The 55,899-nt window shown below is 72.7% G+C and carries 55 protein-coding genes and 1 pseudogene (1 of these 56 only partly in view); 38 read left to right on the top strand and 18 right to left on the bottom strand.

All coding sequences use genetic code 11. The features are described from left to right. Window positions 1-817: the 3' portion of a hypothetical protein gene (locus AB0K00_RS24315; RefSeq protein ID WP_363523785.1), read on the top strand. It extends 809 nt beyond the left edge of the window; only the last 817 of its 1,626 coding nucleotides appear in the window; its start codon lies beyond the left edge, outside the window; the stop codon is at window positions 815-817. A gap of 43 nt (window positions 818-860) precedes the next feature. Here the strand turns inward: AB0K00_RS24315 and AB0K00_RS24310 are convergent, their stop codons facing one another. Beyond that, on the bottom strand, window positions 861-1,742 hold the full coding sequence (locus tag AB0K00_RS24310) for a serine/threonine-protein kinase (protein WP_363523784.1): 882 nt from the start codon (window positions 1,740-1,742) through the stop codon (window positions 861-863). A 108-nt stretch (window positions 1,743-1,850) separates the two neighbouring features. Here AB0K00_RS24310 and AB0K00_RS24305 point away from each other — a divergent pair, with 108 nt between their 5' ends. Both AB0K00_RS24305 and AB0K00_RS24300 read left to right on the top strand, forming a co-directional pair. Beyond that, a complete protein-coding gene (locus AB0K00_RS24305) occupies window positions 1,851-4,169 on the top strand; it encodes a bifunctional diguanylate cyclase/phosphodiesterase (protein WP_363523783.1) in 2,319 nt (772 codons plus the stop codon). After that, complete coding sequence (locus AB0K00_RS24300; RefSeq protein ID WP_363523782.1) at window positions 4,166-5,980, top strand: sensor domain-containing diguanylate cyclase; 1,815 nt, start codon at window positions 4,166-4,168, stop codon at window positions 5,978-5,980. The genes AB0K00_RS24305 and AB0K00_RS24300 overlap by 4 nt, the downstream gene beginning before the upstream one ends. On the opposite strand, the gene AB0K00_RS24295 is transcribed toward AB0K00_RS24300, so the two are convergent. After that, a complete protein-coding gene (locus AB0K00_RS24295) occupies window positions 5,959-6,162 on the bottom strand; it encodes a hypothetical protein (protein ID WP_363523781.1) in 204 nt (67 codons plus the stop codon). The two genes, AB0K00_RS24300 and AB0K00_RS24295, sit on opposite strands and share 22 nt — an antisense overlap. A 172-nt stretch (window positions 6,163-6,334) precedes the next feature. Here AB0K00_RS24295 and AB0K00_RS24290 point away from each other — a divergent pair, with 172 nt between their 5' ends. Beyond that, window positions 6,335-7,198: an aldo/keto reductase gene (locus AB0K00_RS24290; RefSeq protein ID WP_363523780.1), complete on the top strand. Its 864-nt coding sequence runs from the start codon at window positions 6,335-6,337 to the stop codon at window positions 7,196-7,198. A 575-nt stretch (window positions 7,199-7,773) separates the two neighbouring features. Here the strand turns inward: AB0K00_RS24290 and AB0K00_RS24285 are convergent. The 3 genes from AB0K00_RS24285 to AB0K00_RS24275 are packed head-to-tail and all read right to left on the bottom strand — an operon-like array spanning window position 7,774 to window position 11,176. After that, complete coding sequence (locus AB0K00_RS24285; protein ID WP_363523779.1) at window positions 7,774-9,042, bottom strand: aldehyde dehydrogenase family protein; 1,269 nt, start codon at window positions 9,040-9,042, stop codon at window positions 7,774-7,776. 50 nt (window positions 9,043-9,092) lie between these two features. After that, complete coding sequence (locus AB0K00_RS24280; protein ID WP_363523778.1) at window positions 9,093-9,917, bottom strand: class I SAM-dependent methyltransferase; 825 nt, start codon at window positions 9,915-9,917, stop codon at window positions 9,093-9,095. Further along, a complete protein-coding gene (locus AB0K00_RS24275) occupies window positions 9,914-11,176 on the bottom strand; it encodes a glycosyltransferase 87 family protein (RefSeq protein ID WP_363523777.1) in 1,263 nt (420 codons plus the stop codon). Before AB0K00_RS24275 ends, AB0K00_RS24280 begins: the two co-directional genes overlap by 4 nt. 172 nt (window positions 11,177-11,348) lie before the next feature. On the opposite strand from AB0K00_RS24275, the gene AB0K00_RS24270 reads away from it, so the two are divergent. The 10 genes from AB0K00_RS24270 to AB0K00_RS24225 all read left to right on the top strand — a co-directional run bounded on the left by AB0K00_RS24270 (window position 11,349) and on the right by AB0K00_RS24225 (window position 20,459). Then, a complete protein-coding gene (locus AB0K00_RS24270) occupies window positions 11,349-11,660 on the top strand; it encodes a hypothetical protein (protein WP_363523776.1) in 312 nt (103 codons plus the stop codon). 83 nt (window positions 11,661-11,743) lie between these two features. Further along, window positions 11,744-12,976 carry an RNA polymerase sigma factor gene (locus AB0K00_RS24265; protein ID WP_363523775.1) on the top strand — a complete coding sequence of 411 codons (1,233 nt, stop codon included), beginning with the start codon at window positions 11,744-11,746 and terminating at the stop codon, window positions 12,974-12,976. 95 nt (window positions 12,977-13,071) lie between these two features. After that, on the top strand, window positions 13,072-13,827 hold the full coding sequence (locus AB0K00_RS24260) for an SDR family oxidoreductase (protein ID WP_363523774.1): 756 nt from the start codon (window positions 13,072-13,074) through the stop codon (window positions 13,825-13,827). Further along, window positions 13,824-14,750, top strand: coding sequence for an aldo/keto reductase (locus tag AB0K00_RS24255; protein WP_363523773.1), 927 nt, complete (start codon window positions 13,824-13,826; stop codon window positions 14,748-14,750). Before AB0K00_RS24260 ends, AB0K00_RS24255 begins: the two co-directional genes overlap by 4 nt. Then, window positions 14,747-15,625 (top strand): amidohydrolase family protein, encoded by an 879-nt coding sequence (locus AB0K00_RS24250; protein WP_363523772.1) that lies wholly within the window; start codon window positions 14,747-14,749, stop codon window positions 15,623-15,625. Before AB0K00_RS24255 ends, AB0K00_RS24250 begins: the two co-directional genes overlap by 4 nt. After that, a complete protein-coding gene (locus tag AB0K00_RS24245; protein ID WP_363523771.1) occupies window positions 15,616-16,287 on the top strand; it encodes a FadR/GntR family transcriptional regulator in 672 nt (223 codons plus the stop codon). The genes AB0K00_RS24250 and AB0K00_RS24245 overlap by 10 nt, the downstream gene beginning before the upstream one ends. Window positions 16,288-16,350: 63 nt before the next feature. Then, a complete protein-coding gene (locus AB0K00_RS24240; protein ID WP_363523770.1) occupies window positions 16,351-17,970 on the top strand; it encodes a methyl-accepting chemotaxis protein in 1,620 nt (539 codons plus the stop codon). A 19-nt stretch (window positions 17,971-17,989) separates the two neighbouring features. After that, entirely contained in the window at window positions 17,990-19,045 is a 1,056-nt protein-coding gene (locus AB0K00_RS24235) for a substrate-binding domain-containing protein (protein WP_363523769.1), read from the top strand. 60 nt (window positions 19,046-19,105) lie between these two features. Next, window positions 19,106-19,900 (top strand): alpha/beta hydrolase, encoded by a 795-nt coding sequence (locus tag AB0K00_RS24230; protein ID WP_363523768.1) that lies wholly within the window; start codon window positions 19,106-19,108, stop codon window positions 19,898-19,900. Then, window positions 19,893-20,459, top strand: a complete 567-nt coding sequence (locus tag AB0K00_RS24225; RefSeq protein WP_363523767.1) for a TetR-like C-terminal domain-containing protein — start codon at window positions 19,893-19,895, stop codon at window positions 20,457-20,459. The genes AB0K00_RS24230 and AB0K00_RS24225 overlap by 8 nt, the downstream gene beginning before the upstream one ends. A 199-nt stretch (window positions 20,460-20,658) precedes the next feature. Here the strand turns inward: AB0K00_RS24225 and AB0K00_RS24220 are convergent, their stop codons facing one another. Further along, entirely contained in the window at window positions 20,659-21,438 is a 780-nt protein-coding gene (locus AB0K00_RS24220; RefSeq protein WP_363523766.1) for a hypothetical protein, read from the bottom strand. A gap of 165 nt (window positions 21,439-21,603) precedes the next feature. Between AB0K00_RS24220 and AB0K00_RS24215 the strand changes: the two genes are divergently transcribed. The 13 genes from AB0K00_RS24215 to AB0K00_RS24155 all read left to right on the top strand — a co-directional run bounded on the left by AB0K00_RS24215 (window position 21,604) and on the right by AB0K00_RS24155 (window position 34,706). Further along, entirely contained in the window at window positions 21,604-22,056 is a 453-nt protein-coding gene (locus AB0K00_RS24215; RefSeq protein WP_363523765.1) for an Rrf2 family transcriptional regulator, read from the top strand. 10 nt (window positions 22,057-22,066) lie between these two features. Continuing rightward, complete coding sequence (locus tag AB0K00_RS24210; protein WP_363523764.1) at window positions 22,067-22,492, top strand: cupin domain-containing protein; 426 nt, start codon at window positions 22,067-22,069, stop codon at window positions 22,490-22,492. Window positions 22,493-22,494: 2 nt separating this feature from the next. After that, entirely contained in the window at window positions 22,495-23,175 is a 681-nt protein-coding gene (locus AB0K00_RS24205; RefSeq protein WP_363523763.1) for a DsbA family protein, read from the top strand. Window positions 23,176-23,482: 307 nt separating this feature from the next. Continuing rightward, on the top strand, window positions 23,483-25,015 hold the full coding sequence (locus AB0K00_RS24200; protein ID WP_363523762.1) for an ABC transporter substrate-binding protein: 1,533 nt from the start codon (window positions 23,483-23,485) through the stop codon (window positions 25,013-25,015). Beyond that, window positions 25,012-26,022: an ABC transporter permease gene (locus AB0K00_RS24195; RefSeq protein WP_363523761.1), complete on the top strand. Its 1,011-nt coding sequence runs from the start codon at window positions 25,012-25,014 to the stop codon at window positions 26,020-26,022. Before AB0K00_RS24200 ends, AB0K00_RS24195 begins: the two co-directional genes overlap by 4 nt. Continuing rightward, entirely contained in the window at window positions 26,019-26,843 is an 825-nt protein-coding gene (locus AB0K00_RS24190; RefSeq protein WP_363523760.1) for an ABC transporter permease, read from the top strand. Before AB0K00_RS24195 ends, AB0K00_RS24190 begins: the two co-directional genes overlap by 4 nt. Then, window positions 26,840-27,895, top strand: a complete 1,056-nt coding sequence (locus AB0K00_RS24185) for an ABC transporter ATP-binding protein (RefSeq protein ID WP_363523759.1) — start codon at window positions 26,840-26,842, stop codon at window positions 27,893-27,895. Before AB0K00_RS24190 ends, AB0K00_RS24185 begins: the two co-directional genes overlap by 4 nt. After that, window positions 27,892-28,866 carry an ABC transporter ATP-binding protein gene (locus AB0K00_RS24180; RefSeq protein WP_363523758.1) on the top strand — a complete coding sequence of 325 codons (975 nt, stop codon included), beginning with the start codon at window positions 27,892-27,894 and terminating at the stop codon, window positions 28,864-28,866. The genes AB0K00_RS24185 and AB0K00_RS24180 overlap by 4 nt, the downstream gene beginning before the upstream one ends. After that, the gene (locus AB0K00_RS24175; protein WP_363523757.1) at window positions 28,863-31,163 is read left to right on the top strand and encodes a molybdopterin-dependent oxidoreductase; all 2,301 of its coding nucleotides are present in this window, start codon (window positions 28,863-28,865) and stop codon (window positions 31,161-31,163) included. Before AB0K00_RS24180 ends, AB0K00_RS24175 begins: the two co-directional genes overlap by 4 nt. 85 nt (window positions 31,164-31,248) lie before the next feature. Beyond that, a complete protein-coding gene (locus AB0K00_RS24170; protein ID WP_363523756.1) occupies window positions 31,249-32,379 on the top strand; it encodes an acyl-CoA dehydrogenase family protein in 1,131 nt (376 codons plus the stop codon). Next, entirely contained in the window at window positions 32,376-33,509 is a 1,134-nt protein-coding gene (locus AB0K00_RS24165; RefSeq protein WP_363523755.1) for an LLM class flavin-dependent oxidoreductase, read from the top strand. The genes AB0K00_RS24170 and AB0K00_RS24165 overlap by 4 nt, the downstream gene beginning before the upstream one ends. Continuing rightward, window positions 33,506-34,201, top strand: a complete 696-nt coding sequence (locus tag AB0K00_RS24160) for an alpha/beta hydrolase (RefSeq protein WP_363523754.1) — start codon at window positions 33,506-33,508, stop codon at window positions 34,199-34,201. The genes AB0K00_RS24165 and AB0K00_RS24160 overlap by 4 nt, the downstream gene beginning before the upstream one ends. A gap of 22 nt (window positions 34,202-34,223) precedes the next feature. Next, a complete protein-coding gene (locus tag AB0K00_RS24155; protein WP_363523753.1) occupies window positions 34,224-34,706 on the top strand; it encodes a flavin reductase family protein in 483 nt (160 codons plus the stop codon). 77 nt (window positions 34,707-34,783) lie between these two features. Here the strand turns inward: AB0K00_RS24155 and AB0K00_RS24150 are convergent, their stop codons facing one another. Continuing rightward, window positions 34,784-36,736, bottom strand: coding sequence for a discoidin domain-containing protein (locus tag AB0K00_RS24150; protein ID WP_363523752.1), 1,953 nt, complete (start codon window positions 36,734-36,736; stop codon window positions 34,784-34,786). 557 nt (window positions 36,737-37,293) lie between these two features. Here AB0K00_RS24150 and AB0K00_RS24145 point away from each other — a divergent pair. Continuing rightward, a complete protein-coding gene (locus AB0K00_RS24145; protein WP_363523751.1) occupies window positions 37,294-38,715 on the top strand; it encodes an FAD-dependent oxidoreductase in 1,422 nt (473 codons plus the stop codon). Continuing rightward, complete coding sequence (locus AB0K00_RS24140; RefSeq protein WP_363523750.1) at window positions 38,696-39,469, top strand: glycoside hydrolase family 16 protein; 774 nt, start codon at window positions 38,696-38,698, stop codon at window positions 39,467-39,469. Before AB0K00_RS24145 ends, AB0K00_RS24140 begins: the two co-directional genes overlap by 20 nt. Here the strand turns inward: AB0K00_RS24140 and AB0K00_RS24135 are convergent. Then, window positions 39,459-40,394, bottom strand: a complete 936-nt coding sequence (locus tag AB0K00_RS24135; RefSeq protein WP_363523749.1) for an RNA polymerase subunit sigma-70 — start codon at window positions 40,392-40,394, stop codon at window positions 39,459-39,461. The two genes, AB0K00_RS24140 and AB0K00_RS24135, sit on opposite strands and share 11 nt — an antisense overlap. Window positions 40,395-40,465: 71 nt before the next feature. Between AB0K00_RS24135 and AB0K00_RS24130 the strand changes: the two genes are divergently transcribed. Next, window positions 40,466-41,785: an MFS transporter gene (locus AB0K00_RS24130; RefSeq protein WP_363523748.1), complete on the top strand. Its 1,320-nt coding sequence runs from the start codon at window positions 40,466-40,468 to the stop codon at window positions 41,783-41,785. On the opposite strand, the gene AB0K00_RS24125 is transcribed toward AB0K00_RS24130, so the two are convergent. The 4 genes from AB0K00_RS24125 to AB0K00_RS24110 are packed head-to-tail and all read right to left on the bottom strand — an operon-like array spanning window position 41,769 to window position 44,160. After that, complete coding sequence (locus AB0K00_RS24125) at window positions 41,769-42,236, bottom strand: YfbM family protein (protein ID WP_363523747.1); 468 nt, start codon at window positions 42,234-42,236, stop codon at window positions 41,769-41,771. The two genes, AB0K00_RS24130 and AB0K00_RS24125, sit on opposite strands and share 17 nt — an antisense overlap. After that, window positions 42,233-42,892, bottom strand: coding sequence for a tetratricopeptide repeat protein (locus AB0K00_RS24120; protein WP_363523746.1), 660 nt, complete (start codon window positions 42,890-42,892; stop codon window positions 42,233-42,235). The genes AB0K00_RS24125 and AB0K00_RS24120 overlap by 4 nt, the downstream gene beginning before the upstream one ends. A 24-nt stretch (window positions 42,893-42,916) precedes the next feature. After that, window positions 42,917-43,816 carry a hypothetical protein gene (locus AB0K00_RS24115; protein ID WP_363523745.1) on the bottom strand — a complete coding sequence of 300 codons (900 nt, stop codon included), beginning with the start codon at window positions 43,814-43,816 and terminating at the stop codon, window positions 42,917-42,919. Beyond that, entirely contained in the window at window positions 43,813-44,160 is a 348-nt protein-coding gene (locus AB0K00_RS24110; RefSeq protein WP_363523744.1) for a PadR family transcriptional regulator, read from the bottom strand. The genes AB0K00_RS24115 and AB0K00_RS24110 overlap by 4 nt, the downstream gene beginning before the upstream one ends. A gap of 120 nt (window positions 44,161-44,280) precedes the next feature. On the opposite strand from AB0K00_RS24110, the gene AB0K00_RS24105 reads away from it, so the two are divergent. Further along, window positions 44,281-44,649 (top strand): hypothetical protein, encoded by a 369-nt coding sequence (locus AB0K00_RS24105; RefSeq protein WP_363523743.1) that lies wholly within the window; start codon window positions 44,281-44,283, stop codon window positions 44,647-44,649. Here AB0K00_RS24105 and AB0K00_RS24100 read toward each other — a convergent pair. The 3 genes from AB0K00_RS24100 to AB0K00_RS24090 form a co-directional block, all read right to left on the bottom strand. After that, on the bottom strand, window positions 44,636-45,001 hold the full coding sequence (locus AB0K00_RS24100; protein ID WP_363523742.1) for a hypothetical protein: 366 nt from the start codon (window positions 44,999-45,001) through the stop codon (window positions 44,636-44,638). The two genes, AB0K00_RS24105 and AB0K00_RS24100, sit on opposite strands and share 14 nt — an antisense overlap. Window positions 45,002-45,072: 71 nt before the next feature. Further along, window positions 45,073-45,540, bottom strand: a complete 468-nt coding sequence (locus AB0K00_RS24095; RefSeq protein WP_363523741.1) for a C40 family peptidase — start codon at window positions 45,538-45,540, stop codon at window positions 45,073-45,075. Window positions 45,541-46,232: 692 nt separating this feature from the next. Continuing rightward, window positions 46,233-47,165, bottom strand: a complete 933-nt coding sequence (locus AB0K00_RS24090) for a WYL domain-containing protein (RefSeq protein ID WP_363523740.1) — start codon at window positions 47,163-47,165, stop codon at window positions 46,233-46,235. On the opposite strand from AB0K00_RS24090, the gene AB0K00_RS24085 reads away from it, so the two are divergent. Beyond that, window positions 47,142-48,185, top strand: a complete 1,044-nt coding sequence (locus tag AB0K00_RS24085; protein WP_363523739.1) for an alpha/beta hydrolase — start codon at window positions 47,142-47,144, stop codon at window positions 48,183-48,185. The genes AB0K00_RS24090 and AB0K00_RS24085 overlap by 24 nt on opposite strands. A 253-nt stretch (window positions 48,186-48,438) precedes the next feature. After that, on the top strand, window positions 48,439-48,561 hold the full coding sequence (locus tag AB0K00_RS24080; RefSeq protein ID WP_363523738.1) for a hypothetical protein: 123 nt from the start codon (window positions 48,439-48,441) through the stop codon (window positions 48,559-48,561). Between the two features lie 1,208 nt (window positions 48,562-49,769). Here AB0K00_RS24080 and AB0K00_RS24075 read toward each other — a convergent pair. Both AB0K00_RS24075 and AB0K00_RS24070 read right to left on the bottom strand, forming a co-directional pair. Beyond that, window positions 49,770-50,576 (bottom strand): alpha/beta hydrolase, encoded by an 807-nt coding sequence (locus AB0K00_RS24075; RefSeq protein ID WP_363523737.1) that lies wholly within the window; start codon window positions 50,574-50,576, stop codon window positions 49,770-49,772. A gap of 38 nt (window positions 50,577-50,614) precedes the next feature. Next, complete coding sequence (locus tag AB0K00_RS24070; RefSeq protein WP_363523736.1) at window positions 50,615-51,619, bottom strand: NPCBM/NEW2 domain-containing protein; 1,005 nt, start codon at window positions 51,617-51,619, stop codon at window positions 50,615-50,617. Between the two features lie 83 nt (window positions 51,620-51,702). Here AB0K00_RS24070 and AB0K00_RS24065 point away from each other — a divergent pair, with 83 nt between their 5' ends. The 5 genes from AB0K00_RS24065 to AB0K00_RS24045 are packed head-to-tail and all read left to right on the top strand — an operon-like array spanning window position 51,703 to window position 55,106. Continuing rightward, window positions 51,703-52,428: a histidine phosphatase family protein gene (locus tag AB0K00_RS24065; RefSeq protein ID WP_363523735.1), complete on the top strand. Its 726-nt coding sequence runs from the start codon at window positions 51,703-51,705 to the stop codon at window positions 52,426-52,428. Next, complete coding sequence (locus AB0K00_RS24060; protein WP_363523734.1) at window positions 52,415-53,293, top strand: NAD(P)H-hydrate dehydratase; 879 nt, start codon at window positions 52,415-52,417, stop codon at window positions 53,291-53,293. Before AB0K00_RS24065 ends, AB0K00_RS24060 begins: the two co-directional genes overlap by 14 nt. 28 nt (window positions 53,294-53,321) lie before the next feature. Then, the gene (locus AB0K00_RS24055) at window positions 53,322-53,741 is read left to right on the top strand and encodes a hypothetical protein (protein WP_363523733.1); all 420 of its coding nucleotides are present in this window, start codon (window positions 53,322-53,324) and stop codon (window positions 53,739-53,741) included. 46 nt (window positions 53,742-53,787) lie between these two features. Beyond that, a complete protein-coding gene (locus tag AB0K00_RS24050; protein ID WP_363523732.1) occupies window positions 53,788-54,300 on the top strand; it encodes a SigE family RNA polymerase sigma factor in 513 nt (170 codons plus the stop codon). After that, complete coding sequence (locus tag AB0K00_RS24045) at window positions 54,288-55,106, top strand: hypothetical protein (protein WP_363523731.1); 819 nt, start codon at window positions 54,288-54,290, stop codon at window positions 55,104-55,106. Before AB0K00_RS24050 ends, AB0K00_RS24045 begins: the two co-directional genes overlap by 13 nt. On the opposite strand, the pseudogene AB0K00_RS24040 reads toward AB0K00_RS24045, so the two are convergent. Beyond that, a pseudogene (locus AB0K00_RS24040) lies at window positions 55,027-55,899 on the bottom strand (hypothetical protein); the annotation flags it as partial. The gene AB0K00_RS24045 and the pseudogene AB0K00_RS24040 sit on opposite strands and share 80 nt — an antisense overlap.

Here is a 55,899-nt window from a genome sequence, read left to right as displayed (position 1 = left end):
CGCATCCCGGACCCCGACGTTGGCGATGACGGTGCAGCCGGGCAGCGGCCTGTCGGCACCCGACTCGTCGAACCGTGCGACCGTCACGGTCGCCGTGGCGGGGGTGCCGGCCGAACCGGGCGAACTCCATATTTACGACGGAAACGTTGATCTCGGCTCGGGGCCGGCGGTGACATTGGCCGCCCAGGAGACACCGCATCAGCTTGTGGCGGTGTTCGTGCCGGCGGACCCGTCCCACCCGCAGGTGACATCGGCGATCGTGCCGTACGTCGTGCGGCCGTGCGCCTGCATCCCGGTGCGGGCGCAGAACGACACGCCGCCGTACGCGGGCAGCCTCACGCTGAGCGTGGCGGCGGGCACCCGCACGACGCTCACGCAGCTCGACCCGGCGACGCCGGCCGGGCACCCGGCGCAGGCCACCGACCCGACCGGTCACCGGCACGCCTGGGTGTTCAGCGGCCACCTCACCGGCGTCAGCGTCACCGAGACCCGCCCGGACCACCCCGGCTGGATCCTCACCGGGCAGGCGGACGGATTCGTCAACGGCGCCGCCACCCTGCCGGCGGCGAACCTCGGCTGGCGGCCCGCGTTCGAAGCGGACCGCGGCGACGCCGAGGGAGCGATCGTCCTGGGCGCCGGCGTCGCCTCACAGCTGGCCGATGCGTCCAGCCCAGGTCTTGGCGCGGCGGCCGCGCTGGCAGGAGGCGGCGGGCTGGGAACGGTCCGGTTGGGGGCGGACCTCGAGCTGCGGATGCCCGACACCGCACCGACCGGCCACTACACGTCCGTCCTCACGCTCACCTTGATCAGCCCCTGACCCGCCAGGCAGATCCGTCCGCCCGCCAGGTCAGATCGCCACGTCAGACCGCCAGGGTGGGCGCGTCCAGGGCGGCGGGCCCGGGGGCCGGGCGGTGGGTCAGGACCGGCGGGACGTGGACCGGGACGTCGACCGCGGCGGCGAGGATCAGTGCGAGCGCGACCGCCGTCGGGCGGAACTCGGGGACCTTCGACAGGCAGGCGGCGCACAGCTCGGCGATCTCCGGCGGCAGCCCGGCGATCGGCGGCAGGTCGGCCGGCGGCGTGAACCGGTGGGCGTGCAGCACCTGCTCGTCGGTGTCGACGGGCCACGGGATCCGGCCGGTCAGGCACTGGTAGAGCAGGACACCGACGGCGTAGACGTCGGCGGCGGTACTGGCCGGGCCGCCGTCGAGCCGTTCCGGCGCCAGGTACGCGGGGGTGCCGAACAGGATCCGCTCCGACGGGTGCCCGACCCGCGCGGCGACGCCGAAGTCGAGGATCTTCGCGCCGGCCGCGGTGAGCACGATGTTGGCCGGTTTCACGTCGCGGTGCACGATGCCGTGGCCGTGCGCGGCGGCCAGGCCGGCCCCGACCTCGGCGCAGATCCGGCCGGCCAGCTGCCAGCCGAGCGGGCCGTCGCGCATCGCCTCGACGAGCAGCGGCCCCTCGACGAGCTCCATCACCAGGTACGCGGTGCCGCGGCCGCCGCGGCGGGACGTGCCGAAGTCGTAGACGGCCACGACGTTGGGGTGGGCGAAGCGGGCGCCGGAGCGGGCCTCGTTGCGGGCGCGGTCGAACGCGTCGGGGTCGGCGGCGTGTTCGGGGGTGAGCAGCTTGACCGCGACGTCCCGGTCGAGGACGTCGTCGTGCGCCCGCCAGACACTCGCCATGCCGCCCTGGCCGAGTTTCGTGCCGAGGCGGTACCTCCCACTCAGACACCGCATGGATACCTCCTTCCCGGATCGTCGGCGAACCACACGGCAACCCGGCGGGCAACCCGGGCGCAACCACTCGGAGGTGGACTCAACTCAGGTCACTGACAGGAGGCGCGTGTGCACACAACGAAACGGGTGCTGCTCGCCTTCGGCGTGGTCGGGATCGTCGCGTCGTCGCTGACGACCGGGCGGATCGGCCACGTCATCTGGCTGCTGACCGCGATCGTGTGTGCGTCGCCACTGCTCGTGCGGGTCTGGCGGGACCGCGGGGTGGTCGCGGCGCCGTGGCGGCTGGTCGTGGCGGGCGTCGCGGTGCGGCTCGCGTCGGACGTCGTGTGGTCGGTGGAGGACCTGCGTCACGACGGGGCGGTCCCGTTCCCGTCCTGGAACGACATCGGCTACCTGGTGTCCTACGGGCTGCTGATGGCGGGCCTGGTCCGCGCGACCGGCGGGCGGGCCCGCACCGCGCTGCTCGACGCGTCGATCATCGCGGCGGGGCTGGCGCTGGTCGACTGGATGGTCCTGGTCCACCCGTACCTGCACCACGCCGACCCGGGCGGGCCGGGCGCGACGGCGCTGGCCCTGTTGTACCCGGTGTGCGACCTGGTGCTGTTCGCGACCGGGGTGCGGGTGCTGTTCACCGACGCGATGCAGAGCTGTGCCAACCGGCTCGTCCTGCTCGGCCTGGGGCTGCTGCTGGCGGCCAACTTCATCTTCTTCGCGCACGCCGCGACCGGCGGGACCCGGTCCGTGGCTCTCCTCGACAACGTGTTGTGGCTGCTGTCGTACCTGGCGCTCGGCCTCGCCGGGCTGCAACGGGAACGGCCCGGGTCCGTCGCAGAGGACCACACCGGCGACGGCCAGGTCGCCTCCCGGGCACGGATCGTGATGTTCGGCGGCGCGGCGCTGATCGGGCCGCTGGCGTTCGTCGTGCGACAGGACGGCGATCACCTCGTGGTGCCGGCGGTCGTGTCGGCGACCCTGTCGCTGCTGCTGGTGCTGCGCCTCGGCGGCCTGGCCCGGGTCGCGCAGCGCCGCTCCGCCGACCTCGACCGGCACGCCGGCGAGCTGGAACGGCGCGGCCGGGAGCTCACCGAGGCCCTCGCCGAGCGGGAGGCCCTGGAGCACCAGCTGCGCCACGGCGCCCTGCACGACCCGACCACGGGCCTGGCCAACCGCGCGCTGCTCACCCAGCGCATGGAGTGGGCGCTGACGAGAACCGACGATCAGGGCCGGCACGCGCTGATCCTGCTCGACCTGGACCGCTTCACCGACGTCAACGACGCGCACGGGCACGGCTTCGGCGACGACGTCCTGGTCGCCGTCACCACCCGGCTTCGGGGCGTCGCCGCGCCCGCCGACACCCTGGCCCGGCTGGGCGGCGACGAGTTCGCGCTGTTCATCGAGGACGTCGACCCGCTGCGCGCCGGGCACCTCGCCGAGCACCTGCGGGCCGAGCTGAAGGCGCCGTTCCTGGTCGGCGCGCGGACCGTACACTTGACCGCCAGCCTCGCACTCGTGCATCTCGCGCCGAAGGCCGCGCCCCGCGACGCGGTCGCCGACGCCCAGCTGGCGCTGCGCGCGGCGAAACGCTCCGGCCGGGACCGGGTCAGCGTGTACCGCCCGGAACTGCGCACGGCCCGCGAGACGTTCACCCGCATCAGCGCCGGCCTGCGGCACGCGGTCGACCGCGGCGAGCTGGCCGTGCACTACCAGCCGGTGGTGGAGCTGCCGTCCGCGCGGATCGTGGCCGTCGAGGCGCTGCTGCGGTGGTCGCCGCCGAGCGGGCCGGTGCCGCCGCTGGACTTCATCCCCGTCGCTGAGGAGACCGGGATGATCGTGCCGATCGGCGCATGGGTCCTCGAACAGGCGTGCCGGGACGCGAAGGACTGGCACGACCGGCACGGCACGTCGCTGACGGTGAACGTGTCGGTGCGGCAGCTCGCCGAGCCCGGCTTCGCCGACCAGGTGCTGCGGACCCTCGCCCGGACCGGGCTGCCGGCCGCCGCGCTCGTCCTGGAGATCACCGAGTCGGTGTTCGTCGGGGTCGCCGACGACGCGGCGCCGCTGCTCGCCGCCCTCGACGGGCTGCGCACGCACGGGATCCGCGTCGCGATCGACGACTTCGGCACCGGGTACTCGTCGCTGTCGTACCTGACCCAGCTCCCCGTCGACATCCTCAAGATCGACCGTTCGTTCGTGCCGACGGACACCGCCGCCGCCGGCGAGGACCACGCGTTCACCCGCGCGGTGCTGCAGCTCGGCACCAGCCGGCACCTGCCCGCGATCGCCGAGGGCATCGAGACCCAGGAGCAGGCGCAGCTGCTGCACGACCTCGGCTGCCGGCTCGCGCAGGGCTACCACTTCGCCCGCCCCGGGCCGGTCGCCCAGGTCGACGCCGCGTTCCTGCGGCTCAACCCGGCGCTGATCCCGTGAGAACGCAGCTGCGGCGGGACCCTGCGCTCATCGCCCTCGCCGCCGCCTCCGTGCTCCTGGTCGCCTGCCTGCTCACCGGTACCGGCGGCGTGCGGCTCTTCTGGTCCGCCCTGCCCGGGTACGACCTGCTCATCTGGATCTTCTCGCGGCGGGTCGCGGCGCTGCCGGGCCTGCCCGCGGACGCGCGCCGGTTCTGGCGGCGGTCCGCGCAGGCTGCGGTGCTCTTCGTCGCCGGCGACCTCAGCCAGACCGCCGTCGCGTGGCTGCACCCCGGCCCGGCGGCGGCCGTGCCGAACTCGTTCCAGGCCGCGGCGATCCTGGCCGGCTCCTGCTGGCTGATCTGGGTCATGCTGACCCACCCGACGCACCTGCCGTCGACCGCGGTGAAGGTGCGTTTCTGGCTGGACGCCGGCGCCGTCCTCATCGGCGCCGGCGTGCTCATCTGGCTGCTGCTCCTGCCGCACACCGGCATCGGCGGCGCACCCGTCGCGCTGCTGCTCGGCACCGTGATCATCGCCTTCACCGGGTTCTCCGCGGTGAAACTGGTGCTCAGCGGCAACGCCCCGCTGAACGTGCTCGCCGCCGCGCCGATGCTGGCCGCCGCCGTGATCCAGGGCGGCGTCGGCGCCCTCGTCACCGCCGACGGCACCCACCAGCGCCTGCTGCTGGCCGCGCAGATCCTCCCGGCGGCGCTGCTGGCGCTCGGCCCGCGGCTGCAGGAGCACTCCGCCCGCCTCGACCCGGTGCGTGCGGTGCGTCCCGCGCGGCGCCCGTACAGCCTGCTGCCCTACACGACCCTCGTCGGGCTCTTCGCGGCCCTGCCGGTCGTCCTGCGCGACGGGCTCGGCCCCGACGTGTGGCTGCTGCTGAGCGGCCTCGCCGCGACGACCGCCCTGGTCGTCGTCCGCCAGCTGCTCGCGTTCCGGGAGAACGCGGCCCTGCTGTCGGAGCTCGGCACCCAACGGGAGCACTTCCGCTCGCTGCTCGCGCACTCCACCGACATCACCTCGATCGTCGACGTGACCGGCGCGCTGACCTACGTGACCCCGGCGACGGAGCGACTGCTGGGCAAGTCACCCGCGGCGGTGCTCGGCACGACCGTCATGTCCCACATCCACCCCGACGACCTGCCGGTGTTCGCGACCGCGATGGACACGCTGCGGGCCGCCCCGAACGCGTCGGTCAGCTACCAGGTCCGCTACGCGCACGCCGACGGCTCCTGGCGCTGGCTGGACGTGGTCAGCCGCAACCTGCTGCACCTGCCGAGCGTCGGCGGGTATGTCAGCAACGCCCGCGACGCGACCCAGGCCCGCCTGCTGCAGGACGAGCTGCGCCGGCAGGCGACCCACGACGGCCTGACCGGCCTGGCCAACCGGGCACTCTTCGACGCCCGCCTGGCCGCCGCCGCGTCGCACCAGATCGCGGCGGTCCTGCTGGTCGACCTCGACGACTTCAAGATGGTCAACGACACCCACGGCCACCACGCCGGCGACGCGGTGCTCGTGGGTGTCGCCGAACGGCTCGCCGCCAGCGTCCCCGTCGGCGGGACCGCGGCCCGCATCGGCGGGGACGAGTTCGCGGTGCTGCTGCCGGGCTCCGACGTGCGCGACGCGGACGCCGTCGCCCGCCGGTTCCTGGACCTGCTGGACGTGCCGGTGCTGGTCGACGGGCACCAGCTGCGGGTGCGGGCGAGCGTTGGCGTCGTCGACGGCGACCCGAAGGCCGCCGAGGCGCTGCTGCAGCGCGCCGACGCCCGCATGTACGCGACGAAGCGAGAAACTCAGATGGCTCAGATGTCTTCGTCGAGCTGAGTCGCGCGGCGCGCCTCACGCACCAGCTGGCCGGTCGAGTCGACCGCACCGTCGTCGATGCGCCCGCCGCGTGCCTCGTGCACGGCGCGGCTCTGCGCCAGCTCGTGTTCGCGTCGCGCGGCTGCCCTGGCCTGGCCCTCTGGGCTGTCGGGGTCCACCCCGGTCGGGTCCTGTGCGTTCATCGGATCACTCCAAACGGGTTCGCTTTCGCGTGAGGGGCCACGATACCCACTCCCGTCCGCTCGAATCCATAAGCAATTCACCACGCATCCCACCTGCCTCATGTGGAATACCGGGCCCCCGTGGATAGGTTCGGCTGGTTAGCTGCCTTTCGTTCTTAGGAGATCCCGCCGCATGTCAGAGCAGATCAGCGCGCACGCCGGGGCGGCCGGCACCATCGACCTCGGCGGTGACCTGACCGTCAACCGGCTCGGCTTCGGCGCCATGCGCATCACCGGCGACGGCATCTGGGGCGACCCGCCCAGCCGCGCCGACGCCGTGGCGGTGCTGCGCCGCGCCGTGGACCTCGGCGTCACCTTCATCGACACCGCCGACTCCTACGGCCCCGACACGAGCGAGGAGCTGATCGCGGAGGCGTTGTACCCGTACGCCGACGACCTGGTCATCGCCACGAAGGGCGGCCTGGAGCGCCCGGCCCCCGGCGAGTGGACCGCCAACGGCGACCCCGCCCACCTGCGCAAGGCCATCGATGGCAGCCTGCGCAAGCTGCGCCTCGAACAGATCCCGCTGTACCAGTTCCACCGCCCCGACCCGAAGGTGCCCCTCGAGGACTCGATCGGCGCGCTCGTCGAGGCCAAGGACGCCGGCAAGATCCGCCACATCGGCGTCTCCAACTTCACCGAGGCGCAGTTGCGCGTCGCGCAGCGGCTCACGCCGATCGTGTCGATCCAGAACCGGTACAACGTCGACGACCGCGGCTCGGAGTCCATCGTCGACCTCTGCGAGCAGGAGCAGATCGTGTTCCTGCCGTGGGCGCCGATCCAGAACCTCGACGGGGTGACGGCGGTCGAGGAGATCGCGGCGCGGTACGACATCACGACGCGGCAGTTGGTGCTGGCGTGGCTGCTGGCTCGGTCCTCGGCGATCCTGCCGATTCCGGGGACGGGCTCGGTCTCGCATCTGGAGTCGAATGTGGCCGCGGCGTCGGTGGCCCTGACCCCGGCTGAGGTCGCCACTATCACTGCTGCGACGGGTTGATCCTTCCCGTCGTCCCCCAAGATCCTGTGGTCGTCTTTCCGCTGAGGTTCGCGTGGGGGTACGCCGCTTGAACTGATTTCTGGTGTAGGTCCTCGTAGGTCGGTGGTTCCGCGCAGCCTTCGGCCGCGCGAATGGGTGGCGTGGTTGCGGTCCGTGCCGTAGTTGCGGTGATGCCAAGCCAGGTCCGCACCCACCCGCGCCGGCGCCGTCGGGGTCATCATTCGGTGCTACAACACCGTCGCTGGTCAAAAACCAAAAGCCATCGATCATTGGTCGAACAACCCGAAGGATCTGTGGGGCTCTGACCCCTGGGATCGTTCGGGTTGTTCGTTTTTGGAACTGGCGGCGGTGTGGCAGCACCGAATGATGACCTCGACGGCGCTGGACCATGTGAGTTCGGACCTGGCTTGGGATCACCTCGACACGGCACGGACGGTGACCGCGCTACCCATACGCGCGGCCGGAGGCTGCGCGGAACCACCGACCTACGCGGACCTGCACCAGGAATCAGTCCAGGCGGCGTACCCCCACGCGAACCTCAACGGAAAGACGACCACAGGATCTTGGGGGAGTATCTACCCCGCAAGCTCAGCCACCCGAGAAGCCGGCACCACCGCATACTGCCGCAACGACAGATCCCGGAACGTCACCGGCCCCCGAGGCCCAGGCACCCGGTCGATGTTGATCCCCGTCTCCGGCAACGCAAGCAGCTTGAACCCGTCCAACAACCGCGTCGTAGCGTTCCAGAACGCCCCCGTCCCCGCATACGCCGCAAGGAACTCCCGCGCCGCACCAGCGGACTCGGTGACGATCCCCGCCGCCAGCCCCGACGTCTCGTCGTTGGCGAGCTGCGCCGCCGCGAGCGGACCCGACACCGGCGCGATCGTCACCGTCGCCTCCGCCGCCGAGTCCAGCGCCCACTCGTAACCCAGCGCGTGACGGTGCGGCGGCAGCGACGCGGCGATCGCAGGGGTCCGGGCCGCCAGGGTGGCCACGATCCCCGGGACGGTCGAGGACCAGAGCGACTCGTGGACGAGGAGCAGGTTGAGCCGGTTGCACACGCCGAGGCGGTCGAGGCCGGCGTCGATGAGCGCGGCGGTCTTCGCCGGGTCGGCGGCCGCGTCGACGTAGAGCACGCCACCGCCGTCGGCGTGGGCGAGGGTGCGCACGCCGTGCAGGGCGGCGCGTTCGGCGAGGCTGCGGGTGCTGTCGCCGCTGCCGCGCAGGATCACGAGCGGGATGAGGCCGGGCTGCGAGACGAGAGCCTCGGCGGAGTCGCGGCCACGGGTGCGGACCAGCTGCACGGCGGCCGGGTCCAGGCCGGCCTCGGCGAGGGCGGGCGCGACGACGGCGTCCATGAGCGCGACGGCCGAGGCGAGCGCGGCCGAGCCGGTCCGCAGCACGCCCGCGTTCTGCGACTTCACCAGCTGCGAGGCGACGTCGACGGTGACGTTGGGGCGGGCCTCGTAGTTGGCGCCGATGACGCCGACGGGGCGGCGCCACTCCTGCAGGACGAGGTCACCGTCGAGGGCGCGGATGGTGCGCTGCGCCGGCTCGGCCTCGACGTCGGCGAGGATGTCGAGCTGGGCGGCCATCGCGGCGAGGCGGGTCTCGTCGAGCTTCAGGCGGTCGAGCAGGCCGCCGCTCATGCCGTCGGCGGCGGCCGTGGCCTGGTCCTCGCGGTTCGCGGCGAGGATCGCGTCGCGGGCGCTGAGCAGGCGGCGGGCCATGCCGCGCAGCGCGTCGTCGATCGTCTTGGCCGGGGCCGCGGCGAGTGACGGCGCGGCGGCCCGGGCGGCGTGCGCGGCCGCCGAGACGGCGTCCTGCGATGAGTCAGCGGACACGGCGGCACTCCTGTGGCAGAGAAAAACGGCGGAAAGCCGATTCTAGAGCGTCACCGTTTGCGCGCCTGGAGGGTGTACGTCTGCGGCAGCCGCCACGGACGTTCGGCGAGGCGGTGCTCGCCGTGCTCGTCGGCGACGGTGTGACCGGGCAGCGCGTCCCACGGGGCGCTGTCGTGCTCCTGGAGCATCGTGAGGTCCAGGCCGGCGTCGAGGACCGCGGTGACGATCTCGCCGAGGCCGTGGTTCCACTGGTGGGTGATGGTGTTCTCGAACTTCACCTTGGTCTCGACGTAGGTGCTGTCCTCGTCCCAGACCAGCGGCTCCTCGCGTTCGAAGTAGGAGACGTCGACGGCGAGGACACCGTCGCCGCGGGTCTCGTCGACGGACCACAGCATGGGGTGGCCCTCGCGGATGAACAGCCGGCCGCCGGGCTTGAGCAGCGCGGCGACGACACCGGCCCAGCGGCGGACGTCCGGCAGCCAGCACAGCGCACCGACGCCGGTGTACACGAGGTCGAAGGTGCCCTGGTCGAGCACCTGCGGTGCGTCGTACACGTCGGATTCGACGTAGTCGATCGGAGCTCCGGTCGCGGCGGCCAGGTCGCGGGCCTGGGCCAGGGACGCGCCGGAGAAGTCGAGGCCGGTGACCCGTGCGCCGAGCCGGTGCAGCGACAGCGTGTCGGTGCCGATGTGGCACTGCAGGTGCACGGTCCGCAGCCCGTCGACCTGGCCGAGCCGCGGCAGGTCGAAGCGGACGACGTCGCTGAGAAACGTCGGATCGTCGATGAAGCGCTGCCGGGAGTAGCTGGGCGACGCGGCGTGCGCGGGGGCACGCTCGTCCCATTGGGCGCGGTTGAGACGCAGGTATTCGCTCACACGGTCGAACTTGCCATGACCGGCTCCGGCTCGACAGCGGTTTTCACCGGCCGCAGCCACACCGCGGCGAGGACCAGCAGAGCGAGGCTGACCAGGGTGTACGTGTCGCCGACGACCCGTTGCACGCCGTGCCAGGTGGTCGGGTCCTCGATGTCGGGAAGGTGCCACAACAGCCCGCGCGGCGCGACGATCCGGTCGCCGCGGCCCTGCATCGGCCAGGCGAGGAACGCCAGGACGAGCACCCCGGGCAGGCCGGCGGCCAGCCACCGCAGGCGGGCGGGGACCTGCGCGGCGACGGCTGCGGTCGCGACGAGGACCGGCACGATCCAGGCGTAGTGGTACGTCCACGACACCGGCGACACGAGCAGCCCGGTGAGCGCGGCGCAGGCGACCCCGAGCAGCTCCTCGCCACGCAGGTAGGCGGCGCGGGCGAGGGCGAAGCCGAACACCGCCACGACGAGGGCCAGGACGTAATAGACGGCGGTCGAGCCTGTCCAGCGTTCGGCGAGGGTGTGCAGCGACTGGTCGAGGGACCCGCCGAGCGCGTCGTCCTGCGTGACCCGGCCGGAGCTGGCGAACATGCCGGTGAACCAGTACTGGGTCGAGTCGCGCCAGTCGGCGGCGAAGCCGAGCAGGGTCAGCGCGGCGAACACCCCGCTCGCCGTCGCGGCGTCGCGGAACCGTCGGGTGATCAGCAGGTACACGATGAAGATGCCGGGGACGAGCTTGGCCGCGGTCGCCACGCCGATCGCGGCACCCCGCAGCCGGTGCCCCTCGGGCAGGGCGAAGTCCGTCATGACGAGCAGGACCAGGATCATGTTGATCTGGCCGTCGTTGAGGTTGGCCTGGACGGGTTCGAGCCACAGGCTGCCGGCGGCGAGGGCGAGGGCCGCGCCGGTGAGGCCGGTCCGACCGGCCAGGCCTGCCATCCGGAGGCTGAGCAGGCAGACCACGACGAGCGAGACGATGGTCAGCGCGTTGAGCGCGACGAGGGCGTGGGTGCTGCCGAGCCGGGACAGCCCGTCGAAGGCGAGCAGGGTCACCGGCGGATACGTGAACGGCCAGTGCCCGGCGGTGAACGCCAGGTCGTAGACGTGTTCGTGGTGCCGGAACGCCGCGCCGGCCTGCACGTAGACCTCGATGTCGGGGTCGTCGAGCTGCGGTCCCTCGAGCCTGGCCACCTGCAGGTAGCTGGCGAGGGACACGGCGAAGGCAAAGGCGCCGGGCAGGAGCAGCCAGTCCGGGAGGGTCCGTCTCACGGTGCGCAGCGTCCCACGCCGAGGCGGCGCGCAGAGGTGGCCCAACGGCCGAGATCCGTGGTCGGGTGGTGGCCGCGGCCCGCCGACCGGCCGAGTCCGGCCGGGGATGGAATGGCAAGTGTGAAAATCCAGTCCCGGCGTGCTCACCCCGATCGCTGCTACGCATGGCCACATGTACAGATGGGCGTTGTTCACCGGTGGGGCTGCGTTCGGCGGGCTGGTCCTGCTGCTGGATACCACGTACGTCAGGGCGGTCCTGACCGGTCCGCCACCCGGCGACCTCGCCGGGCTCGGCCTGTCCGACCGGGCGCCGTCCGGCGGTGTCGTGCCGATGGAGGTGGCGCTGTGGGTGTTCCTCGCGGTCGCCGCGGTCGTGCTGGTCCTCGGCGCGGTCCGGTCGCTGGTGAGCCGGGCTGCGTTCCGCCCGGATCCCGCCGCGGCCGCCGACAGTCCCCCGCCCACCGGCGACGGAGCGGGGAGATGAGCACGTGCTGTGCGGGCGCAACCGCGGTCACGTTCACCGCCGAGCTGGAACCGGTGTCGCCGGTGCCCGCATAATCACCGGTTGTGGACGTACGCGACACGGTCGAGGCGGTCTTCCGGATCGAGTCGGCCCGGCTCGTCGCCGGGCTGGCCAGGATCGTGCGCGACGTCGGCCTCGCCGAGGAGCTCGCCCAGGACGCGCTGGTCATCGCCCTCGAACAGTGGCCGGTGCGGGGCGTGCCGGACGACCCGGGGCCGTGGCTGATGGCGACGGCGAAGCACCGCGCCGTCGACGTGCTGCGCCGCCGCGCCAACTACGACCGCAAGCTCGCCGTCCTCGGCGCGCCGGAGGCCGTGCTGGACGACCCGCCCGACCTCGACGACCACATCCAGGACGACCTGCTGCGGCTGATCTTCACCGCGTGCCATCCGGCGCTGAGCACCGAGTCGCAGGTGGCGCTGATCCTGCGGACCCTCGGCGGGCTCGGCACCACCGCCATCGCCCGCGCCTTCCTGACCACCGAGGCGACCGTGTCGCAGCGCATCCTGCGGGCCAAGCGGACCCTCGCCGCGGAGAAGGTCCAGTTCGAGCTGCCCGCCCCGGCGGAACTGCCCGCGCGGCTGTCGGCCGTGCTCGGCGTGGTGTATCTGATCTTCAACGAGGGATACTCGGCGTCCGCCGGTGACGACTGGGCCCGCCCGCAGCTGTGCGAGGAGGCGATCCGCCTCGGCCGGGTCCTCGCCGGCCTGCTGCCGTCGGAGCCTGAGGTGTACGGGCTGTGCGCGCTGATGGAGCTGCAGACCGCCCGGATCCGCGCCCGGACGGCCCCGGACGGCGCGCCGGTGCTGCTCATGGACCAGGACCGGCGGCTGTGGGACCGGCTGCTGATCCGCCGTGGCCTGGCGGCGCTGACGGCGGCGGAGACCCTCGGCGTGCTCGGGCCGTACGGACTGCAGGCCGCGATCGCCGCCTGCCACGCCAGGGCGCTGCGCCCCGAGGACACCGACTGGGCGCGGATCGTCGCCCTGTACCAGCTGCTGGCGCACGTCGCGCCGTCGGCGGTGGTGCGGCTGAACCTGGCGGTCGCGGTCGGCATGGCGGCCGGGCCGGCGGCGGGCCTGGAACTGCTCGACGAGCTCGGCGCCGCCGGTGCCCTGACGTCCTACCCTTACCTGCCGGCGGCCCGCGGTGACCTGCTCGACCGGCTGGGCCGGGCCGAGGAGGCCAGGGCCGAGTTCGCCCGGGCCGCGGCGCTGACCGGCAACGCGCGCGAGCGTGACCTGTTCCTCGCCAGGGCCGCGACTCCTGCCGAATGAACGCCCTGACATCGGATGAATGCCGAAAGTCTTGGCGCTTGTGTTTCGTGGGTGTGGACTGGTAGACAACAGACCTCCGATGTATTGGGGGAGTTGTGCAAGGGGAATTTGACGGTCTCGCCGCCGTTGTGACCGGCGGTGCCTCCGGGATCGGCCTGGCGACGGCGCTGCACCTGGCCGATCGGGGCGCCCGTGTGGCGTGCCTCGACCTGCGGCCCGAAGGGCTGCCCGAGCCGCTGATCGGCATCGCCGCCGACGTGTCCGACGACGCGACGGTGCGGGCCGGGATCGCGGCGGCCGTCGAGGCGCTCGGCGGGCTGGACATCCTGGTCAACAACGCCGGCATCGGCGCCGTCGGCACCGTGGAGGCCAACACCGACGACGAGTGGCACCGCGTCCTCGACGTCAACGTCGTGGGCCTGGTCCGGGTCAGCCGCGCCGCGTTGCCGCACCTGCGCAGGTCCGCGCACGCCGCGATCGTCAACACCTGCTCGATCGCCGCGCACGCCGGGCTGCCCGACCGGGCGCTGTACAGCGCCAGCAAGGGCGCCGTCCAGGCGCTGACCGCCGCGATGGCCGCCGACCACGTGCGGGAAGGCATCCGGGTCTGCTGCGTCAACCCCGGCACCGCCGACACGCCATGGGTGCGCCGGCTGCTTGCCCAGGCCGCGGACCCCGACGCCGAGCTCGCCGCGCTCAAGGCGAGGCAGCCGACCGGCCGCCTGGTCAGCGCCGAGGAGGTCGCGGCCGCGATCGGATATCTCGCCAGCCCCCTCGCGGGCGCGACGACCGGCACCGTCCTTGCCGTCGACGGCGGCATGCACGGCCTGCGGATGCGGCCGCCGGCATGAAACTCGGGCTGGGCTGCGCGCAACTGGGCAACCTGTATCACGAGATCGACGACGAGCGGGCCCGCGCCACCGTCGACGCCGCGTGGGACGCCGGCGTGCGCTACTTCGACACCGCGCCGCACTACGGGCTCGGGCTGTCGGAGCGGCGACTCGGCGAAGCGCTGCGGGAGCGCCGGCGGGACCAGTACACCATCAGCACCAAGGTCGGCAGGCTGCTGGTCGGCGACCCGGCCTACGCCGGCGGCATGGACACCGAAGGGTTCGTGGTCCCGGCGACCCACCGGCGGGTCTGGGACTTCAGCCGCGACGGCATCCGGCGGTCCCTGGAGGCGAGCCTGGCCCGGCTCGGCCTCGACCGGGTCGACGTGGCGCTGCTGCACGACCCCGAGCAGCACCCGGAGGTGGCGCTGCGCACCGGGTTCCCGGCCCTGGCCGAGCTGCGGGAGGAGGGCCTCGTCCGCGCGATCGGCGCCGGGTCGAAGGACGCCGCGGTCCTGACCCGCCTGGTCAAGGAGTGCAGCCCGGACGTGGTGATGGTCGCGGGGCGGTTCACGCTGCTGGAGCAGCCGGCCCGCGAGACGCTGCTGCCCGCGTGCGCGGCGGCGGGCGTCGAGGTGTTCAACGCCGGCGTGTTCAACAGCGGGCTGCTTGCCGTCGACGACCCCGGCGCCGACCTGCACTACGAATACGGCGCCGCACCCGCCCCCCTGGTCGCGAGGGCGCGCGCGATCGCCGCCGTGTGCGCGGGGCACGGCACGACCCTGCCGGCAGCGGCACTCGCGTTCGCGGCGAGCGACCCCACGGTCGCCGCCGTCGTCGTCGGCGCGGACGCACCGGAGCAGGTGCGCCGCAACGCGGCCCTCGCGATCGCGCCGCCACCCGCCTCCCTGTGGCCGGCGCTGCGCGAGGCCGGGCTGCTGTGACCGTCGTCGTGGATGCGCACCACCATCTGTGGCAGCTCGACGGCGGGTATGCCTGGCTCGACGAGCCCGCCCTCGCCCCGATCCGGCGCACCTTCACCCCCGCGGACCTGCGGGCCGAACTGGACGAGGCCGGGGTGTCGCACACCGTCCTCGTCGAGGGCGGCCGCTGCGACGAGGGGGAGGCCGCGGTGCTGTTCCAGCACGCGGCCTCGACGCCGCAGATCGCGGGCGTCGTGGCCTGGGCGGACCCCACCGACCTGCCCCTGGAGCGCTACCGCCGGCTGCCCGGCGCGTCGCACCTGGTCGGCGTTCGGGCGCAGGTCCAGGCCGAACCGGCCGGATACCTGGACCGCCCTGCCGTCCGGGAGGGCCTGCTGGCGATCGGGGCCGCCGGTCTCGCGTTCGACCTGGTGGTCCGGGCGGACCAGCTGCCGGAGTGCGCCCGCCTCGCGGCCGACCTGCCGTCGGTCCGGTTCGTCCTGGACCACCTTGGTAAGCCCGATATTTCCGGACAAGTCATGAAGTCGTGGGGTGATGACCTGGCGCGGCTCGCCGCCTGCCCCAACGTGGCGGCGAAACTGTCCGGGCTCGTCACCGAGGCCGACTGGGCCTCCTGGAAGCCCGCAGACCTGCGCCCCTTCGTGCGGACCGCGCTCGACCTGTTCGGCGCCGAACGGCTGATGTTCGGCTCGGACTGGCCGGTCTGCCTGCTCGCCGCCTCCTACCGCGGCGTCCTGGACACGATGCGCGACCTGCTGCGGGACATCGACGAGGCCGACCGGGCCGCAATCTTCGGCGGCACCGCCGCCGCGTTCTACCGGCTGGACATTGGAAAGCCGGGCGTAGAGTCGCCGCGGAGGCACGCATGGCACTGACCGACGAGGCAATCGACAAGATCAAAGGCATGATCACCTCCGGTGCGCTCGGCCCCGGCGATCGACTGCCGAAGGAGGCGGACCTGGCCGAGCGGCTCGGCCTGTCCCGCAACTCGCTGCGCGAGGCGGTCAAGGCGCTGTCGATGATCCGGGTCCTGGACGTCCGCCAGGGCGACGGCACCTACGTCACCAGCCTCGCCCCGGACCTGCTGCTCGACGCGCTGAGCTTCGTCGTGGACTTCCACCGCGACGACACCGTCCTGCAGTTCCTGGAGGTCCGCCGGATCCTGGAGCCGGCCGCGACGTCCCTGGCCACGGAGCGGATGTCCGTCGAGGACATCGCGAAACTCCAGTCGGTGCTCGACCAGCTCGGCGACACCCCGACGATCGAGGCGCTCGTCGCCAACGACCTGGAGTTCCACCGGCAGATCGCGGCCGGCTCCGGCAACGCCGTGCTGTGCTCACTCATCGACGGGCTGTCCGGCCCGACGACCCGGGCCCGGATCTGGCGCGGCCTCACCCAGGAGGGCGCCGCCGAACGCACCCGCGAGCAGCACCAGGCGATCGTCGACGCGATCACCGCCCGCCAGCCGGACCTCGCCAAGTCGTGGGCGACGATCCACGTCGCCGGCGTCGAGGAGTGGCTGCGCCGCGCGTTGTGACTTCCGTGAGGGCGGCGGGGCGAATCGCTCAGGTCGGACGTTTCGCCGCCGATCGGCGGTTTCGTGGAGCGTGCAGATTCGCAGCGTTCGAGACGTCAGTGGCTGGCGGACCAGCCGGTCGCCCGGAAACTGGTGCTGCTGGTGCTGGTGTGCTGCGCCGTCGGCGCGGTCGTGCTCGGCGTCGGGGTGACCAGCCTCGGCGAGGTCAACACCAAGGCCGCCGACCTCTACCGGGCCAACCTGGTGCCGTCGTCGCACCTGGCCGCGATGAACCAGTCGGCGATGAAGGTCCAGAACGACGTCGCCAACCTCGCCCTGTCCAACGGGCCGGTCGCCAGCAAGGCGTTCCAGGACGGCATCGCCGCCGCCGACGCCACGGTCGACCAGGAGCTCGACGCGTACCGGCAGACGGTCAGGACGACGAAGCAACGGCAGCTGCTGGCCCGCTTCACCATCTGGTGGGGCGCGTTCCGCAACATCCGCGACAACCGGCTGCTGCCGCTCGTGGCCGCCGGCGACATCCCCGGCTTCCAGGCCGCGTACCTCGGCGACGGCGCGACCGTCACCGCGAACGCGATGGGCGCGCTGTCCGACCTGCTCGCCTACGAGCAGGCCAGCGGCCGGGCCGGCGCCGACGACGCGTCCGACGCCTACGGCCGGGCCCGGGTCGCGATGGTCGTCGCGCTGCTCGTCGGGCTCGCCGCGGCGCTGCTGCTCAGCCGGTACCTGACCGGGCTCATCGTGCGGCCGATCCGCCGGGTGCACAGCGTGCTGACCGCGGTCGCCGCCGGTGACCTGACCGCCGAGGCGGACATCCCGCAGCGCGACGAGGTCGGCGACATGGCCCGCGCGCTGAACGCGGCCACCGCCAGCACCCGCGAGGCCGTGCGCAGCCTCGGCGACAACTCCGCGACGCTGTCCGCCGCCGCGGAGGAGCTCGCCGCGATCAGCCGGCAGATCGACACCAGCGCCACCGACGCCAACACCCGCGCCGAACTCGTGGCCCGCGCCGCCAACGAGGTCAGCGAACACGTCGCCGCCGTCGCCAACGGCGCCACGGAGATGGGCGGCGCGATCGAGGAGATCTCGCGCAGCACCGCGCACGCCGCCACGGTCACCGCGACCGCGGTGTCGATCGCGGCGACCACCAACGAGACCATCGGCAAGCTCGGCGCGTCCTCCGGCGAGATCGGCGAGGTCATCAAGGTGATCACCTCGATCGCCGGGCAGACGAACCTGCTCGCGCTGAACGCGACGATCGAGGCGGCCCGGGCCGGCGACTTCGGCAAGGGCTTCGCCGTCGTCGCCCAGGAGGTCAAGGACCTCGCCAGGGAGACCGCCCGCGCCACCGACGACATCGGCAAGCGGGTCCAGGCGATCCAGCTCGACACCGAGGACGCGGTCGCCGCGATCGGGCAGATCGGCGAGGTCATCGCGCAGATGAGCGAGTATCAGCACTCGATCGCCGCGGCCGTCGAAGAGCAGGCGGTGACGGCCCGCACGATGGGTCACAGTGTCGACGAGGCGGCCGGCGGGTCGGTCGACATCGCGAACAACATCGCCGGCGTCGCCGACGCCACCAAGTCGACCAATGAGGGCGTGACGAGCACCGGCGAGGCCGTCGACCAGCTCGCCCGCATGGCGTCCGACATGCGTGTCCTGGTGTCCCGCTTCACGTACTGAGCTTTGGGAGATCCGTTCGATGCGACGCCTCGCTGCACTGCTGCTGGCCGTTTCCGTCCTGTCCGGCTGCACCCAGTCCTTGGAGACCGACGACGGTGGGCCGTCGGCGAAGGTCGCCCTGCTGCTGCCGGAGCGCAAGGCCAGCCGGTACGAGGCCGGCGACCAGCCGTACTTCGCGCAGAAGCTGTCCGAGCTGTGCCCGGCGTGCGAGGTCGACTACCACAACGCCGAGCAGAGCGCCGACACCCAGCTGCAGCAGGCGAAGGACGCCCTCGCCAAGGGCGCGAAGGTCCTCGTGCTCACCCCGGTCGACAGCATCGCCGCCGGTGAGATCGTCGGGCTCGCCAAGGCGGCGAACGTGCCGGTGATCTCCTACGACCGGCTGGTGCTCAAGACCGCCGTGGACTACTACATCTCCTTCGACAACGCGAAGGTCGGCTCGCTGCAGGCGGCGGCGCTGCTGCAGGCCCTCGGCGCGAAGGCGTCCACGGGGGAGATCCTGTGGATCAACGGCTCGCCGACGGACAACAACGCGACGCTGTTCAAGCAGGGCGCGCACGCGGGGCTCGACGGCAAGGTCCGCGTCGCGGCCGAGTCCGACACCGCGGAGTGGAACCCCGACAACGCGAAGGCGTGGACCGCCCGCATCCTGCCGACGCTGCGGGGCCGAACGATCGTCGGGGTCTACGCCGCGAACGACGGCACCGCGGGGGGCGCGATCGCCGCGATGAAGGCCGCCGGCATGCCCCAGGTGCCGGTGACCGGGCAGGACGCGGAGACCGCGGCGCTGCAGCGGATCCTTGTCGGGGACCAGTACATGACGGTCTACAAGGCGATCCGCACCGAGGCGGAGACCGCCGCGACGCTCGCCAACGACCTGGTGCGCGGCAAGCGGCCGGCGGCGCCCGCGACGGTCGACAACGGCGCGGGGCAGGTCCCGTCGATCCTGCTGGACCCGGTGACCGTCACCAAGGACACGATCGCCTCGACCGTGGTGAAGGACGGCTTCGTCACGCCCAGCGCCCTGTGCGCGGGCGCCTACGCCGAGGCGTGCAAGGCGGCCGGCATCGCGTGAGCGCTTGACGTCCGGATTGCCGGCTTGACGGGACTGGCTAATGGCATTAGCTTTATGGCTATGGAACTTAGCCACGAAGGCGGCCGCATCGCGTACGACGACAGCGGCAATGCTGGACCCTTGCTGCTGTGCCTGCCCGGCATGGGCGTGACCCGCGAGATGTACGCGGCGGTGCGGCCGCTGTTCATCAAGGCCGGCTACCGCGTCGTGACCATGGACCTGCGCGGCCACGGCGACAGCGACGCCGTCTGGGCCGACTACTCACCCGAGGCCATCGGCCGCGACACCGTCGCGCTGCTGCGGCACCTCGACGCCGGCCCCGCCGTGCTGTTCACCAACTCCTACACCGGCGCCACCGCCGTCTGGGTCGCTGCCGAGGCGCCCGAGCTGCTCCACGCCGTCGTGCTCGGCGCCCCGTTCGCCCGGGTCATGCCGAAACCCAACCCCGTGATGCGCGCCGCCGTCTGGTCCGTCGGCCGCTTCCGTCCACTGTGGATGCTGTACTGGGCGAGCCTCTTCAAGACCCGCAAGCCGGATGACTTCGGCCAGCTGCGCGCGGCCCTGTCGGCGAACCTGGCCGAGCCCGGCCGGATGGCGGCGGTGCGGGCGATGTTCGCCTCCGACGTCTCCGTCTGCGAGGCCCGCATGAGCGAGGTCCGCACCCCGGCCTTGGTCCTGATGGGCGCCAAGGACCCGGACTTCCCCGACCCCGCCGCGGAGGCCCGGCTGGTCGCGGACCGGATCGGCGGCACCGTCACGATGATCGACGGCGCCGGCCACTACCCGCACTCGGAGTTCCCCGCCGAGACCGCCGCCGCCGTGTTCGCCTTCCTCGACCAGCACGCCATTGCCTAGGGCCGGCCTCAGCCGCGACGCGGTCGTCGACGCGGCCCTGGCCATCGTCGACGCCGACGGCCCGGCCGCGCTGACCCTCGCCGCGGTCGCGGCCCGCACAGGCGTGGCCACGCCGTCGCTGTACAAGCACGTCGGCAGCCTCACCGAGCTGCGCAACCTGCTCGCCGTGCGGCTCATCGACGAGTTCAACGCCGCCGCGACCACGGCCGTGATCGGCCTCAGCGGCGACGCCGCGCTGGAAGGCCTCATGCGTGCCTACCACCGCTACGCCGTGACCCACCCCCACCGCTACGCGCTGCTGCCGCAGGCCCCCGATCCTGACCCTGCGGTGGCGGCCGCGGCGGGCAGGTTCGTCGAGCTGTGCTTCGCCGTGCTGCGCGGCTACGACCTGGACGACGACGAGATGGTCCACGCGGCCCGGATCACCCGCGCCACCATGCACGGCTTCGCCGTCCTGCACACGTCGGGCGGATTCGGCCTGCCGCAGGACATCGACGCCACCCTCGACCGCCTGATCGCGACCGTCGTGCACGGCATCGGCGCCGCACTGCCACGCTGAGCGTGGCGGTTGCGGCTGCATGCGGTGCCGGCGCTGATGCCCACGCGCCCCCGGACCAGACGTTGATCAATGCCAGGATTTGCCGCTTTTGCGAAATGGACGGTGTGCGATCTACCCGCGGGATGATCTTTAAAATGGGGGTAGATCGCACACCGTCTATGCGGGCCTGGCTCCGCGGCCGGCGGGGCGGCGAGCCCGGTCACTCGTGTGGCAGCAGGAACCGGTGGTTGACCTGGAAATGCTTGCCGTCCGGGGTCGCGAACACCGGCCAGCGGGCCGGGTCGGGGCGCGGCACGGCACGCAGCAGCGCCCGGGCCTGCCGGTCGCGCAGGTCGAGCTGGGCGACGAACTCGTCCCGGCGCAGGTGCGGCACCGGCACCCCTGCGGGCCACGGCCCGACCAGCGCCGGCTGCTGCGGCGGCTGGGTCGGGTCGAGCAGGACCGCGATGAGCCGGACCGCGTCAGGGTGATACGACGAGCCGGTCCGCAGCGTACGGTCGCGCAGCTGGGTCAGGTGGTCCAGCAGCGAGTAGGACGCCGGAGGGTACGCCCGGTCCGAGCGGGTCTCCTCGAGTCCCTCGAACTGGGCCCGGAAGCGCCGGCCGTTGCCGCGCACCGTGAATACCGTCGACGGCACGTCGGCGATGACCGGCGCGCCGGGGCGGCGGCGGGTGTTGTCGGGGTCGCGCAGCACGGCGGTGGCGTGGTTGCGCAGCGAGCGCAGCGTGCCCTGGCTGATCTTCAGGCGGCGGCTCGCGTCGGCGATGAGCGTGCCGTCGTCGTATGCGGCGAGGCGCGGGGCGCGCAGCGCGTTCCAGCCGGCGGGGACGAACCCGCCGGTCAGCTCCCAGGTGAGCAGCGGTTGCGGGCGCCGGCCCGCCTCGGTGTCCTCCGGCGCGGCCACCGCGATCGCGGCGCCGCCGACGGCGGCCGTGAGGCCGACCGCACCCGCGCCGAGCAGCAGACTCCTGCGGTTCATGCTTTCGTCGCTCCCGTCCGGCCGGGCGTCGTGCCCAGCCACTGGTGACCTTAACGACAAAACGGACTAAAAGACTTTAAAAGCCGCCAGGGTACGTCCAGCGCAATGGATACATACCGAAGTCGGTTGGTAGGGTTTAGCTTGCTGACGACAAGCGAGGATGCGATGCGTGTATCGGCGAAGGCGGACTACGCGATCCGCGCACTGGTGGAGCTGGCGGCCGACGCCGGGCGTCCACTGGTCTGCGAGGGGATCGCGGCCGCCCAGCACATCCCCTACCGGTTCCTCAAGTCCGTCATGCGCGACCTGCGCCGCACCGGCCTGGTCCGCAGCCAGCGCGGCTGCGAGGGCGGCTACTGGCTCGGCCGGGACGCGGCCACGATCACCCTCGCCGACGTCGTCGGCGCGGTCGACGGCGAGCTGATGACCGTGCACGGCGAGAGTCCTGAAGGCCCCGCCGACGCGACCCGGGCGCCGGGCGTCACCGCGGTCTGGCGCGCGATCCAGGCCCGCACCGAGGAGATCCTCACCGGCGTCACCATCGCCGACCTGCTCACCGAGTCACCGGCGGAGCCCGCGGCGTCGCTGCTGGGCCTCGTCGGCAGCAGAACCGTCTAGGAGATTCCCCATGACCGATCACTGGCATGCGCCGCTGCGGCACATCAAGGGCAAGGAGCTCAGCGGCGACACCCGGCAGACCACCGGGATGACCCGCCTGGAGGCCGTCTCGGGCAAGACCGTCGGCTCGGAGAAGGTCTGGATGGGCCAGACCCACGTCGCCCCGGCGACCAACTCCGGCGACCACCACCACGGCGAGGCCGAGACCGCCATCTACGTCGTGTCGGGCCATCCGGTCTTCGTGTTCGCCGAGGGCGGCGCCGAGGTCAGGATCGAGACCGAGCCCGGCGACTACATCTTCGTGCCGCCGTTCGTGCCGCACCGCGAGGAGAACCCGGGCACCGAGGAGGCGGTCGTCGTCATCGCCCGCAGCAGCCAGGAGGGGATCGTGGTCAACCTGCCGAGCCTGTTCGCCGAAGGCGCGGCGGGAGACTGACCGTGCTGGAGGTCGCCGAGTTCACCGACCCGATGTGCCCGTGGGCGTGGGGTTCGGAGCCGACGTTCCGCCGGCTGCGCGAGCTGACCGCGGGCCGGTCCCGGTGGCGGCGGGTGTACGGCATCCTGTTCGACCACGACGACGACCCGCCGCCGGACCCGGCCGCGGAGACGGCGTGGTACTTCCGGTTCGTCCAGCAGGTCTCCGAGCACACCGGCGCGCCCTGCCCGGCCCGGCTGGAGCGGGTCGCGCTGAGCTCGTGGCCGGCGTCGCTCGGCGCGAAGGCCGCCGCCCGGCAGGGCGCCGAGGGTGCCGTCCTGCGGCGGCTGCGCGAGGCGATGTTCATCGCGGGGCGGCCGGCCGACACCGTCGAGCGTGTCCTGGCCGCCGCCGAAGGGGTCGACGGGCTGGATCCCGACGCCTTCGCCCGGGACCTCGCCTCGCCGGAGATCGAGGCCGCGGTCCGCGCGGACTGGCGGGAGACCCGCCGCCCGGCGGCCGAGGTGATCGGTCTCACCGCGCCGGGTCCACACTGCGGCGCCGCCAAACCGATCGACGGCGGTCTGCGGTACGCGCTGCCGACGCTGCTCTTCGAAGGGCCCCTGGGCAGGGAGATCGTGCCCGGATGGCGCCCGCTGCAGCAGTACGTGGACGCGGTCGAGCGCGTCGATCCGGCCCGGTAACTCCTATAAAAACCATCGGATTTGTCTCGAACAATAGGACACTTCCCGATGGCTATTGACGACACTGAAGCGGCGTCCGCATGATGGGCACATGACATCGACCCACCCCGGCGTAGTTCGTCGCTACGTCGACTTCCGGCGCACGGCCAGCGCCCTCTGTCGATAAGTCACCGTCGATCTATCGGGGCGCGTCCCCAACACCACTCGAAGCAGCCCCCGCAGCCGCAGCGTGCCCAGAGCCGCGCCGCGGACGGTTCCGCGCACCCTCACACACCTCTGCCGTACACCTCGAAAGGCTTCCGTCCCCATGAGCTCATCGCTGACCCGCAGGTCGTTCCTCGGACTTGGTGCCGTGGCCGGCACCGCGACCCTGCTCGCCGCCTGCGGTGACGGGACGGTCGCAGGCCCCGGCGGCACCGCCGGCGGCACCCTCAAGTGGGGCTGGTCCAGCGTCACCAGCTGGGACCCGGTCACCTCGTCCGCCGGCTGGGACGTGCACCTGCTGTCGCTGGTCTACGCCGGTCTCACCAAGCTCGACGAGAAGGGCAACGCCGTCCCGGCCCTGGCCACCGGCTGGAAGTACGACACCGCCGGCACCACGCTGACGTTCACGCTGCGGCCCGGCCTGAAGTTCAGCGACGGCACCGCCCTGGACGCCACCGCCGTCAAGAAGAGCCTGGAGCGCGGCCGCGACTTCCCCAAGTCGCTCGTCGCCGCACAGCTCGCCAACGTCAAGTCGGTCACCGCGCCCGACGCCGCGACCGTGGTGCTCGGCCTGGCCCAGCCCGACTACCAGATCCCGAACCTCCTCGCGGGCAAGACCGGCATGATCGTCAGCCCGGCGGCGTTCGAGGCCGACGCCGCCGCCCTGGCCACGAAGCCCGTCGGCGCCGGGCCGTTCACGCTCACCTCATACGTGCAGAACGCCAAGGCCGCCCTCACCCGCAACCCCGACTACTGGGACGCCGCGAACATCAAGCTCGGCGGGTTCGAGGCGTACCCGTTGCCCGAGTCCGCCACGGTCGTCGCCGCGCTGCAGTCCGGGCAGTACGACGTGGCGCAGATCCCCGGCAGCCAGGTCGAGGCCGCCAAGGCCGCCGGCCTGCAGGTGCAGGTCATCCCGTCGCTGGTCGTCGCGACCCTGGACGTCAACATCACCAAGAAGCCGTTCGACGACCCGAAGGTCACCGAGGCGCTGCGCTATGCCGTCGACCGGGCCGCGCTGCTCAAGACCGCGCAGTTCGGCCACGGCGAGGTCGCCTACCAGCCGTTCCCGAAGGGGTACGCCGGTTACAGCAACAGCCTCGAAGGCATCTACCAGTACAACCCCGACAAGGCGAAGCAGCTGCTCGCCCAGTCCAGCTACGGCACGTCACCGGTCGACGTCGTCATCACCACCGCCAAGGCCGAAGGCGTGCCGGAGCAGCTGCAGTCGCAGCTCAACGCCGCCGGGTTCAAGGCCACCATCGAGGTCATCCCGCAGGCGCAGGCCACGCAGCTGGTGTACGTCCAGCACAGCAAGGCCCTGTTCGTCGACCAGTTCGCCGGCCGGGACTCCGCCGTCCAGGCGTTCCAGGTGCTGTTCGGCAAGGAGGGCCTGATGAACCCCGGCCGGCAGACCCCGCCGGAGCTCGCCGAGGCCCTCGCCAAGGTCAGCAAGACCCCCCTCGATGACCCGACCTACCCCAGCGTCCTGCAGGCGGCGACCACGGTCGCGGTCAAGTCCATGCCCAACGTCTTCCTCTACAGCGTGCCGCGAATCCTCGCCCGCCGCGCATCCGTGTCGGCGATCCCCGAGTTCACCGTCGTCCAGCGCTTCGAAGGGGTGACCGTGTCATGACCACGCTGCTGTCCCGGCCGCCGTCGCCGGTGTTGCTACCACCGGCCGCGGAACCGCCGAAACACAAGTCGCGGCGCTGGATCGGTACCGTGGCAACGCCCGTCGTGGTGTTTCTGTTCTCGTCGCTGCTGACATTCGGCCTCGGCGCGCTGTCGCCGAGCAACCCGGCCGCCGCGGTCCTCGGCGAGACCGCCACCCCGGACGACATCGCCCGGATGAACCACGAGTTCGGCCTCGACCGGCCGCTGCCGGTGCAGTACGTCGACTGGCTGTTCTCGGCACTGCAGGGCGACCTCGGCCGGTCGTACTTCACCACCATCCCCGTCGCCGACAGCATCTTCGCGGCGCTGCCCGTCGACCTCGCCCTCGCCGGCCTCGCGGTCATCCTGGCGGTGCTCATCGGCGGCGCCGCCGGCATCGCCGCCGCGCTGCGGCAGGGCAGCCGCCTGGACCGGGCCGTCACCGCCGTCGCGTCCGCCCTCGGCACACTGCCGCCGTTCGTGCTCGGCATCGGCCTCATCGTCGTCTTCTCGGTGCTGCTGAAGGCGCTGCCGGCCGGCGGTTACGTGCCCCTGGAACAGGGCCTCGGGCCGTGGCTGCGCTTCGCGATCCTGCCCGCCCTCGCGCTCAGCCTCGACATCGCCGCGTCCATCGCCCGGCAGCTGCGCACGTCGCTGGTCGGGCAGCTCGGCGAGAACTACGTCACCGGCGCCGTCGTGCGCGGCCTCGGCACCCGGCGGGTCCTGTTCGGCCACGCCCTGCGCAACGCCATCGGGCCGGCGCTGACCGTCCTGGGCATCGGCGTGCCGATGATCCTCGGCGGCGCCGTCGTCACCGAGAAGATCTTCAACCTGCCCGGGGTGGCCCAGCTCGCCCTGCAAGCGGCCGGGCAGCACGACGTCCCGCTCATCCAGGGCACCCTGCTCGTCACCGTCACCGTGGTACTGGTGTGCAACACCCTGGTGAACCTGGCCGTGCTGCACCTCACCCCGCAGGGCCGGCGATGACTACGCTCACGGCCGCCCGGCCGGCCATCAAGCTGCCGTCAGCGCGATTCGCGCTCGCCGTCCTCGCCGTCGTGGCGTTCCTCGCCGTCTTCGGCGGGGCCGTCGCCCCGCACGACCCGCTGCTGCAGGACCCCGACCTGGCGCTGCACGGGCCCAGCCTCGGCCACCCGTTCGGCACCGACTACCTCGGCCGCGACGTGTTCAGCCGGCTCCTCGCGGGCACCGGCACCACCGTCGTCGCGGCACTGGAGAGCGTCGGCGTCGGCCTGGCCATCGGCGTCCTGCCGGGCCTCGCGTCGCTGTGGCTCGGCCGGAGCGTCGAATGGGTCCTGCTGCGCGCCGTCGACGCGGTCATGACCCTGCCGTTCATCGTCTTCGCCATCGCCGTCACCGGCATCCTCGGCAACGGCCTCACCCAGGCGATGGTCGCCATCGGGGTGCTGTTCGCGCCGCTGTTCTTCCGCGTCACCCGCGCCGCCGGGCTCAGCCTCACCCGCGCCCAGTACGTCGAGGCGGCCGAACTGTTCGGGGCCTCACGGTGGCGGATCCTGCGCACCCACGTGTGGGGCAAGGTCGTGCCGACCGTCGCCGTCACCGCCGCGCAGGCCACCGGCGGCGCGCTGCTGGCGGTGTCGTCGCTGACGTTCCTCGGCATCGGCGTCCAGCCGCCCGCACCCACGTGGGGCGGAGTCCTCGCCAGCGAACTGGGGTTCCTGGCCCAGCAACCGTGGGCGCCGGTGATCCCGGCGGCCCTGATCATGCTGGCGGTCGCCGCCCTCAACGCCCTGGCCGACGCGATCCGCCCCGGCGGCGCGTCGTGAGCCCGGTCCTGCGCGTCGACAACCTCCACGTGTCCGTCGGCGGCCGCCACGGTACGACCAGAGCCGGCGCTGTGCACGGCGGGCGCGAAGCCGTCCGGGACGTGTCGTTCGCGATCGAACGGGGCGAGTCCGTGGGCCTCGTCGGCGAGTCGGGATCCGGAAAGACCATCACCTGCCGCGCCGTCCTCGGCGTCCTCCCGCCCGGCGTGGCGGTCACCGGCGGCGGCATCCACCTCGGCGGCCCCACCGGCGGTTCGGGTGGCTCGGGCGGTTCGGGCGGCGACGTCGAGCTGACCGGGCTCGACCGGCGCGGGTGGGACGCGGTGCGCGGCAACCGGATCGCCGCCGTCTTCCAGGACCCCGCCTCCTACCTCAACCCGTCGCTGACCGTCGGCCGGCAGCTCGCCGAGCAGCTGCGGCTCAAGCGCGGCCTGCCCCGCGCGCAGACCCGCGCCGCCGCCGTCGACCTGCTCGCCGCGATGGGGCTGCGCCGGGCGTCGGCGGTGTTCGACCAGTACCCGCACGAACTGTCCGGCGGCATGCTGCAGCGGGCCCTCATCGCCATCGCCGTCGCCGGTGAACCCGAGCTCCTCGTCGCCGACGAGGCCACCACCGCCCTCGACGCGGCCGTGCAGGCCGAGGTCCTGGACCTGCTGCGGCACCTGCGTGAGGAGCGCGGCCTGGCGCTGCTGCTGGTCAGCCACGACCTCGCCGTCGTCGCCGAGGTCTGCGACCGGGTCGCGGTCTTCTACGCCGGTGAGATCGTCGAGCAGGGCCCGACCGCCGACGTCATCGCCAACCCGCGGCATCCGTACACCGAGGCCCTCCTGCGGGTCGCGTCGCTGGGGGACTGGCGGCGCCGCGACCTGGAGGTCATCCCGGGGCGGCCGCCGGAGCCGGGCGCGATGCCCGCCGGGTGCCGGTTCGCGGCCCGCTGCGCGCACGCCACCGACACCTGCGCCACCCCGGTCGTACTGTCCACGCTGGACGGTGCGGGCGACCGTCAGGTCCGGTGCCACCGGGCCGCGACCCTGGAACTGGTGGGCGCATGAGCAGGCTGCTTTCCGTCGATCGGCTCGACGTCACGTTCGACCGGCACCGGGTCCTGGCCGACCTGTCGCTGCAGGTGCAGGCGGGGGAGATTCTCGGGATCATCGGCGAGACCGGCTCCGGCAAGACCACCCTCGCCCGCGCCGTCGTCGGGCTGTCGCCGGTGCGCTCCGGCCGGATCACGTTCGACGGCACCGACGTCACCGCGCTGCGCGGCAAGGCCCGCCGGGCGTGGCGGCGCACCGGCCAGGTCCAGTACGTGTTCCAGGACCCGCTGCGGGCGCTGGATCCGCAGCACACCGTCGCCCGGATCGTCGCCGAAGGGCTCACCGTCGCCGGTGTCCTCGACCGGGCCGCGATCGAGGCCCGGGTCACCGCGGCGCTCACCCAGGTCGGGCTCGATCCGTCCCTGGCGGACCGGCTGCCGGGGCAGATCTCCGGCGGTCAGCGGCAGCGGGTGCTGCTCGCCCGCGCCGTCGCCCTCGAACCGCGGCTGCTGCTGTGCGACGAACCCGTCAGCGCTCTCGACGCCTCCAACCGCAACCACGTCCTGCGGCTCCTCGCCGACCTGCGGGACTCCTCCGGGGTCACCGTCGTCGTCATCTCCCACGACCTGAGCTCCCTCGCCGGGATCGCCGACCGGGTCGCCGTCCTCTACGGCGGGCGGCTGGTCGAACACGGCCCGATCGACCGGGTGCTCAGCAGGCCGCGGCACCCGTACACGGCGCTGCTCACCGCGTCCGCGCCCAGCGTCCGCCGCGAACACCCGATCCCCGCGCGGGCGCTGCGCCCGTCGCCGGAGCACACCCCGGTCGCCGCGTTCGGCGCCGACGCCTGCTCCTACGCGTCGCGGTGCCCGTTCGCGACCCAGGCGTGCGCCGCCGCACCGGCGTCCACAGTGGACGACGGGTGGGCCGTGGCGTGCCACCACGCCGGCGAGTGGCGCTCCCAGCTGACCGTCGGCGCGCGATGAGCACCCCGACCACCTCCCACTGGGGCGCGTTCCGGGTCCGGGCCGACGCCGGCGGCGCGCTCACCGTCGAGGCGCACCCGGCCGACCCGGCGCCGTCGCCGCTGCTGGGCAACGTCGCCGGCGGGCTGCGGCACCGCACCCGCGTGGCCCGGCCCGCGATCCGGCGCGGCTGGCTCGACCACGGGCCCGGCCCCACCGACCGGCGCGGCCGCGACGGCTACGTCGAGGTCGACTGGGACACCGCCCTGGACCTCCTGGCGGCCGAGCTCGACCGGGTCCGCCGCGAACACGGCAACGAGGCGGTCTTCGGCGGCTCGTACGGCTGGGCCAGCGCCGGGCGGTTCCACCACGCGCAGAGCCAGCTGCACCGCTTCCTCAACGGGTTCGGCGGCTACACGGGCTCCCGCAACTCCTACAGCCTCGGCACGTCGCTCGTCCTGCTGCCGCACGTCGTCGGCGACGCCGAGGAGGTGCTGCGCAACGCCTCCTCGTGGCCGACGCTCACCGAGCACACCGAGCTGCTCGTCGCGTTCGGCGGCGTCCCGGCGAAGAACGTGTACGTCACCCCCGGCGGCGTCACCCGCCACACCACGCCCGGGCACCTGCGCCGCCTCGCCGAGCGGCGGGTGCCGGTGGTCCTCATCAGCCCGCTGCGCGCCGACCTGCCGGCCGACGTCGCCGCCACCTGGCTGCCGGTCGTGCCGGGCACCGACACCGCGCTGATGCTCGGCCTCGCACACACCCTCGTCGCCGAAGGCCGGCACGACCGGGCGTTCCTCGACCGGTACACCACCGGCTTCGACACCCTCGCGCGCTACCTGCTCGGCGAGGCGGACGGCGTGGTGAAGGACGCCGCCTGGGCGGCCGGGATCTGCGGCATCGACGCCGCAGACATCCAGGCGCTGGCCCGGCGGATGGCGGCGGCCCGGACCCTGGTCACCGTCACCTGGTCGCTGCAGCGCGCCCAGCACGGCGAGCAGCCCGTCTGGGCCGGGATCGCCCTGGCCGCGCTGCTCGGCCAGATCGGGCTGCCCGGCGGCGGCTTCGGCCACGGCTACGGCTCCATGGGCGACGTCGGTGACCACGGCCCCAACCGGCGCCTGCCGTGGCTGCCGCAGGGCGCCAACCCGGTCCGCGGGTTCATCCCCGTGGCCCGCATCGCCGACATGTTGTTGCGGCCCGGCGACACCTACGACTACAACGGCGAACGGCGCACCTATCCGCAGGTACGACTCGTGTACTGGGCCGGTGGAAACCCCTTCCACCACCACCAGGACCTCACCCGGCTGCGGGAGGCGTTCGGCCGGCCCGACACGGTCGTGGTGCACGAACCGCACTGGACGTCGACCGCCCGGCACGCCGACATCGTCCTGCCGGTCACCACCGGCCTCGAACGCGACGACCTCGGCGGCGGCCGCCGCGACACCCACCTCATCGCGATGCACCGCGCCGTCGAACCGGTCGGGCAGGCCCGCGACGACCACGCGATCCTCGCCGCCCTCGCCGACCGGCTCGGCTTCGGCGCCGCGTTCACCGAGGGCCGCACCCCGCGGCAGTGGCTGCGGCACCTGTACGACGGCTGGCGCGACGACCTGCGGGCCGAAGGCCACGACGTGCCGGACTTCGACGCGTTCTGGGCCGCCGGCGAATACGAACTCCCGGCCGGGCCGACCCACTTCACGCTCTTCGAGGACTTCCGGGCCGGGCGGACGCGGCTGCGGACCCCGAGCGGCCGGATCGAGCTGTACTCCGAGACCGTCGCCGGGTTCGGCTACCCCGACTGCCCCGGGCACCCCGCGTGGCTGGAACCCGACGAGTGGCTCGGCGGCGCGGCGGCGGCCCGGTTCCCGCTGCTGCTCATCGCCAACCAGCCCGCCACCCGGCTGCACAGCCAGCTCGACGTCGGCGCCACCAGCCTCGCCGGCAAGCGCGCGGGCCGGGAGGCGCTGCACCTGCACCCGCTGGACGCCGACGACCGCGGCATCACCGACGGCGACGTCGTGCGGGTCTTCAACGACCGGGGTGCCTGCCTCGCCGGCGCGGTCCTCGACGACGGCCTGCGCCGCGGCGTGGTGCGGCTGCCGACCGGCGCCTGGTTCGACCCCGTCGAGGAGCCCGGCGGGCGGCTGCTGTGCGTGCACGGCAACCCCAACGTGCTCACCGGCGACGTGCCCAGCTCCCGGCTGTCGCAGGGCTGCACCGGCCAGCACGCCCTCGTCGAGGTCGCCGCCCTGACCGGGCCGCCACCGCCGGTCACGGTCCACCACCCACCGCCGCTGGAAAGGATTTCCGCATGAGCGGCCAGCGAAGCGGCTCGGGCCGTTCATCAGGATTGCAGGTTGAGCTCGTGCTGACGCCTGGAGCGCAGCGGAAGGTGGCGACATGAGCCTGGACGTGGTGACGCAGGAACTCGCCGCGCGTGCGGCGGAGCACGACCGGGACGCGTCGTTCCCCTACGACGGGATCGCCGTCGTGCACAAACACGGGCTGCTGACCGCCACCGTCGCATCCCGCTACGGCGGCGAGGGCGCGGGGCTTGCTCGTACCGTCGACATCCTGAGCGCACTCGGGGCCGGCGATCCGGCGGTGGCCCTCGTCTCGGCGATGACGCTGTTCACCCATGCCGCGCAGGCGCGCCATCCGTCCTGGCCGGCGGCGCTGTACGAGGAGCTGCTCGCCGAGTCCCGGCAGTGGCCGGCGCTGGTCAACGCGCTGCGGGTCGAGCCGGAGCTCGGCACTCCCGCGCGCGGTGGCCTGCCGGCGACGATCGGCCGCCGCGACGGCGACGCGTGGCTGGTCAGCGGCCACAAGATCTTCTCGACGGGTGCGGTCGCGCTGTCGTGGATGGCCGTCTGGGGCCGCACGGACGAGGACCCGGCGCGGGTCGGGTCGTTCCTGGTCCGCGGCGGCAGCCCCGGTGTGCGGGTCGAACCGACCTGGGACCACCTCGGGCTGCGCGCCAGCCGCAGCGACGACGTCCACCTCGACGCGGTGCGCGTGCCGCTCGACGCGTTCGTGCACACCCCGGACGGCCGCGGCGCGGACCTCATGGCGTGGAACGCGCTCGGGCTCGCCGCCCTGTACCTCGGCGTGGCGAGGGCCGCCCAGGACTGGCTGATCGGGTTCCTGCACGAGCGAACCCCGGCCGCGCTCGGTAAACCCCTCGCGACGCTGCCCCGCTTCCAGAGTGCGGTGGGGGAGATCGAGGCGTCGCTGGTGTCGGCCACGGTGCTGGTGCGCGCCCTCGCCGCCGACTACGACGCCGGGCTCACCGTCCAGTCAGGCATCGGCAAGCTCGTCGCCACCCGCGCCGCGATCGGCGCCGTCGAACAGGCCGTCGCGCTCATCGGCAACAACGCCCTCAACCGCCGCAACCCCCTGGAGCGCCACCTGCGCGACGTGCTCTGCGCCCGCATCCACACCCCACAGGACGACACCATTCTCGCCGCGGCCGGCCAGGCCGCGCTGTCGAACCACTCGCTTTCCCAGCACACGAAGGAGCAGACGCCATGACGGTCGAGTTCGTCGGCATGATCGGCACCCAGCACGCCTCGGAGATCCACGCGCCGTCCGGGCCGGTGATCGACCCGGCGTACACGCGCCGGTTCGCCCGCGCCCACGAGGACGCCGGCTTCGACCGGATCCTCATCGGCTACGGCTCCGGCTGGCCCGAGGGCGGCCAGGTCGCCGCGCACGTCGCCGCCCACACCGAGCGGCTCGGCCTGCTCATCGCGCACCGCCCCGGCTTCGTCGCGCCGACCCTCGCCGCGCGGCAGTTCGCGACCCTGGACCAGTTCAGCGGCGGCCGGGTCGCCGTGCACACCATCACCGGCGGCAACAACGCCGAGCAGCAGCGCGACGGCGACTACCTCGACAAGGACGAGCGCTACGCGCGTACCGACGAATACCTGGAGATCCTGCGCCGGGCGTGGACGTCGCCGGAGCCGTTCGACTACGACGGCCGCTACTACCGCTTCGCCGACTTCGCCGCGCACGTCCAGCCGGCGCACCGCATCCCGCTGTTCTTCGGCGGTTCGTCGGAGGCGGCGTACCGCGTCGGCGGCAAGCACGCCGACACGTTCGCGTTGTGGGGTGAGCCGCTGAAGGAGACCGCCGAGCAGATCGCGTCCGTGCGGGCCGCCGCGGCCGCCGCCGGCCGCACCGACGTGCCCGGCATCAGCGTGTCGTTCCGGCCGATCCTCGCCCCGACGGAGGACCTCGCCTGGGAGCGGGCGCACGCGATCCTCGACACGATCACCAGCGGCGCGGCGAAGTGGCCGCAGCGGGCGTGGCGTACCAACGGCGCACCGGAGAACGTGGGCTCGCAGCGGCTGCTCGCCGCGGCCGCGAAGGGTGACCTGCACGACCGTGCACTGTGGACGGCCCCGGCGAAGGCGACCGGCGCCGGCGGCAACTCGACCGCGCTCGTCGGCACGCCGGAGACGGTCGCGCAGGCGCTGCTCGACTACGTCGACATCGGCGTCACCACGATCCTGATCCGCGGCTACGACCCCCTCGACGACGCGATCGACTACGGCCGGCACCTGCTGCCGCTGATCCGTCAGGAGCTCGCGCACCGGGCCGCTGCCGCTCCCGTCGTTGCTGTCGCCCAGGCCGAGCCGGTCGCGGCGGGTGCCCGGTGACCGCGACGATCGGCGCGCCGGTCGTGGCCGGTGCCCGCTGGGACCCGCCGGCCGCCATCGCGGTCCGCGGCACGGTGCTGATCCTGCCGGGCCGCGGCGAGCACGCCGGCGTCTACGACCGCTTCGGCCGCCGCATCGCCGCCGACGGGTACGCGGTGCGCTCGGCAACTCCTTCGACGGCTGTCGAGCTGGCTGCCGACGCGTCCGGCCCGGTCGTCGTCGCCGGGTCCGACACCGGCGCCCTGCACGCTCTGGCGCTCGCCGCCGCGCATCCCGGGGTGTTCGCCGGGGTCATCGCCGCCGGGGCGCCCTCGGCGGACGGGGTCACCGTCGACTGGGAAGGTGAGCTGGAGGCCCGCACCGCGTGCCCCACCCACCAGGCCAGGCTCACCGGCGACACCGGCTTCCAGCGCGGCGCGCTCGCCCTGCCGGTCGCGGCGAACCTTCTCGCCCCGGCGCCGGTCGAGGTGCCGGTCCTCGTCCTGCACGGCGAGGCCGACACCGTCAGCCCCGTCGCCGCCGCGCGGGAGCTCGCCGACCGGCTGCCGAAGGCGGAGCTCGGCACCGTCCGCGACGGCCGGCACGACGTGCTCAACGACGCCACGCACCGCACCGTCGCCGCGCACGTCGTGCAATGGCTGGAGCGGCTGCGGGCCGACGCCGACGTCCGGCCGATCCTCACCGTCCACTAAGGCTCACCGAGGAGGTCCCGCGATGACCGTCACCGCCATCGAACCCGACCTGTTCCGCCAGCTGCTGCGCCGGCACGCGGCCGGCGTCGTGGTGATCACCGCGACCGGACCGCACGGCCCGGCCGGGTTCACGGCGACGTCGTTCACGTCCGTGTCGCTGCACCCGCCGCTGGTGTCGTTCTGCCTGGACCGGCGCTCGTCGAGCTGGCCGACGGTCGAGGCCGCCGGCCACGTCGGGGTGCACGTCCTCGCCGACGCGCAGGAGCACGTCGCGCGGCAGTTCGCGACCAGCGGCATCGACCGCTTCGCCGCACCGACCCGCTGGCGGCCCGGCGCGCACGACGTCCCGGTCCTCGACGGCGCCCTCGCGGTCCTCGTCTGCCGGGTGGTCGAACGCGTCCACGCCGGCGACCACGCGATCGTGCTCGCCGAACCGGTCCTCGGCGAACATCAGGAGGGTCTGCCGCTGCTGTACCACATGGGCCGCTACCTCAAAGCGGCCTGAGACGGCGGGTGGCGACCGGACGCCTGGTCGCCACCCGCCTCAGCCCTGACCGTCGGCGTCGGTCAGGGAAGCTCCGTTCAGGCCGAGTAGACGCGGAACTCCGACACCTGGCCGGCGGGCCAGCCGGTGTTGGCGGTGAACGTCAGCCGCAGGTACCGCACGGTGGCGGTGTTCGGGAACGTGATGGTCACCGTGTTGCCGGTGGACTGGTTGAACGTGTAGCTGGCGGAGCCGACGATGGTCGCGCCGTTCGCGCCGTCGGTGACCGACAGTGTCTGGTTGCGGGTGCCCCAGTTCGACGGCAGCGTCAGCACGACGCGTTTCGTGGCCGTCGCCGCGCCGAGGTCGACCTGCAGCCACTGCGGCCACGCGTTGTTGGCGCTCTCCCAGTAGGTGCCGGTGTTGCCGTCGACGGCGTTGCCGCTGCCGTACACCTGGGTGTGGCTGCTCTCCGAGGTCGGCTTGCCCTGCGCCAGGTTGGTGTTGTTGTTGGGCGGTGCCGAAGTGGTGACGGTGACGGCGTTGGAGGCGCCGGACGTGTTGCCCGCCGCGTCGTAGGCGGCGACCGTGAACGTGTACGCCGTCGACGCGGTCAGGCCCGTCACGGTGAAGGCGAGGGTGCTGGTCGTGCCGACCGCGGTGGTCGTGGAGCCGGTGACCCGCGAGATGCGGTAGCCGGTGACGCCCACGTTGTCGGTGGCGGCGTTCCAGGCGAGGGCGACCGTCGTGTCGGTGTTGCCGGTGACCCGCAGGTTGCCGGGCACGCTGGGCGCGGTCTGGTCGGGGCCGGTCGGGAACGGCACCGTGAACCTGGTCGCGGTCAGCGCGATCTGGCCCTTGAGCATCCGGCCGCCGTCGTTGGTGAGGCGCAGGTAGTAGTCCGACGAGCAGGGGGTGCCGTCCTCGTCGAGGGCGCGCATCCCGGAGTTGGTCGGCTGCCACGCCGCGCTCTCCGCGGTCTTGGCGATCTGGTTGCCCTCGTTGAACTCGTCGAACATGGAGATGTAGACGCTCGGCACCCCGGCGCGGGTGTGGTTGTAGAACTGCCGCCACATCAGCTCGCCGTGGCGGCGGTGGCCGGAGGCGAGGTCGCCGGGGATGATGCACGGCTGGTAGTCGATGCCACGGGCGTTGAGGTCGGCGAGGTCGGGCAGGACCCGGTTGGTGTAGAACCAGTCGGCGCCGTTGTTGTCGCTGATCCGGCCGACCATCCACGGCGAGATCATGTGGAACGCGTGGTACACGTCGATGAACCCGGGGCGGGAGTCGTCGGTGCCGAGCCGCCAGTGGGTCGGCACGCCGCCGATCACGTAGCAGCCCTGGTTCTTGAACCAGTTGATGACGTCCAGGCACTGCGCCGGCGTGAACGGGCGGCCGTCGTCGTTGAAGCCGAAGCCCCAGATGCACACGACCGGCTTGCCGTTCTGCTTCGCGTACGCGGGGGAGGAGGTGTACGCCGACATCTTCGTGGTCCAGTCGGTCTTGATCTCCGACTGCATGGTGAGCCACCAGGTGACGTCGTACATGATGTAGAACTTTCGGCCGGTCGCCTCGGCGGCGGTGCGGACCTTCGCCGCCATCGCGTCGCGGGTCGGTCCTTCGCCCCCGAACGGGTTGAAGCGCTGCAGGGCCGCCACGTCGCAGCCGTTCTGCTGCATCCACCGGAAGTGGGTGTCGACGGTCTGCTGGTCGTAGGAGGAGAACAGGTTCGCCGGCTGGCCGTTGCCGAGGTTGGCGAAGTTCGTGCGGTATCCCTTGGTGAAGTCCCGCATGTCGGGCCAGCAGGTGATGGAGCAGGCGCCAGGTGCGGGCGGCTGGGACCAGTTGGGGCTGTAGTGCCACCAGCCGTTGATCGGCGCGCCGTCACCGGGTGCGGCGAACCAGCCCTGGTAGCCGACGGTGACCTTGCCGACGACGTCGCCGGGTGGGCTGGCGGCCTCGGCGCCGGTGGTGGCGACCGCGATCGGCAGGGCGGTGGCGGCCGTCCCGGCGAGGGCGGTGGTGATGACGGAGCGGCGGGAAACTCCCATGTGGACTCCTCGGGTGTGCCCGTCGGTGCCCGTCCCGCGCACGAGGCACGGCCGGCCCGATGGCGGTCGGGCGCGGCACGACGCTGCGGCGGGACGCCGCGACGGCCGCTGCGGCGGGGAGCCGCGGTGGCCGCTGTGGTGCGGTGGCCGCGGTGGTGCGTGGTGCGGCGGCCGCTGCGGTGCGTCGGTGCGGGGGAGGGCGGGACGACGGACGACGGGTGGGGGCGTGCGTGGCGGGGCAACGGGCAGGCGGGCCCGCGGACCGGCACGGAGCAGCCCACGCGTGTCACGGCGCGGTTGGCGGTGCTGGCATCTCATGTCGGCTTCTGCGCTGGAATCCTGCCAGCAACCGGCAGGCCAACGCAATACTTCGATGCAATCATCGCAAGATTCCGACGGAGCCTTGTGGTGATGCGTGTCCTCCGCGGGTAGGACGTAGGCGGGCCTCGCCTGCAAGGACATTGCGCCAGGTGAATGCCCTGGTCGGGCGCGCATCGAGAAGGTTCTTCGCGTGTTGGGTAAGATCCTCGATGGGTTTCGAAACATGGGGAGAGCCGGTGGCAGTGACAGCAGCGCAGCGTTTCGCGGAGATCAACACGCCGAACCCGCCGGAGGACCCGAAGGTCCTCATGCGGCGGGCGGTGGTCCTCGGCGGCAGCATCGCCGGCCTGATGGCCGCCCGGGTCCTCGCCGACCACGCCGACGAGGTCGTCATCATCGAGCGCGACGACACCGACGTCACCGGCGGGCCGCGCCCCGGCGTGCCGCAGGGCAGCCAGGTCCACGCGCTGCTGCCCGCGGGGCAGGTGCAGCTGGACCGCTGGTGGCCCGACTTCACCGAGCGTGCCATCGCCGCCGGTGCCCCGGACGAGCGCCGCACCGACGCGAGGATCTTCATCAACGACGAGCTGCGCAGCGTCGCCGAACCCCCGGCGGAGAAGCCGATCCTCATCACCACCCGGCCGTTCCTGGAGGCCCAGGTCCGCCTGCGGGTCCTGGAGAACCCGAAGATCCGCATGGTGTACGGGCGAGCCGAGGGCCTGCTGTTCGCCGACGGCGAGGACGGCGGCGTCATCGGCGCCCGCTACGTCCCGGCCGGCGCGGCCGAGCCCGTCGACGCGCCCGCGGACCTCGTCGTCGACGCGATGGGCCGGGCCAGCTCGCTCAACGACTGGCTCGAGCAGCGCGGCTGGCCCCGCGCCCCGATGCAGCGGATGCCCATCAAGCTCAACTACGCCTCGGCCCTGTTCCAGCGCGACCCCGCGGTCAGCGACACCTGGATCGCGATCTCGCAGACCACCCCGGCGAAGGACCGCGTCGCCCGTATCGGCGGCGTCAGCTCCGTGGAGGGCGACCGCTGGATCATGCTCGTCGCCGGCTACGACGACGACCGGCCCACCCGCGACGTCGAGGACTTCGCGAAGCGCTGCCGGCGGTACTTCCCGCAGATGTTCGGCGACATCGCCGAGCGCGGCACGATGATCGGCAACGTCATCACCTACCACCAGGCCGACAGCCGCCGCCGCGACTTCGACCAGGTCGACCGGCTGCCCACCGGGATCCTCGCGGCCGGCGATGCGGTCGCCTCGTTCAACCCCGTCTACGGTCAGGGCATGACGTCCGCGACGCTGCACGCCTCGTGCCTGTCGGAGTGGCTGCGCACCGAGCCCGACCTGGCCACCGAACCGGCCCGCGGCTACTTCGAGCGGGTCCGCGTCGTGGTCGACGCCGCCTGGCAGGTCTCCACTTTCGCCGACCTCGGCCTGCCGCACATCACCAGCGGCCAGCCCCGCGGCTACAAGGCCATCAAGTGGGCGAGCGAGGTCATCCTCAAGGCGTCCATGACCGACGCGGTCACCAACGAGCGGCTCAACCGCGTCACCACGATGCTGGATCACCCCAACGCCCTCGCCAGCCCCGGCCTGCTGCTGCGGGCCCTGCGCCTGAAATGGTTCGGCGGTGCCCGCGCCTCGGCCTGACGGCCTCGTCGACGACTTCGACACCGCGACCCTCGACGCCGCGGTGTGGCTGCCGCACTACCTGCCGGCGTGGAGCTCGAAGGCCGCCACCGCCGCCACCTACGAGCTGCGCGACTCCTGCCTGCGCCTGTCGATCCCGCCCGCGCAGGGGCACTGGCTCCCCGGGGAGCACACGCCGCCGCTGCGGGTCTCCGGCGTCCAGTCCGGCAACTGGTCCGGCCCCGCCGGCGGCACCGCCGGCCAGCAACCGTGGCGCGACGGCGCCACGGTCCGCGAGGCGCAGGAGCCGTTCTGGGGCTGGACGCCGCGCTTCGGCCGCCTCGAGCTGCGCGCCCGCATGCTCCTCACGCCCCGGTCGATGGCGGCGTGGTGGCTGGTCGGCCAGGAGGACGTGCCGGAGCGCTGCGCCGAGATCTGCGTCGCCGAGGTCTTCGGCGACGCCGTCGAGCCCGGCGTCTCCGCGGCGGTCGGCATGGGCCTGCACCGGTTCCGCGACCCGGCCGGCGTCGAGGACTTCACCGCCGTCCGCCTCCCGATCGACGTCGCGCGGTTCCACACGTACACGGTGGACTGGACCGCCGGCCGCGTCGACTTCCTCGTCGACGGCGCCCACGTCCGCTCCTGCGCCGGCCCGCCCACGTATCCGATGCAGTCGATGCTCGCCGTCTTCGACTTCCCGGACCGTTCCGACGGCACCGACGACGACGCCGTCCCGGAGCTCGTCGTCGACTGGATCCGGGCGGTCAGAACCTGAAGTACGGCATGAGCGCGTTGTCGACGAAGCGGGTCATCGCGCTCACGCCCGCCCCGGTGACCGTGAGGACGAGGACACCGTGCGGGTGCCAGCCGGGTTCGTCACCGTCGGCGATCCAGCAGCCGAACGCGGGTTGCAGGTTCGCGCCGGTCGGGACGAGCCGGAGGCGGCGGGTCCCGGAGCGGAACCCGACCGTGCGCATGAACCCGGCGATCGCGTCCCGGCCCTGGTACTCCAGCGGCGCCGGCGGCATGGTCAGCCACGCGTCACCGGTCATCAGGGCGACCATCGCGTCCACGTCACCGGCCTCGACGGCTTCGGCGAACTGGGCGGCGGCGGCTCGGACCCGCGCCGGCGGCACCGTGGCCGCGGGTGCCGGGAGCGCGGCCCGGGCCCGTTTCAGCGCGCCGGCGACCGCGTCCTCGGTCGTGCCGAGCAGGTCGGCGACCTCGGCGGCGCGGTAGCCGAGCACGTCGCGCAGCAGCAGCACCGCCCGCTGCCGGGCCGGCAGGGTCTGCACCGCCGCCATGAACGCCAGCGAGATCGCCTCCCGCTGCTCGTAGCGGGCCTCGGGGCCGGGTGCGGCGTCGGGCAGCCCGGCCAGGTACGTGTCCGGGATCGGCTGGAGCCACGACGGCTGCACGGTCCTCGTCGGCGGGGGAGCGGCGGCGCCGAACTCCGGCGTCGTCCGCGGCCGGCGGCGCCCGTCGCGCAGCGCGTTGAGGCACCGGTTCGTCGCGATCCGGTGCAGCCAGGTCCGCGCCGAGGACCGGCCCTCGAACGTGTCCAGCCCGCGCCACGCCGCCACCAGGGTCTCCTGCAGGACGTCCTCGGCGTCCTGCACCGAACCCAGCATCCGGTAACAGTGCACGTACAGCTCCCGCCGGTGCGGCTCGACGAGGTCGCGGAACTCCAACTCGTTCACTTGCACATCTTCCACGCACCGTTCTGACACCGACCGACCGGAAAACCGGTCGGTCGGTGTCCACCTCAGGTATGACGACACCGATCCAACGCTGGGTGCTCGGGTTGAGCGCCGCCGCATCGTTCATGGTGGTCCTCGACATGCTGGTCGTGGCGACCGCCCTGAGCACGATCCAGCGGGACCTGCACGCCTCGCTCGCCGACCTCGAATGGACCGTCAACGCATACGTGCTGAGCTTCGCCGTGCTCCTGATGACCGGCGCCGCGCTCGGCGACCGGTTCGGCCGGCGCCGGATGTTCGCGGCCGGGCTCGCCCTGTTCACGGCCGCGTCGGCGGCGTGCGCCCTCGCGCCGTCAGTGGGGTGGCTGATCGCCGCAAGGACCGTGCAGGGCGCGGGCGCGGCCCTCGTCATGCCGCTGGCCCTTGCGCTGATGAACGCCGCGTTCCCGCCGGAGCGTCGCGGCTGGGCGACCGGCGTCTACGGCGGGGTCACCGGGCTGGCCGCCACCGTCGGGCCGGTCGTCGGCGGCGCGGTCACCCAGGGGCTGGCCTGGGAGTGGATCTTCTGGCTCAACGTGCCGGTCGGGCTCGTCGCGGTGCCGCTGGTGCTCACCCGTACCCCGGAGAGCCACGGGACCAGGGTCACCGCCGACGTCCCCGGCCTGCTCCTCGCCGCCGCCGGCGCGTTCGGGGTGGTGTGGGCGCTGATCCACACCGCGTGGGTGCCGCTGCTGCTCGGGCTGGCCGCCGTCGCGGCCCTCGTCGTGCGGGAGCGGACGACCACGGCGCCGATGCTGCTCCTCACCCGCGGCGCTGCCGCCGGCAACGCGGCGATCTTCTTCGTCAACGCGACCCTCACCGGTGGCATCTTCCTGGCCGCACAGCTGTTCCAGGTGGTGCACCACCTGGGTCCACTCGACGCGGGCCTGCGGCTGCTGCCGTGGGGCGTGGCGCCGCTGCTGCTCGGGCCGAGGGCCGGCGCGCTCGCGGACCGGTTCGGCGAGCGGCCGCTGATCGTGGCCGGGACCGCGCTGCAGGCCGTCGGCATGGCGTGGTTCGGGCTCGCCGCCGGCGCCTCCTACGCGCTGCAGGTGGTGCCGATGACCCTGTCCGGGGCCGGGATCGCCCTGGCCATCCCCGCGATCACCCGCGCGGTGGTGAGCCGCTCCGCGCCGGTCGACCTGGCGAAGGCGTCCGGCACGTTCAGCACCCTGCGGCAGCTCGGCGGGGCGTTCGGCGTGGCCGTCCTCGGCGCGGTGCTGGACGCGCGCGGATACGGGCCGGCGCTCGCCTCCTCGGCGATCCTCGCCGCCGGCGCGGTCGTCGCGGCGTTCCTGCTGCCGGACCGGCTCCCGGACCGGCTCCCCGTGCCGGTCAGCTCACCCAGATGAGGACGCTGTCACCCTCTGCGGCGGCGACGTGGAAGAACGTTGCCAGGGCCTCGTACGACTGTCGCAGGTAGTCCAGGGAGTCCGGGTCGTGCCAGATCTTCGGGTACACGTCGTCGGCGATGAGCGCGGCCGGCTCGTAGTGCGCGGCGAGGGACCCGAACGGGGTCGTGTTGAGGAACGCGGCGGCGGTTGCGACCTCGTCGGGGGTCAGCACCCGCGGCGAGTCGTAGCCCCACTGCTCGTCGGTGATCGGTACGCCGCCGCTGATCACGTCGACGGGCGCGTCGACCTGCGCGAGCAGGAACTCCAGGCCGCCCCACGCCTTGTCGATGTCGATGTGCGGGCGGTCGGTGATCTGGTCGTTGGCGGCGAAGTGGTCGGTCCGCAGCAGATCGCGCAGCTCGGCCAGGTCGCCGTCGCGCAACCGCGCATACTGCGTGATCATGCTCATGACGCGCGATCGTAGTCGAGCGCCTGGCGTGCCTCACCGACCTGGCGTGCGACGCCGGCCGCGCCGTGCTCCGCGGCGAGCCGCTCCGCGCGGTCCAGCAGCCCCGGGACCTCGTCCAGCCGGCCGTCGGCGGCGGCCACATACGCGAGACCGACCAGGTTCGCCGCGACGCCGGCCTGGTGACCGAGCTCCTCCCGCAGCCGGGCCGACGCGAGCAGGTGCTCCCGGGCCTCGTCGAGGCGGCCCGCCAGGTGCGCGGAGATGCCCAGGTGGCGCAGCACGTACGACAGGGTGCGCCGGTCACCGGCGGCGGTGGCGAGGGTCCTGGCCCGCTGCAGCGCCGGCACGGCCGCGTCGTCGTCCTGCCGGACCACCTGGTGGAAACAGCCGATCCAGAACAGCGCCTCGCCCTCGCCCCGGCCGTCGCCGAGCTGCTGGTAGAGCTGCGCGGCCCGGGAGAACAGCGGCAGCTCCGCCGGGTCCTCGACCCGGTCCCGCAGGAACCGCGCGTGCACGACCCTGCCCCGGGCCAGGGCCAGGTCCGCCTCGACGGCGTCGAGCTCGCGGTCGGCGGCGGGCAGCGCCTCGTGGTCGCCGCCGAAGACGCTCCGCTCGTACAGCTCCTGGGCCCTGGCCAGGTGGTGCTCCGCGCTCATCGGGCAAGCATAGGACCCGATGAATCAGATCCGGGCCAGCCGCCGCGCCCGCAGGTGCCCGATCGTGAGCAGTACCACGGCGATCGCTGCGAACACGGTCGTCTGCGGCTTCAGCTCCACCGGCTGCACGCCGCTGATGATCCGGCCCTGGACCACCGTCGGCACGTGCAGCGTGGCGGTGAGCATGAACACGACGGTGACGCAGGCGGCGGCGATCGGCAGCCGCGGGTCGACGAGCACGCCGACCGTGACCGCGAGCAGCACCACGAACGGGTACAGGAGGGCGTCGGCCGGGCTGGCGGACGAGCCGGTCATCGCCTGGTAGCCGAAGTACAGCGCGACGACCGCCGGGACGACGGCCAGCCAGACCGCCGAGGTGCGCTGCCGCCGCTGCGCCCTGCCCGTGAGGCTCAACCCGGCCAGGACCGCGAAGGCGGTGACGAGCTGCCACGGCAGCTCGCCGAACTGTGCCGGCAGCAGTGCCCACAGTCCTGTGAGGACGGTCGCGACCGTCGTCCGCCCCGCGACCAGCGCCGCCATCGCGCCGACGGTGAGCGTGATGCCGCCGGCATACCTGGCGATGGTGTAGGGGTTGGCGACGAATTGCCCGAGGTCCTCGTAGAGCAGGACGAGGATCACGGCGAACGCCTGACCCAGCAGGACCAGCGCGCCGATGCGCAGGCCCTCGGACCACACCGCGCCGGTGCTGCGCCGCCGCCGCAGGTCGAGCCGCTCCCGCAGGCCCTGCACCACGATGCTCGCCGACTCGCGGGCGCTCGGCCACCGCCGGCCGGGTTCGGCCGCGTCGAGCAGGGTGCCGAGCATCTCGTCACCTCGATCCGCCCGCCATGCCTTCGGGTATGCGCGCAGCAGCTTGCGGTAGCGGCGGGCGGGCACGTCGATCGTGCGGGTCTCGTCGCTCATGCGGGGCTCACCACCGTGCCGACGGCGCGGCGGCGGGCCGTCGCGTTGGTGACGACCTTCGCGGCGGCGGCGAGCCGGGCCGCCTCGTCCTGCAAGGCGCTGCCGCCGTCGGCGGTGAGCGCGTAGTAGCGCCGGGCCCGGCCGTTGACGATCTCCTCGTTGACCACCTCGACCAGCCCTGCGTCGGCGAGCCGGTCCAGCACCGCATACAGCGAGCCGGCGGCGAGCCGCACCGCACCGTCGGACAGCGCCTCGACCCGCTTGATGATGACGTAGCCGTGCAGCGCCCCATCCAGCAACGAGGCCAGCACGAAGTAGCTCGGCGCCCGCAGTTGTATAGTCATGTAAGGAGACTATCCGCGTCGCATGTCCATCGCAAGCATTCATTCAGGCGGTTCACTGTTCTGGTCTTGGACCGCGCGCACGTAGCGTGAAGTGCATCGACATCGGCCTTGGAGGTCGTCATGCGACGTGCACTCGGTGTTCTCATCGCCGCGGCGGGCCTGCTGCTCGTCGCTTCCCCGGCGTCGGCGTTCGCGCACAACGCGGTCCACAACCGCTGGATGCACCTGCTGCTGGATGGGCTGACCCTCGCCGTCGTCACCGCTCCACTGTGGACGGCGTATCTCTGGGGCGGTGCCCGCAGGCGGCTGCTGCTCGGGCTCGTGGCGGTGGTGCAGGTGCCGGTCGCCGTGATCGGCTTCGTGCCGATCGAGACCCCGTGGATCCACCTGGCCGCGTTCGGGATCGCGTTGCTGTTGACCGCGTTTTCGCTCTGGTACGTGCGGCGCCCGGCCCAGCCGTCGACGGTGGCCGTGGTCAGCGGCGGGTGATCCGGCCCGCCTCGCACACGAGCCAGCCGCCCGTGCCGTCCGCGACCCGCAGCCCGGTGACGTCCTCGCCGGCGCGGGTCAGCTCCACGGCCGGGCAGCCGGCGACCGGTGGGCACCAGGAGCCGTCGGCCGCCCGAACCGCGGAGTAGGCGCAGTGGGACTCGTCCGTCCAGCCCCACGCACGCAGGATCTCGGTGTCTGCATACTCGTACCGCCCGACCGACGCGACCCGTCCGCCGTCCTCGCGATGGAGGTATTCGGCGCGCAGGCCGGGCACCGTCGTACCCTCGAAGTCCGCCACCGCCGCCCGCCGGTGCAACCGGTAGAGCCCGATATCCGGCATTTCCGACATGCCAGCAATTTAGCGGGCGGCGGCGGTCATGTGGTCGCGACGCACCGGCGAATGCCTGGCGCGACGACGGGTCAGCCGATGATGCGGCGCCCGGCGTAGAACGCGTAGACCTTGGCGATCCGGACATGGTCCCCGGGGTGCGGAGCATGGATCATCATGCCGTTACCCAGGTAGATCCCGACGTGGCCGGAACTGGGGAACACCAGGTCTCCCGGCTGCAGTTGCGCGCGGGACACCGACCGTCCACGGCCGATCAGGCCGCCGGTCTGGTGGGGAAGTTTGATGCCGGCCCGGGCGTAGCTGGCCATGACCAGCCCCGAGCAGTCAAAACTGTTCGGCCCGGCGGCCGCCCAGACGTAGGGCTTGCCGAGTTGTGCCTTCGCGTACGCCAGGACGGCGCCCACCGAGCCGGCGACGACCGGCGTCTGCGTCTGCGTCACCGCGGGCTTCTTCGCCTTCGGCTTGAGCTTCGGCTTCTGCTTCGGCTTGGGTTTCGTGGCCTTCAGATTGGTGGCCTTCAAGGTGGTGGTCTTTGCCACCACGGGCTGCGCGACCGGGACAACTTCGGTGACCGGCCGGACCGGCGCTGTACGCCGTTCGAAGTACCGCTCGGCCCGAAGCACGGGCGTCCGAGCGGCGAGTTGTTGCGGAATGTCGGCGACCGGCTCGTGAGCGGCGGCCGCGGGCGGTGCGGGAATGACGACAGTGGACAGGACTATGGCGACCGCAACGAGGCGGCGAAGTGAGGACAGAACGTGCTCCCACGATAGGTCCAGGACTCAGCTGTGCATCCTGCGGCCGGCACTCGACCCGGCCCTCGCTCAGGCAAGGGCTTTCCAGGAACCTGGACAAGACGGAACGGTTGTCAGTACCCGAAATGCAGTCCGGGTGTAGTTCGGAAACTATGCGTCCCAAGGAGATCATCGACCGTTCACCATCGATCTCACACGTGATGTCACCCCTCGTCCCGGCGCGTCGTTCCCGCCTCCGGAGCCGCTCCTGAGCGCTCCGCCGGCCACGCTTGCGGCGCCTCCGCCGGCGCCGCCGGCCGGTGCGTCCGCTGGTGAGGCGGCCCCTCACCCGCGCGCGGCCCACGAGGCGGCAGCGGCGCGCCCCGACTGTGGCTGAGGAGGCCGTTGACCAGGCCGGATGCGTGTGCCGCACGGGGTGAGGCAACCACCGCGGCGGCACGACCGCGATGGATGCCACGAGGGTGAGCCCCCGCCCGGTCTCAGCCGTATCGCTCGACGAGCGCTTTGCCGATCGCGGCCAGGTGGTCTCGCACACCCGGCGGACCGGTCACTTCGAGCCATTCGATCAGCCCGGCGAGCTCGCCGGCGAGCGCGTACTCGTTGTGGCCGCGGATCACGACCTCGATGCGGCCGTCGGTCGTGGAACCTCCCACTTCGAGCCGATCGCCGAGGATCATCCGGAGCCGGCTCAGCCCGTGGGGCGCGCAGACCGCCTGGATCTCGAGGGGCGTTCGCCTGCGGTCGACCTCGTCGGCGATCTCGCGCCAGCTCTCGGCAAGGTCGAAGTCCTCGGGTCGGCGCACGGGATCGCCGGTCGGGTCGGCGGAGGACACGCGGTCGATCCGGAAGGTCCGCCGGCCGGCCTCGGTGTCGGAGACGAGGTACCAGGACGGACCTTTGGCGACGATGCCCAGCGGGTGGACGGTGCGCTCGGTTTCGGCGCCGTTGGGGTCGACGTAGCCGAGCCGCACCTGGACGCCGCGGATCACCGCGTCCTGGAGTTCGTCGAGGAAGCGAGGTGGTGGCCGGTGTTCGATCCGGCTCGACCCCCATCGTTGCGGGTCCATGACCAGCGACGACGCGGCTGCCTCGGCCTGCACCCGGAAGGGCTCCGGCAGGGCCTGGACGAGCTTGCGCAGCGCTGCTTTCACGGCCGGCGTCGCGGCCGAGGCCGGGCCGGCCACCAGGAACAGGGCGCGGGCCTCACCCGCGGTCAACCCGGACAGGTCGGTGCGGGCGCCGCCCACGAGGCGCCAGCCGCCGCCTCGGCCCTGCACGGAGTACACGGGCACCCCGGCCATGGCCAGAGCGTCGAGGTCGCGGCGGGCGGTGCGCTCGGAGACCTCCAGCTCCCGGGCGGCCTCTGCCGCGGTCACCTGCTCGCGCCGTTGCAGCAACAGGAGGATGGCCATCAGTCGGTCGGCTCGCACCCCGACAACATTCCACCTGAAACCGGTCATGGGGTGACCGGTTTGGGTCGGCAGGATGGCGACATGACCACCGATTTTCCCGAACCGGCCATGATTTCAGTCAACGGTGTGGAACTCGAAGTCTTCGAGGCCGGCAGACACAACGCAGGGCGACCCATTGTGCTGTGTCACGGCTGGCCGGAGCTCGCCTATTCCTGGCGTCATCAGGTGCCCGCCCTCGCCGCAGCGGGCTACCACGTCATCGTCCCGAACCAGCGGGGTTACGGCAACTCGTCCCGTCCGGCCGCAGTGACGGACTACGATATCGAGCACCTGTCAGGTGACCTCGTCGCGTTGCTCGATCACTACGGCTACGAAAGTGCCACCTTCGTCGGTCATGATTGGGGTGCGTTTGTCGTCTGGGGCCTGACCTTGTTGCACCCGAACCGTGTCAACAAGGTGATCAACCTGAGCCTGCCGTACCAGGAGCGCGGAGAAAAGCCCTGGATCGAGTTCATGGAAGACATGCTCGGCAGCGACTTCTACTTCGTCCACTTCAATCGTCAGCCGGGCGTCGCCGACGCCGTATTCGAAGCGAACACCTTCCAGTTCCTTCGCAACCTGTACCGGAAGAACGTGCCCCCCGCGGAGCCTCGGCCGGGCATGGCGCTGATCGATCTCGCCAGAGCGGAAACGCCCCTCGGTGACCCCGTCATGAGCGACAGCGAACTGGCCGTTTTCGTCTCCGCCTTCGAATCGACAGGGTTCACGGGCAGCGTGAATTGGTACCGGAACCTCGACCGCAACTGGCGCTTGCTGGCGGACGTGGACCCGATCATCCGGCAGTCCACCCTCATGATCTACGGCGATCGGGATGCGGTCTCGAAGTCTGAAAACCTGACAGAGTTCGTGCCCAATGTGGAAGTGGTCAATCTGGATTGCGGCCATTGGATCCAGCAGGAGAAGCCGGAAGAAACAACCCAGGCGATGCTGAAGTGGCTGGACCAGCGGGACGCCACGTAGTGCCTCGTCAAGCAGCCTTGAACGGGTAATCCGGATGGCGGACCTTGGAGCCGGTGGCGAATCGTGAGTTGCGCCAGCGGATGTTAGTCGCCGATCGCGGCGTCCTCCATTGTCGGTTGCTGCTGACCGCTGGGCTGCGGACAAGGCACACGCCGGAAGGCGAACCGGGGCTGCCTACGCTGCCACGGCTTCCAGGCAACGATCCCGATCAAGGCCGACCGCGCCGCGAACCGGCGCAAGCTCGGGCCGAAGGGTGGACGTCCCCACGCCTTCGACCCGGAACTCCAAACAGCGCCACGCCCTGGAGCGCGGCATCAACCAGTTGGTCGTGCGCTACCAGGCCGTCACCATCGCAGCGATCAACGAATGGCTTTGACCTCACCTACCAAACACGCCTTGGGCGGTGCCGTTCGGCGCTGGCTGCTGTCGGGTGGCTCGGCGGCGATGGATGCCGTGAGGGTGGACCGGCTGCGGCGAACTGTTCAACAAGCCGAAGGATCCGCGGTGCGCTGACCCCGCAGATCCTTCGGCTTGTTCGATGTCGCTGGTCGCGGGCGCGGCGGGTGGAGCGGTGTTCCGGGTCGTGTCAGACGGTCTCGCGTTCGAGCCCAGCACGGGCGTCGGCGAGGCGATCTGCTGCACATGCCGGAAACGCAACACTCCCTGACAGAGCTTTCTCTTTCGCGTTGTCGGCAGTCGGCTCCACCGCAAACAGGCGTTACCGACGGGGTCGAAGGCGCAGCCGGTTGCCGCCGACCGGCCGGGCGCTGTGTTGGCAGGGTTGATTGGGCCGGGTCGGTGTGAGCTGGGCGTGGCGCGGGCGTCAGGATCGTCGGAGGGGCGCGGGTGCCTCGACCGAGGGTGGCGCCGCGGCCAGGTCGGGCGAGCGCTGTGCTGCCTGGGCCGGTCGGGCACTGCCAGGGCCGACCCGGCTGGGCAGGCGGGTGTCGGGGCCGATCGAGCGGTCGGGCGCTGCCAGGTCGATCGGATGGGTGCTGCCTGGGCCGATCGGGCGGGCGCTGTGCTGCCTGGTCGATCAGGTGGGTGCTGCCTAGGTCGACCGGCCGGGGGGCTGTGCTGGCAAGGCGTTTGGTCCCGGGGTGGGTGTGACCTGGGCACGGCGCGGTCGTCGGGATCGTCGTCGGGGGCGCGGGTGCCTCGACCGGGGGCGACGTCGTGGCCAGGCCGGTGAACGCTGTGCTGCCTGGGTCGGCCGGGTGTTGCCAGGTCGATCGGGCGGGTGCTGTCTTGGCAGGGTCGATTGGCCGGGTGGGTGCGACCTGGGCGCGGCGTGGTCGTCGGGACCGTTGTCAGGGCGCGGGTGCGCCGACCTGGGCGGCGCGGCGGCCAGGTCGGGCGGGCGCTGTGCTGCGTGGGTCGATCAGACGGGCGCTGTGTTGGCAGGGTCGATTGGCCGGGTGGGTGCGACCTGGGCGCGGCGTGGTCGTCCGGACCGTCGTCACGGCGCGGGTGCCTCGACCCGGGCGGTGCGGCGGTCAGGCCGGGCGGGGCGGTGCCTCGACCCGGGCGGTGCGGCGGTCAGGCCGGGAGGGGCGGCGGCCAGGGCGGGCAGGGGCAGAGTGGTTACCTGGGTGGGGCGGGCTCGGTGGCGCAGCGGTCCAGCCAGTCGTTCATCAAGGTCTCGAACAGGGCGGGTTGCTCGATCTGCAGGTTGTGGCCGGCGACGTCGAGGACCGCGAACGTGGCCCTCGGGTAGTGCGGGAGCAAGGCGAACTGGTCGGCATAACCGACCGACGAGTCCTGGCGGCCGCACAGGATCAGCGTCGGGCGGTCGAACGGGGTGGGGCTGTCGGGGTCTTCGGTCAGGTGCCAGCGGCGCTCGATGCGGGCGATCGCCTCGTGGTCGGTGAGCTGGAGGGCGGGGACGATCTCGTCGTGGAAGCGGCGCAGCGTCTCGGGGGTCTGGACGACCGCGAGCTCCGTGTAGTCGGCCCTGGTCGCGTCGTCGAGGCCGGCGAGCAGGCCGGGGGTGGTGCGGAGCACCTGGTGCGGCGGGCGGATGCGGGCGGCGCGGTCGAGGGTCTGGCCGACGGGGCAGATGAGGGCGAGGCCGAGGACCTGGCCGGGCAGGGCGCGCACGACGGCGCGGGACAGATAGCCGCCATAGGACTCGCCGACGAGCAGGAACGGGGTGGTGCCGAGGATCGCGTCGACGAGGGCGAGGACGGCGGCGAGGAGGTCGTCGGAGCTTGCGGCGTCGCCGGCCGGGGTGCAGCCCATGCCGGGCAGGTCGGGATAGAGGCGCCGGTAGCCGGGGCGGCGGGTGAAGAGCGGCTCCAGACAACCGGACATCAGGCGGTGGTCGACGCTCCAGCCGTGCAGGGCGAGCACCGGGGTGCCGCCGTCCGCGCCGTGGGTGACGAGATGCATGGTGGCATCCTGCCCGGGGGGTACGACAAGAAATCTGATCAGGTCTGGTGCAGCAGGGCATCGCCGATGGCGCCGTACGGGCGGGTGGCGTTCGCGCAGGTGCCCTTGGTGCGCTGCGCCGACAGGGTGAGCGTGCGGGCCGAGGTGACGTCGACGTCCAGCGGCGCCGAGGCGGTGCGGCTCACGGACACGGTCGCGGTGTCCTTGCCGTCGACCTCGACGACGAGTTTCACCACGATGTCCTTCGGGGCGACGGCGTCAAGTCCGGCGGTGCCGGTGAAGCGCTTGTACTTGCCGTCCAACGCGAACGTCACCACCGACGGCTTGCCCTCGCAGCCGACCCAGAAGCCGGTCGAGTCGGGGAAGTGCGCGCCGTTGAGGGTGCTGTCGTACGAGCGGCCCGAGCCACCCTGGTCGGAGGCGGTCACGGTGGCGTCGTGCAGCGGCACGTCGGCGGTCGCGGCGACCTCCATCTCGTGGCGGACGCGGCTCACCCACGGCATGACGGTCGATCCGGCGCACACGGCGAGCAGACCGAGCACGAACGCCAGGGTGCTGAGCCACGAAATGAGTCGGCCGCTCGGCAGTGATGACGTCCGGCCCGCTGGTACCGGCATCCCGACCCGGTGTCGCTGCGCGACCTGCTGCCACGTCGCGGGGTCCACGACGCCGGCCCGGTTGGCGAAGTCGAGGCGGTTGAGCTGGAACGGGGCGGACAGGTCCAGGAAGCTGTTGTACGCGGCGCGCCGGTCCCATGTCCGGGTGGGGATCTCGAGGTGGTCCTGCCGGTGGCTCTTGTCCTGGCTGGTGATCTTCAGGATCGTGTACGAGCGTCCGTCCCCGGCCAGCACGAGCGCGGGGCGGCGCTTCTCGCCCTCGCCGTCGCGGTAGGGCACGGTCGCCCACCAGATCTCGCCGGGCTGCGGGCCACGACCGCGCGGGCCGCTCGCGGCGCCACGGTTGAGCACGGCCGCGGTGATCCATCCGATGATGCCCGCCGCTGCCAGCACGACGCCGACCGTCAACACCGTATTCGCCAGCATCGTTGCGTACCCCCCGAGGACCGAAGCACCGATCTTGTCAGAGTCGTGGTGTGAACGGAATCCGGCCGGGGCAAAGGGGAAGCATGGCGGAACTGCAGTGGCTCGGCGTCATCCGGCACGGCCAGTCGACCGGAAATGTGCTTGCACAACAAGCCGAGGCGGGTGGACTGGAGGAGATCGCCATCCCCGAACGCGACGCCGACGTGCCGCTGTCGGAGCTGGGCCGCTCGCAGGCGGAGGCCGTCGGCCGGTGGATCGCCGACCTGCCCGCCGGGCAGCGGCCGCAGGTGGCGGTCGTCTCGCCGTACCTGCGGACCCGGCAGACCGCAGAGCTGGCCCTCGCGGGATCCGGCATCCCGGCCGTGTTCGACGAACGCCTCCGCGACCGTGAGCTCGGCGTCATCGACCTGCTCACCGCCCGCGGCGTCGAGGCCCGGCTGCCGCTGGAGGCGGCCAGACGGCGGCGGCTCGGCAAGTTCTACTACCGCCCACCCGGCGGCGAGTCCTGGGCCGACGTGCTGCTGCGGTTGCGGTCGCTGCTGGGCGACGTGCGCGCGGCGTACCCCGACGGCCGGGTCGTCCTGTTCGGCCACGAAGCGGTCGTCATGCTCGTGCGGTACCTGGTGGAGGGCCTCGACGAGGCACGCCTCCTGGAACTCGCCCGGGCCACGGCGCTGGGCAACTGCTCGGTCAGCAGCTGGCGCCGCGACGGCGACCGGTTGCGTCCCGAACGGTTCAACGCCGTCGAGCACCTGCACCGCGAGGGCACGCCCGCGACCAGGCAGGAGGACGTCAATGCCGAGGTCTGAGCGCAGCACGATCACGCCGCGCCTGCTGCGGGACTGGCCGCTGCGCACCGGCGCGACGGACAAGAAGGACCGCGGCACCGTCCTGGTCGTCGGTGGCTCCCGGTCCACGCCCGGCGCGGTGCTGCTGGCCGGCGTCGCGGCGCTGCGGGCCGGCGCGGGCCGGCTGCAGCTGGCGGTCACCGACAGCACCGCCACCGCGCTGAGCATCGCGGTGCCGGAGGCGGCCGTCATCGGCCTGCCGGAGACCGCGTCCGGCAGCGTCGCCGGTGACGCCCCGAAGCGGCTGCTCGACCTGGCCGCAGGGGCCGACGCCGTCGCGATCGGCCCCGGGCTCGACGACATCGACGAGACCGTGACCCTGCTGGACGCCGTCCTCGACGCGCTGCCGTCCGGCGCGGGTGTGGTCCTCGACGCGTACGCGCTGGGTGCCCTCAGCCGCCGCCCGGAGCTGCTGGACGGGCGGCCGCAGCGGGTCGTGCTCACCCCGAACGTGACCGAGGCCGGCTACCTGCTCGGCCGGCCGGACTCCTTCGGCAGCGGGGACGATCTCGGCACCGTCGCGACCGCCGTGGCGCGGCGTTGTTCGGCGGTGGTCACCCTGTATGGCACGATCGCCGCTCCCGACGGCCGCGTCTGGGCCGAGGAGAGCGGCGACTCCGGGCTCGGCACCTCCGGCAGCGGTGACGTCCTGGCCGGCGTGATCGCCGGTCTCCTGGCCCGCGGCGCCGACCCGGACCAGGCGGCCTGCTGGGGCACCTGGGCGCACGCGGTCAGCGGCCAGCGGCTCGCCCCGCGGCACGGCCGGACCGGGTTCCTGGCCCGGGAGCTGCTCGACGAGGTGGCGTACACGCTCGGCACCGTGTGAACGGGACGGTGCCGGTACGCTGTGCGCCGTGGCGAGCCGATTCGTGGACGAGCGTGAGATCAACGACGCGGGCGAGCTGAGCCCCCTCGAGCGGGAGCAGCTGCGGGCCGCCGGCCTGCGCTACGACGGCGAGGACCTCGACGCCGAGGCGCGGCTCGCCGACGACGACCACGACGAGGCCAGCTTCCGCGGGTTCTGCACGCTGTGGCGGGTCGCCGACGGCGCCGAGGCGCGGTTCGACGCGTGGCTGTACCAGGTGGACAGCGGCACCATCTTCCGTGCCGGCACCACCGAGGTCGTCGCCGAGGTCATCCAGTTCGGCCTGGAGTGCGACGACCCCGAGATCCGACGGGAACTCGGTCCCGCGATGGTCGAGGCGGGCATCCTCCCCAAGTCGGACCTGTCCTACCCCGAGTTCGCCGAGCAGCTGCGCGCCCAGGAGCAATAAACGCGCCGCGGGCAACCTCAGGCGCCGCCCCCGGTGTCAGGTGGGTGTGGCAACGGATGTTGAGGGCTACCGCGCGTATGTGACCGCCCGGCTGCCGGAGCTGCGCCGGGTCGCGTACCTGCTGTGCGGCGACTGGCACACCGCCGACGACGTGCTGTCCGCCGCCCTGCTGCGCCTGCTGCTGCACTGGCCGCGGGTGTCGGCGGCGGACAACATCGACGGCTACGTCCGGCGCGTCCTGGTGCGCACCATGCTCAACGAACGCCGCCGGCCCTGGCGCCGCGAGCGACCGCAGGAGACGCCGCCGCAGGACGAGCGGGCGGCGACGTGGGAGAGCACCGCCGTCGACGAGCGGCTGTCGCTGGTGGCGCTGCTCGACGAGCTGCCGCCCCGGCGCCGGGCCGTGGTCGTGCTGCGGTACTGCTGCGACCTGTCCGTCGAGGACACGGCGCGGGAACTCGGTTGCAGCACCGGCACGGTCAAGAGCCAGGCCGCGCGGGCCCTCGACACGTTGCGGGAGCGCCTTTCAGTACAGGAGGAGTCGCCGTGGACCAGCTGACCGACGCCCTGCGGGACCTCGACCCCCCGGCACCGCCGTCGTCCGTCGACCTCGACGCCGTCGTGCGCCGGGCACACCGGCACCGGCGTCGGACCCGGGTGCTCACGGCGGTCACGGTCGCGGTGGCCGTCGCGGTCACGGCCATGACGGTGCCGCTCGTGACGGACCGGCACCGGGACCGGGACCAGGGCCAGGGCCCGAACCGAGGCCAGGGAAGCCAAAGCGCCATGCCGAGGATGGGATGCGTGCCACTGGGCCGTTCCGCCGAGCCGCCGGGCACGGATGCGGCGCAGGCGGCGGCGCGGCTCGACGCCAGGAAGGCGGCCGAGCTCACGGCGGCGCTCGACGGCCCGCTGCGGCAGGCGCTGCCCGGCGCGACCCTCGTGGACGCGGCGTCCTGCGAGCCGGGGTTCGCGTTCCGGGCCCATCGCTCCCTTGACGGCGTGGTGATGTTCAACGCCGTCGTCGTTGTCGACGACGGCGCCGGGTCCACCCAGCTCACCGTCCAGCTCAACCGGCGGCCCCTGCCGCCCGAACACGACTGCACGGGGGCCGGCGGCGTCCCCACCTGCGTGCGGGAGGTGGAGGAGGACGGCACGATCATGTACCGGGCCAGTCGCGCCGCCGGCGGGGGCGGGCTCATGCTCGTGGTGGACCGGGATCGTCCCGACGGCGTCCACGTGCAGGTGACCCTCCGCAACTACTACATCCCGGGCTCCCTCGTCGTCACGCTGACGCGGCCGGGACTACCGCTGGACGAGACGGCACTGACGGCCCTGGCCCGGATCGAGGGGCTGACGATGTGAGCGCGGCGGAGACCGCGACGCGCTCCAGGTGATGCAGCAGCGCGGTGGTGTCGGCGGGGGAGATGTCCGCGGTGTCGGTGTGCGCGGTGCACCGCAACCCCGTTGCAGTGTCCTCGACGTCGAGGATCATCGGCTCGAAGCCGGGCGCCGCCCGCCGGACCACCCACGCGAACGACGACTGCGGCACCGCCGCCCGGATCTCCGCCGCGGTGGGGGTGGGGCCGCCGGCACCGGCGGACGGGTCGCGGCGGTCGTTGAGGAAACAGCCGATCTCCAGGCGTTCCCCGCGTTCAACACCGACCCGGTCGACGAGCGCGAACAGGTCCCGCTGGTCGAAGTACGCCAGCTTGTAGGCGCTCATCGCGGCCCGCCGGGCCTGCGCCAGGACCTCGTCGAAGCCCAGGCCGGCGACCGGCACCTGGCACAGCCCGGCCTGCACGGCGGTGCAGACCACGTCGGCGAACCCGGGCCGGAAGCGGTTGCTCACCAGCGGTCGGATGATCACGGGGTCCACGCCGCACGTCGCGTGCACGGCCATCGCGAACACGGCGAGCAGCGTCACCGACGGGTCGGCGCCCGTGCGCGCGCTCAACGCCCGCAGGGCAAGGGGCAGCGCTGCCGAGTCGAACGAGGCCCGCCAGAACCGGGGTTGTGACGGTGCGGCCGGCGTGCGGAACCGGGCCGCCGGCATGGTGCGCAGGATGCCCTCGAAGTGCCGGAGCGCGGCCTCGTTCTGCCGGCGGCCGGCCGGCGACGCCTGCCACTGCGCCTGGTCGAGGGGCTGCCGCCCGGC

The organism is Dactylosporangium sp. NPDC049525, assembly GCF_040676755.1.
Classification (GTDB): Bacteria; Actinomycetota; Actinomycetes; order Mycobacteriales; family Micromonosporaceae; genus Dactylosporangium.
This window is presented reverse-complemented; position numbering and strand designations above follow the sequence as displayed.

Excerpts from the sequence above, each read along its gene's own strand:
- AB0K00_RS24195 (WP_363523761.1), top strand. The coding sequence starts at position 25,012 with ATGACCACGCTGCTGTCCCGGCCGCCGTCGCCGGTGTTGCTACCACCG.
- AB0K00_RS24295 (WP_363523781.1), bottom strand. The coding sequence starts at position 6,162 with ATGAACGCACAGGACCCGACCGGGGTGGACCCCGACAGCCCAGAGGGC.
- AB0K00_RS24215 (WP_363523765.1), top strand. The coding sequence starts at position 21,604 with ATGCGTGTATCGGCGAAGGCGGACTACGCGATCCGCGCACTGGTGGAG.
- AB0K00_RS24170 (WP_363523756.1), top strand. The coding sequence starts at position 31,249 with ATGAGCCTGGACGTGGTGACGCAGGAACTCGCCGCGCGTGCGGCGGAG.
- AB0K00_RS24110 (WP_363523744.1), bottom strand. The coding sequence starts at position 44,160 with ATGACTATACAACTGCGGGCGCCGAGCTACTTCGTGCTGGCCTCGTTG.
- AB0K00_RS24120 (WP_363523746.1), bottom strand. The coding sequence starts at position 42,892 with ATGAGCGCGGAGCACCACCTGGCCAGGGCCCAGGAGCTGTACGAGCGG.
- AB0K00_RS24165 (WP_363523755.1), top strand. The coding sequence starts at position 32,376 with ATGACGGTCGAGTTCGTCGGCATGATCGGCACCCAGCACGCCTCGGAG.
- AB0K00_RS24210 (WP_363523764.1), top strand. The coding sequence starts at position 22,067 with ATGACCGATCACTGGCATGCGCCGCTGCGGCACATCAAGGGCAAGGAG.
- AB0K00_RS24065 (WP_363523735.1), top strand. The coding sequence starts at position 51,703 with ATGGCGGAACTGCAGTGGCTCGGCGTCATCCGGCACGGCCAGTCGACC.
- AB0K00_RS24245 (WP_363523771.1), top strand. The coding sequence starts at position 15,616 with ATGGCACTGACCGACGAGGCAATCGACAAGATCAAAGGCATGATCACC.
- AB0K00_RS24235 (WP_363523769.1), top strand. The coding sequence starts at position 17,990 with ATGCGACGCCTCGCTGCACTGCTGCTGGCCGTTTCCGTCCTGTCCGGC.
- AB0K00_RS24180 (WP_363523758.1), top strand. The coding sequence starts at position 27,892 with ATGAGCAGGCTGCTTTCCGTCGATCGGCTCGACGTCACGTTCGACCGG.
- AB0K00_RS24200 (WP_363523762.1), top strand. The coding sequence starts at position 23,483 with ATGAGCTCATCGCTGACCCGCAGGTCGTTCCTCGGACTTGGTGCCGTG.
- AB0K00_RS24230 (WP_363523768.1), top strand. The coding sequence starts at position 19,106 with ATGGAACTTAGCCACGAAGGCGGCCGCATCGCGTACGACGACAGCGGC.
- AB0K00_RS24070 (WP_363523736.1), bottom strand. The coding sequence starts at position 51,619 with ATGCTGGCGAATACGGTGTTGACGGTCGGCGTCGTGCTGGCAGCGGCG.
- AB0K00_RS24115 (WP_363523745.1), bottom strand. The coding sequence starts at position 43,816 with ATGAGCGACGAGACCCGCACGATCGACGTGCCCGCCCGCCGCTACCGC.
- AB0K00_RS24125 (WP_363523747.1), bottom strand. The coding sequence starts at position 42,236 with ATGAGCATGATCACGCAGTATGCGCGGTTGCGCGACGGCGACCTGGCC.
- AB0K00_RS24060 (WP_363523734.1), top strand. The coding sequence starts at position 52,415 with ATGCCGAGGTCTGAGCGCAGCACGATCACGCCGCGCCTGCTGCGGGAC.
- AB0K00_RS24220 (WP_363523766.1), bottom strand. The coding sequence starts at position 21,438 with ATGAACCGCAGGAGTCTGCTGCTCGGCGCGGGTGCGGTCGGCCTCACG.
- AB0K00_RS24150 (WP_363523752.1), bottom strand. The coding sequence starts at position 36,736 with ATGGGAGTTTCCCGCCGCTCCGTCATCACCACCGCCCTCGCCGGGACG.
- AB0K00_RS24090 (WP_363523740.1), bottom strand. The coding sequence starts at position 47,165 with ATGGCCATCCTCCTGTTGCTGCAACGGCGCGAGCAGGTGACCGCGGCA.
- AB0K00_RS24155 (WP_363523753.1), top strand. The coding sequence starts at position 34,224 with ATGACCGTCACCGCCATCGAACCCGACCTGTTCCGCCAGCTGCTGCGC.
- AB0K00_RS24100 (WP_363523742.1), bottom strand. The coding sequence starts at position 45,001 with ATGTCGGAAATGCCGGATATCGGGCTCTACCGGTTGCACCGGCGGGCG.
- AB0K00_RS24105 (WP_363523743.1), top strand. The coding sequence starts at position 44,281 with ATGCGACGTGCACTCGGTGTTCTCATCGCCGCGGCGGGCCTGCTGCTC.
- AB0K00_RS24290 (WP_363523780.1), top strand. The coding sequence starts at position 6,335 with ATGTCAGAGCAGATCAGCGCGCACGCCGGGGCGGCCGGCACCATCGAC.
- AB0K00_RS24075 (WP_363523737.1), bottom strand. The coding sequence starts at position 50,576 with ATGCATCTCGTCACCCACGGCGCGGACGGCGGCACCCCGGTGCTCGCC.
- AB0K00_RS24310 (WP_363523784.1), bottom strand. The coding sequence starts at position 1,742 with ATGCGGTGTCTGAGTGGGAGGTACCGCCTCGGCACGAAACTCGGCCAG.
- AB0K00_RS24130 (WP_363523748.1), top strand. The coding sequence starts at position 40,466 with ATGACGACACCGATCCAACGCTGGGTGCTCGGGTTGAGCGCCGCCGCA.
- AB0K00_RS24175 (WP_363523757.1), top strand. The coding sequence starts at position 28,863 with ATGAGCACCCCGACCACCTCCCACTGGGGCGCGTTCCGGGTCCGGGCC.
- AB0K00_RS24255 (WP_363523773.1), top strand. The coding sequence starts at position 13,824 with ATGAAACTCGGGCTGGGCTGCGCGCAACTGGGCAACCTGTATCACGAG.
- AB0K00_RS24190 (WP_363523760.1), top strand. The coding sequence starts at position 26,019 with ATGACTACGCTCACGGCCGCCCGGCCGGCCATCAAGCTGCCGTCAGCG.
- AB0K00_RS24270 (WP_363523776.1), top strand. The coding sequence starts at position 11,349 with ATGTACAGATGGGCGTTGTTCACCGGTGGGGCTGCGTTCGGCGGGCTG.